59 protein-coding genes, 1 tRNA gene and 3 pseudogenes (1 of these 63 running past the window's edge) are annotated in these 57,671 nt (G+C 44.9%); 53 read left to right on the plus strand and 10 right to left on the minus strand.

Annotated features, from left to right (window positions below; genetic code table 11):
- The 6 genes and pseudogenes from E8Q33_RS15910 to E8Q33_RS03960 all read left to right on the plus strand — a co-directional run.
- A pseudogene (locus tag E8Q33_RS15910) lies at window positions 1–121 on the plus strand (IS3 family transposase); the annotation flags it as partial.
- A gap of 12 nt (window positions 122–133) precedes the next feature.
- Window positions 134–550 carry a DUF1566 domain-containing protein gene (locus E8Q33_RS16650; protein WP_211116100.1) on the plus strand — a complete coding sequence of 139 codons (417 nt, stop codon included), beginning with the start codon at window positions 134–136 and terminating at the stop codon, window positions 548–550.
- 347 nt (window positions 551–897) lie between these two features.
- Window positions 898–1,287 carry a hypothetical protein gene (locus E8Q33_RS03945; protein ID WP_069297153.1) on the plus strand — a complete coding sequence of 130 codons (390 nt, stop codon included), beginning with the start codon at window positions 898–900 and terminating at the stop codon, window positions 1,285–1,287.
- Window positions 1,288–1,479: 192 nt separating this feature from the next.
- Window positions 1,480–1,950 (plus strand): hypothetical protein, encoded by a 471-nt coding sequence (locus E8Q33_RS03950; RefSeq protein ID WP_136552997.1) that lies wholly within the window; start codon window positions 1,480–1,482, stop codon window positions 1,948–1,950.
- Window positions 1,905–2,408: a hypothetical protein gene (locus tag E8Q33_RS03955; protein WP_136552999.1), complete on the plus strand. Its 504-nt coding sequence runs from the start codon at window positions 1,905–1,907 to the stop codon at window positions 2,406–2,408. The genes E8Q33_RS03950 and E8Q33_RS03955 overlap by 46 nt, the downstream gene beginning before the upstream one ends.
- A complete protein-coding gene (locus E8Q33_RS03960; RefSeq protein WP_136553001.1) occupies window positions 2,409–3,335 on the plus strand; it encodes a hypothetical protein in 927 nt (308 codons plus the stop codon).
- 60 nt (window positions 3,336–3,395) lie between these two features.
- Here E8Q33_RS03960 and E8Q33_RS03965 read toward each other — a convergent pair whose 3' ends face one another.
- Window positions 3,396–3,728, minus strand: a complete 333-nt coding sequence (locus E8Q33_RS03965; protein WP_136553003.1) for a hypothetical protein — start codon at window positions 3,726–3,728, stop codon at window positions 3,396–3,398.
- Between the two features lie 35 nt (window positions 3,729–3,763).
- On the opposite strand from E8Q33_RS03965, the gene E8Q33_RS03970 reads away from it, so the two are divergent.
- Window positions 3,764–4,264 (plus strand): hypothetical protein, encoded by a 501-nt coding sequence (locus tag E8Q33_RS03970; protein ID WP_136553005.1) that lies wholly within the window; start codon window positions 3,764–3,766, stop codon window positions 4,262–4,264.
- A 55-nt stretch (window positions 4,265–4,319) separates the two neighbouring features.
- Here the strand turns inward: E8Q33_RS03970 and E8Q33_RS03975 are convergent, their stop codons facing one another.
- From E8Q33_RS03975 to E8Q33_RS03985, 3 genes are all read right to left on the minus strand, one after another.
- Window positions 4,320–4,619 carry a hypothetical protein gene (locus E8Q33_RS03975; RefSeq protein ID WP_136553006.1) on the minus strand — a complete coding sequence of 100 codons (300 nt, stop codon included), beginning with the start codon at window positions 4,617–4,619 and terminating at the stop codon, window positions 4,320–4,322.
- A 25-nt stretch (window positions 4,620–4,644) separates the two neighbouring features.
- A complete protein-coding gene (locus E8Q33_RS03980) occupies window positions 4,645–6,117 on the minus strand; it encodes a hypothetical protein (RefSeq protein WP_136553008.1) in 1,473 nt (490 codons plus the stop codon).
- 303 nt (window positions 6,118–6,420) lie between these two features.
- A tRNA-Leu gene (locus E8Q33_RS03985) sits at window positions 6,421–6,505 on the minus strand.
- Between the two features lie 127 nt (window positions 6,506–6,632).
- Here E8Q33_RS03985 and queA point away from each other — a divergent pair.
- The 10 genes from queA (at window position 6,633) to ahpF (ending at window position 15,231) form a co-directional block, all read left to right on the plus strand.
- Complete coding sequence (gene queA / locus E8Q33_RS03990) at window positions 6,633–7,664, plus strand: tRNA preQ1(34) S-adenosylmethionine ribosyltransferase-isomerase QueA (RefSeq protein WP_136553010.1); 1,032 nt, start codon at window positions 6,633–6,635, stop codon at window positions 7,662–7,664.
- Window positions 7,661–8,395: an RNA methyltransferase gene (locus tag E8Q33_RS03995; RefSeq protein ID WP_069296341.1), complete on the plus strand. Its 735-nt coding sequence runs from the start codon at window positions 7,661–7,663 to the stop codon at window positions 8,393–8,395. Before queA ends, E8Q33_RS03995 begins: the two co-directional genes overlap by 4 nt.
- Entirely contained in the window at window positions 8,392–9,186 is a 795-nt protein-coding gene (gene cysE, locus E8Q33_RS04000) for a serine O-acetyltransferase (RefSeq protein ID WP_136553012.1), read from the plus strand. The genes E8Q33_RS03995 and cysE overlap by 4 nt, the downstream gene beginning before the upstream one ends.
- Window positions 9,187–9,236: 50 nt before the next feature.
- The gene (locus tag E8Q33_RS04005; RefSeq protein ID WP_069296343.1) at window positions 9,237–9,695 is read left to right on the plus strand and encodes an Rrf2 family transcriptional regulator; all 459 of its coding nucleotides are present in this window, start codon (window positions 9,237–9,239) and stop codon (window positions 9,693–9,695) included.
- Window positions 9,696–9,713: 18 nt separating this feature from the next.
- On the plus strand, window positions 9,714–10,856 hold the full coding sequence (locus E8Q33_RS04010) for a cysteine desulfurase family protein (RefSeq protein WP_136553014.1): 1,143 nt from the start codon (window positions 9,714–9,716) through the stop codon (window positions 10,854–10,856).
- 4 nt (window positions 10,857–10,860) lie between these two features.
- A complete protein-coding gene (locus E8Q33_RS04015) occupies window positions 10,861–11,193 on the plus strand; it encodes an iron-sulfur cluster assembly accessory protein (protein WP_069296345.1) in 333 nt (110 codons plus the stop codon).
- 94 nt (window positions 11,194–11,287) lie between these two features.
- A complete protein-coding gene (gene bioA, locus E8Q33_RS04020) occupies window positions 11,288–12,592 on the plus strand; it encodes an adenosylmethionine--8-amino-7-oxononanoate transaminase (RefSeq protein WP_136553016.1) in 1,305 nt (434 codons plus the stop codon).
- Between the two features lie 112 nt (window positions 12,593–12,704).
- Window positions 12,705–12,776, plus strand: a complete 72-nt coding sequence (gene pqqA / locus E8Q33_RS04025) for a pyrroloquinoline quinone precursor peptide PqqA (RefSeq protein ID WP_081443609.1) — start codon at window positions 12,705–12,707, stop codon at window positions 12,774–12,776.
- Window positions 12,777–12,953: 177 nt separating this feature from the next.
- Window positions 12,954–13,520 carry an alkyl hydroperoxide reductase subunit C gene (gene ahpC, locus E8Q33_RS04030; RefSeq protein WP_069296347.1) on the plus strand — a complete coding sequence of 189 codons (567 nt, stop codon included), beginning with the start codon at window positions 12,954–12,956 and terminating at the stop codon, window positions 13,518–13,520.
- Between the two features lie 139 nt (window positions 13,521–13,659).
- Window positions 13,660–15,231 carry an alkyl hydroperoxide reductase subunit F gene (ahpF, locus tag E8Q33_RS04035; protein WP_136553018.1) on the plus strand — a complete coding sequence of 524 codons (1,572 nt, stop codon included), beginning with the start codon at window positions 13,660–13,662 and terminating at the stop codon, window positions 15,229–15,231.
- 22 nt (window positions 15,232–15,253) lie between these two features.
- Here the strand turns inward: ahpF and E8Q33_RS04040 are convergent, their stop codons facing one another.
- The 3 genes from E8Q33_RS04040 to E8Q33_RS04045 are packed head-to-tail and all read right to left on the minus strand — an operon-like array spanning window position 15,254 to window position 17,294.
- Window positions 15,254–15,742: a response regulator transcription factor gene (locus E8Q33_RS04040; protein ID WP_247869915.1), complete on the minus strand. Its 489-nt coding sequence runs from the start codon at window positions 15,740–15,742 to the stop codon at window positions 15,254–15,256.
- A gap of 14 nt (window positions 15,743–15,756) precedes the next feature.
- On the minus strand, window positions 15,757–15,921 hold the full coding sequence (locus tag E8Q33_RS15915; protein WP_247869916.1) for a response regulator transcription factor: 165 nt from the start codon (window positions 15,919–15,921) through the stop codon (window positions 15,757–15,759).
- Window positions 15,918–17,294, minus strand: coding sequence for a histidine kinase (locus tag E8Q33_RS04045; RefSeq protein ID WP_136553020.1), 1,377 nt, complete (start codon window positions 17,292–17,294; stop codon window positions 15,918–15,920). The genes E8Q33_RS15915 and E8Q33_RS04045 overlap by 4 nt, the downstream gene beginning before the upstream one ends.
- A 431-nt stretch (window positions 17,295–17,725) precedes the next feature.
- On the opposite strand from E8Q33_RS04045, the gene E8Q33_RS04050 reads away from it, so the two are divergent.
- The 23 genes and pseudogenes from E8Q33_RS04050 to E8Q33_RS04160 all read left to right on the plus strand — a co-directional run bounded on the left by E8Q33_RS04050 (window position 17,726) and on the right by E8Q33_RS04160 (window position 43,981).
- Entirely contained in the window at window positions 17,726–18,745 is a 1,020-nt protein-coding gene (locus E8Q33_RS04050) for a MoxR family ATPase (RefSeq protein WP_069296351.1), read from the plus strand.
- A gap of 13 nt (window positions 18,746–18,758) precedes the next feature.
- The gene (locus tag E8Q33_RS04055; RefSeq protein WP_069296352.1) at window positions 18,759–19,643 is read left to right on the plus strand and encodes an MxaS protein; all 885 of its coding nucleotides are present in this window, start codon (window positions 18,759–18,761) and stop codon (window positions 19,641–19,643) included.
- 11 nt (window positions 19,644–19,654) lie between these two features.
- Window positions 19,655–20,491: a hypothetical protein gene (locus tag E8Q33_RS04060; RefSeq protein ID WP_136553022.1), complete on the plus strand. Its 837-nt coding sequence runs from the start codon at window positions 19,655–19,657 to the stop codon at window positions 20,489–20,491.
- Complete coding sequence (locus tag E8Q33_RS04065) at window positions 20,488–21,504, plus strand: VWA domain-containing protein (RefSeq protein ID WP_136553024.1); 1,017 nt, start codon at window positions 20,488–20,490, stop codon at window positions 21,502–21,504. Before E8Q33_RS04060 ends, E8Q33_RS04065 begins: the two co-directional genes overlap by 4 nt.
- On the plus strand, window positions 21,497–22,036 hold the full coding sequence (locus tag E8Q33_RS04070) for an MxaK protein (RefSeq protein ID WP_069296354.1): 540 nt from the start codon (window positions 21,497–21,499) through the stop codon (window positions 22,034–22,036). The genes E8Q33_RS04065 and E8Q33_RS04070 overlap by 8 nt, the downstream gene beginning before the upstream one ends.
- A complete protein-coding gene (locus E8Q33_RS04075) occupies window positions 22,033–22,971 on the plus strand; it encodes a VWA domain-containing protein (RefSeq protein WP_136553026.1) in 939 nt (312 codons plus the stop codon). The genes E8Q33_RS04070 and E8Q33_RS04075 overlap by 4 nt, the downstream gene beginning before the upstream one ends.
- 78 nt (window positions 22,972–23,049) lie before the next feature.
- Complete coding sequence (locus E8Q33_RS04080) at window positions 23,050–24,066, plus strand: VWA domain-containing protein (protein WP_136553028.1); 1,017 nt, start codon at window positions 23,050–23,052, stop codon at window positions 24,064–24,066.
- A gap of 40 nt (window positions 24,067–24,106) precedes the next feature.
- Window positions 24,107–24,592, plus strand: a complete 486-nt coding sequence (locus E8Q33_RS04085; protein ID WP_136553365.1) for a L,D-transpeptidase — start codon at window positions 24,107–24,109, stop codon at window positions 24,590–24,592.
- Between the two features lie 9 nt (window positions 24,593–24,601).
- Complete coding sequence (nagZ, locus tag E8Q33_RS04090) at window positions 24,602–25,651, plus strand: beta-N-acetylhexosaminidase (protein ID WP_136553030.1); 1,050 nt, start codon at window positions 24,602–24,604, stop codon at window positions 25,649–25,651.
- A 75-nt stretch (window positions 25,652–25,726) separates the two neighbouring features.
- Entirely contained in the window at window positions 25,727–29,212 is a 3,486-nt protein-coding gene (gene dnaE / locus E8Q33_RS04095) for a DNA polymerase III subunit alpha (RefSeq protein ID WP_136553031.1), read from the plus strand.
- Window positions 29,213–29,295: 83 nt separating this feature from the next.
- On the plus strand, window positions 29,296–30,399 hold the full coding sequence (locus E8Q33_RS04100; RefSeq protein ID WP_136553033.1) for a PilT/PilU family type 4a pilus ATPase: 1,104 nt from the start codon (window positions 29,296–29,298) through the stop codon (window positions 30,397–30,399).
- 115 nt (window positions 30,400–30,514) lie between these two features.
- Window positions 30,515–31,470 (plus strand): annotated as a pseudogene (locus tag E8Q33_RS04105) (acetyl-CoA carboxylase carboxyltransferase subunit alpha).
- A 35-nt stretch (window positions 31,471–31,505) separates the two neighbouring features.
- Complete coding sequence (gene tilS, locus E8Q33_RS04110; protein ID WP_136553035.1) at window positions 31,506–32,849, plus strand: tRNA lysidine(34) synthetase TilS; 1,344 nt, start codon at window positions 31,506–31,508, stop codon at window positions 32,847–32,849.
- An 87-nt stretch (window positions 32,850–32,936) separates the two neighbouring features.
- A complete protein-coding gene (locus E8Q33_RS04115; RefSeq protein ID WP_136553037.1) occupies window positions 32,937–34,574 on the plus strand; it encodes a CTP synthase in 1,638 nt (545 codons plus the stop codon).
- Complete coding sequence (gene kdsA, locus E8Q33_RS04120; RefSeq protein ID WP_069296363.1) at window positions 34,574–35,410, plus strand: 3-deoxy-8-phosphooctulonate synthase; 837 nt, start codon at window positions 34,574–34,576, stop codon at window positions 35,408–35,410. The genes E8Q33_RS04115 and kdsA overlap by 1 nt, the downstream gene beginning before the upstream one ends.
- 65 nt (window positions 35,411–35,475) lie before the next feature.
- The gene (gene eno / locus E8Q33_RS04125) at window positions 35,476–36,756 is read left to right on the plus strand and encodes a phosphopyruvate hydratase (RefSeq protein WP_136553039.1); all 1,281 of its coding nucleotides are present in this window, start codon (window positions 35,476–35,478) and stop codon (window positions 36,754–36,756) included.
- 10 nt (window positions 36,757–36,766) lie between these two features.
- Window positions 36,767–37,054, plus strand: a complete 288-nt coding sequence (gene ftsB / locus E8Q33_RS04130; protein ID WP_136553041.1) for a cell division protein FtsB — start codon at window positions 36,767–36,769, stop codon at window positions 37,052–37,054.
- Window positions 37,044–37,754 carry a 2-C-methyl-D-erythritol 4-phosphate cytidylyltransferase gene (gene ispD, locus E8Q33_RS04135; protein WP_136553043.1) on the plus strand — a complete coding sequence of 237 codons (711 nt, stop codon included), beginning with the start codon at window positions 37,044–37,046 and terminating at the stop codon, window positions 37,752–37,754. The genes ftsB and ispD overlap by 11 nt, the downstream gene beginning before the upstream one ends.
- The gene (gene ispF / locus E8Q33_RS04140) at window positions 37,751–38,233 is read left to right on the plus strand and encodes a 2-C-methyl-D-erythritol 2,4-cyclodiphosphate synthase (RefSeq protein WP_136553045.1); all 483 of its coding nucleotides are present in this window, start codon (window positions 37,751–37,753) and stop codon (window positions 38,231–38,233) included. Before ispD ends, ispF begins: the two co-directional genes overlap by 4 nt.
- Window positions 38,230–39,312: a tRNA pseudouridine(13) synthase TruD gene (gene truD / locus E8Q33_RS04145; protein WP_136553047.1), complete on the plus strand. Its 1,083-nt coding sequence runs from the start codon at window positions 38,230–38,232 to the stop codon at window positions 39,310–39,312. The genes ispF and truD overlap by 4 nt, the downstream gene beginning before the upstream one ends.
- A gap of 27 nt (window positions 39,313–39,339) precedes the next feature.
- A complete protein-coding gene (locus tag E8Q33_RS04150; protein WP_136553049.1) occupies window positions 39,340–40,116 on the plus strand; it encodes a thioredoxin family protein in 777 nt (258 codons plus the stop codon).
- Window positions 40,117–40,123: 7 nt separating this feature from the next.
- A pseudogene (gene cysG / locus E8Q33_RS04155) lies at window positions 40,124–41,514 on the plus strand (siroheme synthase CysG).
- 145 nt (window positions 41,515–41,659) lie between these two features.
- The gene (locus E8Q33_RS04160; RefSeq protein ID WP_136553051.1) at window positions 41,660–43,981 is read left to right on the plus strand and encodes a TonB-dependent receptor; all 2,322 of its coding nucleotides are present in this window, start codon (window positions 41,660–41,662) and stop codon (window positions 43,979–43,981) included.
- Between the two features lie 59 nt (window positions 43,982–44,040).
- On the opposite strand, the gene nadC is transcribed toward E8Q33_RS04160, so the two are convergent.
- The gene (nadC, locus tag E8Q33_RS04165) at window positions 44,041–44,886 is read right to left on the minus strand and encodes a carboxylating nicotinate-nucleotide diphosphorylase (RefSeq protein WP_136553053.1); all 846 of its coding nucleotides are present in this window, start codon (window positions 44,884–44,886) and stop codon (window positions 44,041–44,043) included.
- A gap of 85 nt (window positions 44,887–44,971) precedes the next feature.
- Here nadC and ampD point away from each other — a divergent pair, with 85 nt between their 5' ends.
- Window positions 44,972–45,523 carry a 1,6-anhydro-N-acetylmuramyl-L-alanine amidase AmpD gene (gene ampD / locus E8Q33_RS04170; RefSeq protein WP_136553055.1) on the plus strand — a complete coding sequence of 184 codons (552 nt, stop codon included), beginning with the start codon at window positions 44,972–44,974 and terminating at the stop codon, window positions 45,521–45,523.
- Window positions 45,524–45,567: 44 nt separating this feature from the next.
- Here the strand turns inward: ampD and E8Q33_RS04175 are convergent, their stop codons facing one another.
- Window positions 45,568–46,191, minus strand: coding sequence for an FKBP-type peptidyl-prolyl cis-trans isomerase (locus tag E8Q33_RS04175; protein ID WP_136553057.1), 624 nt, complete (start codon window positions 46,189–46,191; stop codon window positions 45,568–45,570).
- A gap of 235 nt (window positions 46,192–46,426) precedes the next feature.
- On the opposite strand from E8Q33_RS04175, the gene E8Q33_RS15920 reads away from it, so the two are divergent.
- The 12 genes from E8Q33_RS15920 (at window position 46,427) to E8Q33_RS04230 (ending at window position 56,006) form a co-directional block, all read left to right on the plus strand.
- On the plus strand, window positions 46,427–46,591 hold the full coding sequence (locus E8Q33_RS15920; RefSeq protein ID WP_247869917.1) for a hypothetical protein: 165 nt from the start codon (window positions 46,427–46,429) through the stop codon (window positions 46,589–46,591).
- Window positions 46,588–46,914, plus strand: coding sequence for an Rrf2 family transcriptional regulator (locus E8Q33_RS04180; RefSeq protein WP_247869943.1), 327 nt, complete (start codon window positions 46,588–46,590; stop codon window positions 46,912–46,914). The genes E8Q33_RS15920 and E8Q33_RS04180 overlap by 4 nt, the downstream gene beginning before the upstream one ends.
- Window positions 46,907–48,355 carry a Fe-S cluster assembly protein SufB gene (gene sufB, locus E8Q33_RS04185; RefSeq protein WP_069296995.1) on the plus strand — a complete coding sequence of 483 codons (1,449 nt, stop codon included), beginning with the start codon at window positions 46,907–46,909 and terminating at the stop codon, window positions 48,353–48,355. Before E8Q33_RS04180 ends, sufB begins: the two co-directional genes overlap by 8 nt.
- A gap of 79 nt (window positions 48,356–48,434) precedes the next feature.
- Window positions 48,435–49,202 carry a Fe-S cluster assembly ATPase SufC gene (gene sufC, locus E8Q33_RS04190; protein WP_069297000.1) on the plus strand — a complete coding sequence of 256 codons (768 nt, stop codon included), beginning with the start codon at window positions 48,435–48,437 and terminating at the stop codon, window positions 49,200–49,202.
- Window positions 49,199–50,503 carry a Fe-S cluster assembly protein SufD gene (sufD, locus tag E8Q33_RS04195; RefSeq protein ID WP_069296996.1) on the plus strand — a complete coding sequence of 435 codons (1,305 nt, stop codon included), beginning with the start codon at window positions 49,199–49,201 and terminating at the stop codon, window positions 50,501–50,503. The genes sufC and sufD overlap by 4 nt, the downstream gene beginning before the upstream one ends.
- Window positions 50,496–51,719, plus strand: a complete 1,224-nt coding sequence (locus E8Q33_RS04200) for a cysteine desulfurase (protein ID WP_136553059.1) — start codon at window positions 50,496–50,498, stop codon at window positions 51,717–51,719. Before sufD ends, E8Q33_RS04200 begins: the two co-directional genes overlap by 8 nt.
- Window positions 51,719–52,165 carry a Fe-S cluster assembly sulfur transfer protein SufU gene (sufU, locus tag E8Q33_RS04205; protein WP_069296998.1) on the plus strand — a complete coding sequence of 149 codons (447 nt, stop codon included), beginning with the start codon at window positions 51,719–51,721 and terminating at the stop codon, window positions 52,163–52,165. The genes E8Q33_RS04200 and sufU overlap by 1 nt, the downstream gene beginning before the upstream one ends.
- Window positions 52,166–52,169: 4 nt before the next feature.
- Window positions 52,170–52,505: an SUF system Fe-S cluster assembly protein gene (locus tag E8Q33_RS04210; protein ID WP_069296999.1), complete on the plus strand. Its 336-nt coding sequence runs from the start codon at window positions 52,170–52,172 to the stop codon at window positions 52,503–52,505.
- A gap of 398 nt (window positions 52,506–52,903) precedes the next feature.
- Window positions 52,904–53,194 (plus strand): hypothetical protein, encoded by a 291-nt coding sequence (locus E8Q33_RS04215; RefSeq protein WP_247869918.1) that lies wholly within the window; start codon window positions 52,904–52,906, stop codon window positions 53,192–53,194.
- 261 nt (window positions 53,195–53,455) lie between these two features.
- A complete protein-coding gene (locus E8Q33_RS04220) occupies window positions 53,456–54,784 on the plus strand; it encodes an ATP-binding protein (RefSeq protein WP_136553065.1) in 1,329 nt (442 codons plus the stop codon).
- Complete coding sequence (locus tag E8Q33_RS04225) at window positions 54,777–55,433, plus strand: response regulator transcription factor (RefSeq protein WP_069295318.1); 657 nt, start codon at window positions 54,777–54,779, stop codon at window positions 55,431–55,433. The genes E8Q33_RS04220 and E8Q33_RS04225 overlap by 8 nt, the downstream gene beginning before the upstream one ends.
- Before the next feature lie 138 nt (window positions 55,434–55,571).
- Window positions 55,572–56,006, plus strand: a complete 435-nt coding sequence (locus E8Q33_RS04230; RefSeq protein WP_136553067.1) for an Hsp20/alpha crystallin family protein — start codon at window positions 55,572–55,574, stop codon at window positions 56,004–56,006.
- Between the two features lie 67 nt (window positions 56,007–56,073).
- On the opposite strand, the gene metG is transcribed toward E8Q33_RS04230, so the two are convergent.
- Window positions 56,074–57,671: the 3' portion of a methionine--tRNA ligase gene (gene metG / locus E8Q33_RS04235; protein WP_136553069.1), read on the minus strand. The gene runs 421 nt beyond the window's last position; only the last 1,598 of its 2,019 coding nucleotides appear in the window; its start codon lies beyond the right edge, outside the window; it ends in the stop codon at window positions 56,074–56,076.

Raw genomic sequence — 57,671 nt, forward strand, 5'->3', positions numbered from 1 at the left:
TGCCAAAGCGGATTTATTTGACTATATTGAGCGATTCCATAATCCTCGGATGAGAAGACGAGTCGCTAAGGACGATATGAAGTTATCAACCGTTTTTAAACCGTCCGTAGAAACGGGGTAGAACCCCAATCTTATTTGGCAGCGTTGCAGTCTAGGCCAAACTTGGACAGGTGAAACCTGTGCAGGATATGCCGAAGGTTATAACTGGCCGTCAGCGATGAAGCAGGTTAAAGATGGTTGGCGACTGCCAACAGTAAATGAGTTAGATACGTTGGTGCTCTGTACCAGCAATGAACGGAGTATATCTCGTTCATATGAGGGTATAAACAGCAGATGTTCTGGCGATTATCAAGAACCCACCATAAACTTAGTCGCATTTCCCAAAACGCCAGAATATTTCTTTTGGTCGTCTTCGGAATATGTTGATGAGAATGGTGGTCATAACGGCTGGGCCATAAGTTTCCGACATGGCTTAGTTGGCCCCTATCATAGTAACTTTATGCGTGATGCCCATGTGCGCTTGGTGCGCGACCTGAGGAAGACTCAATAATTACTCAACTGGCAAAGCTTATGCCTGCCCCATGACTATGCAAGGTCTGCCATGGGGTCATGTATAAGCTCAGCGGCGAATACAGCACCGGCTTGAACATGGCCACCTGCAAGATGCTTTCAAGCAAAGTATGTGGCCTCAGCTTTTACTTCGATGAAACTGGCATGACTTGGAGTGCCACACAAAATTCTGCTCTGCTGGAGGAGTGTAATACCCGCTGATATTCAGCAGAGATTTCACATTATGGTAAGCATAACCAAGCCTGTAAACTTGGGACTCAGCTCGATTTTTTTAGTGAGTTAAGAAAATTTTAATCCTTACCACGACAATATTCTAAGAGTCTGCAAATGAAAGTTGTAACGCTTTTTATTTTTTTACTAGCTTCATTAACCAGTCTCCATTCGGCTGAAATGCTTCTGACATGGGAATCAATTGAAGAAGGTGAAGCCCAGGCAGAGGAGTGGGTTAACTCTTTGACGGAAGGTGAACTATTGGCTTTGGGTAACATGACTCAACAGCCTGAAGAGCTGGAGTTCGTTCGCGCTTTTTTTCCTTATTTGCTTCCAGAAAGTTTTTTTAATCGAAATATGGAGCTAACTTGTTATCCATCATTTCTTGCCTTTCAAAGTACCAAGGATCAGGAAGGGTTTAAAGCTTGGGAGCAGTGTGTTGGAGAACTATGGAGGGATGATCCTCCGGGCCTGATCGCTCGAGCCATCAAAGATCTTAAACCTTAAATTTCACCAAGAAAAATATTATCGAATCATTGAGTAACGCTATTCATTAAATAGATGAAGCACCTAACTATTGTGAGAATCTCAAAGTTATCTAATAATGGCCTGAGGTCTAGCCAAAAGATTTAAGGGCCGTACTGCTAAATCACTTTACCGGTCTGAGTACGATAAGTAGTAAAAAGGAGCAAAACTTATATGGACGCAACAACTGATCTACGTCATCTGCTGCTTATTTTGTTTGTAAGTTCTAATTTGTTTATTGGCTCTGCATTTTCTCAAAGCTCCGACATACCTGCTCCAGAGCAAGCAATGTTTGTTGTTCCAAAGCTGTCTCAAGGGCCTGATTTCCAAGTTTTCTCACTAGCTGTCTCGCAAGGGCAAGGCAATTCTTTAGTAAAGCTGCTAAATGACTATTCCTATTACCAACGGGCACTGGTGTTGCCATCAACCAGTATGCGGATGAATGGTTCTGTTATTCATGAAGAGATATTGGCGCTCAAGAAGCGTGAGCACCCAGACAAAGATGGTTTACTGAATCGACCGACGTTAATCATAGGTGGTAAGTTATCGTCATCAGACAATTCACCGCTAGTCGATTTTGTGCAACTAAGGTTGCTGATGTGCGATGGGAAAATCAGCAAGATGCCGTTTCGGAATTTATTGTAAAGGCAAAAGTTGTTGGTGGCAGCGAAGAGCTCTCAATGCAGACATTTACTCACACTCCTGTACCCATATGGGTTCATGACAGATTGCCCTTTGGATTTAATAGTTTGTTGCCCCAAGGGCTCCCTGATGAAAAAACAAGTCATATTGTCGATTTCCCCATCAGGAGTTACCAATTAATGTTTGCTATGGAGCTGAATAAAGCCATACGAAATGGCGGCACGATACAGTTCTCGGTGTATGAAGTGACTTATGATTATAGAGAAGCATATGACCCATACGATGATGAGGTCTATCTCGATGTTGATACTAAGCAAGGAAATCAGTTATACGAGATAAATTATACTTTTGAAGATGACCCACATAATGCCGCTGATAGAAATTTAAAGGCTATAATCGGCAATGGTATTAATGCATTAAATAGAGGCGAAGGCTTTTATGCCGGGCCGATTCAAAACTAAATGATTACAAAATTAAAGTGGGTTCTATCGATACTTTGGCGAGTGCCGGTAACGTTGTTAATTGCAATAATTGGCTACGCTATTTTTACCGGTGTACTGGTTAAAGTTAGGGATGGCGTTAGCAATGAATGGTATACCGTTAATAAACTTGCTGAGCTTGTCGAGCAGTATGATAGTTATGTTTCAACCAATTCTAATGCCGGCCTCCAGATTCAAACTATCGACTTATCCAATGACGAATACCTGGTTTTCAATGAGGGGACTAAGAATGAGCGTTATGTCTTTACACTCAACTTACCAAATGATTCACATATTTCAACGCGCGAGTTACACAGCAAAACGATACCCACTGACTTTGAAAAAGTCCCACTATATAGGCTCAAAGAAGATCTTAGTATTTACGCGATTGACCCTCGTGTTCAATATGAAGAGTTTAAAGACGTTGGCGCTTATATAGTCAATTTTATTTTTTCTTTTTTTGGGATCATTATGGGCGTTGTTTTTTTCATGAGGATGGGTGTTTGGGTATGGGAAAAACACCAGCCTCTTGAATATTCAGCACAACAAAAACTCAAAACGGCTGCTCCGGCTTCTGCTCAAGAATCAACCAACAATACGATTAAATTTGGCTGGGGAATATGGTTAGTTTGGGCCTCATTGCTTGTATTGCTACCTGTTACAGTTGTTGTTGGTGATTGGGTTGAGATGCCAATGACCCAAACAGAATGGGAAGATTTATTGTTTTATAGTGTTTTTGTTGCATGTACTTCTTTTATGGTTGTGTTTGTTATTGAGATTTTCTCAGCTCGCCATCGTGCTCAAAATGGTTTGCCCCAGAGTCGACACCTTTTATTCTTTCCATCTTTAGTTCTGTTTACAGTGTTGCTTGTTCCTGCAATTTCCTGGATGCGTTACCTGTTTGTTTAATATTAGTTGCTGATACTTTAGCGACTCAGTAACACTAGCTCCTAAGAATCAGTGACGTATTCAGAGCCTGGGTAACAAACGACAATGATTCACTTGCAGACTGTAAGCACTGAAAACAACTTCTACAGGCTGCTGATAACGTTGACTTTCTGCTAGACAGGTTAAGTGGACTGATTTAGCGGTTAATGGTGCAGCTTTTTCCAATACATTGACTTGATATCCATATAGAGATGCTATGAAATGCAGATCACGAACCGTTAACTTCTCACTTAGAAATGGTTCATCTTGTGTTTCTTGTGGTTTGACAGCATTATTTTCAGCAGCAACATACGTTGCCGACAAGGCCAGAGAAAAAACTATAAGGATTAGATGCGATATTTTAAACAGCTGCATTTGCTGATCCTTGTTAACAATAAAGGAATTATTTGATGTTAAGGTCTATTAAAAATCTAATGCTATTGTTTTTAGTGGCTTTCCCCGGCTTGTTATTTGCTGATGTTGAACTCACGCCAGGCCACTGCGCAGGGTATATGCCGGTCATACTGGAATATCAGGCTAAATCGTCTGAAAGCCGCGAAGTGTCTGAGTTATCAGGAAGCTTACACCTACTGCAGGCGAGAAGGGATAGAGAGCAGGCAAAAAGATATGTCGATAATAGCCCTCTGTTGAGAGAGTTACATCAAAGCCACGTTTCTTCAGACTTTGACAGTGATTATCAATTTGCAGCAGATATTGCCATGCAACAGGCTGCTTTTCTTGGATCTGCAACAGCAGAAAAAATTATGCTTCAAGCAGAAGAATTTGAGGCCTTAGGCACACAAATCGGTAACATGACGGAATGGTGTGAAGCGATGCTGGCGGAGGCATCAAAGATTGGTAACAATAGGGCATTGGGTTCGTTTTTTGAATCGATCACCAAGGGTGACTGATACCGATTTTGACCCAATTATTGAGCGAGCATGCAGCGTGGTTAAAAGCTGCGTTTTATTGTTCCGGCTGCGAATCAACGGAATCCAGATATATTCCTTCAATCATTGTTTCCAGTAATTCCAGATAGCGATCTACTTCCTCTGGCATGCCATGTTCATTGGCAATTTTGGCCATTTCGATTGCCACTGCAGCATGCACAAAAACAGTATTCCGGCTGGCAAGGCAACCACCAAGCAGACTTAACTGTTGATCTGGCCCTGACAATGATTTGGCCCTTTCCACAACATCGTAACAAGGGTCAGGCTCGCCCATTAAACTGGCAATCAATACACTGGCGTGAATTAAATTAAGCATTCATTTTTCTCTTAAAAATAGGTTTTTAATCACCAGACAATATGGATTGAATCAACCAGTCCTGCGGGGTAGAGACAATTTCCATACGCATATCGAAAGGCGAGCGTAATAAAGCTTTGTCGATATAACCGCGTTCTCCTGCAAAGGTTTGTACCAGTCGAAACCTGGCCTTATCGTCATAGGGGTATTGCCACTCAACCCGCTCAAAGTTGAGTTTGCGTAAAACTTGAGCATTATCCATTGGCAAGGCATACATTGGTGTGTTTGGCTGAATGGTTATGTAAGTATCGAAAGAAAAATCTGCTGATTCGCTACCCACACAGCCGGGATAGGGAACGCAGAATACTTCTGGACTTAGTTGAATCCCCGGGATCGCCAGCATTTCACTCAAACTCTGCCAGTCATCATCAGCATTATCATGTGTCAGCCAGCTTTGAAGATCTTGATGTCCGCCACTGCCACCAAAACCAAGCATGACATCTTTAGTTGTCATTTCGAGCAGGGCTACAATATCTCTTCGCTCAACAGCAGATTTGAGTTGTTGGAAAAATATCGAAAACGTTTCATCCGGTTGTTGAGGCACAGCGAATTGGTATTGATCTTTGAAGGGGGCCATTAGCTTGTCACGAATGTTTGGCAGGTCGTCTTCCAAAATCATGGCAACGTCGAGATTTTCTGAAGCAGGCAGTAATGACTGAAACCAATTAAAAGCATCTTCACTACGTTCATCATCAATATCAAATCGCAGCATGGTAAGTTGAAGCTGCATACTGGCGCTGTCTAGTCGATATTCTGCGGTTACGGCACAAGCACGCCGAAAGTCCAGATAATCATCCTGCTGTTGCTGCTTTAATAAAGCGTTGAGGAGTTGAGTTTTTCGACTTGCTGACGGTGGGCCGGATGTCGGTAGAAGTAAGGCTTGAAGTGCTTCATAAGCCGATAGCTCAACGATTAAATGAATAGCATCGTCTGGTTCAATCCAGATATCACTGACCCCCTGACAGTCTTCGCCAGCACTGTGCAATTGCCCCTGCTCAAGTAACCGCTGATTCGATTTTTTGACCTCTTTACCGGTCATTATCTCGGTGGAAACAGCATTACCTCCCGATTCAGTTCGAAGCAGATAAAGTGCTGTGCCATCATCTGCTGCAAATCGTTGATAACCCAACGATCCACGACGTTCACCCGCGGGGTCTCTCGGACGTTCGTAAGTTGTATAACCAAAATAATCAAAGACATCACTACTCGAACCTGTTTGAGGGCAGTTCAAATCGAGCGGCTCTAGTAAAAAATCATTACGCAAGCTGGTTCTGGGATCAATGTCTAAACAACTGGGATGTATTTCTGCAGATTCGTGATCAATATTCGCTGTAGCCATTGCTGAATAGATTGCCATCAGCATAACTAGCAAAGCTCCCATGGCTCTGCTCGGCATGCCAGGTTGTTTATTTGGTAGTAGGTGTTTACGGCTTAAATGGATATATCGTATATCACTCATCTGGACTTTCTCCTATGTCCAAATAATAGCCGGAAGCTGTCGATGATAACCAGAGCGATCCAAAATTAAATTTAACTGGAACGATATATTGGAGCCATGCACTGCCTAGAAACATTGATATTTTTGTGGGAGTGGGGAGAGTTGTGCTTGTCGTTAAGAATTAACTATGAAGCGGGGACAACCAAAAGGGCTCAGGAAAACAAATGAAAATCTAACGACATTGATGCAAATAAAAAGCCCCATCAGCATAACTGATGGGGCTTTAATATTCTGGATAACCTATTGATAATACTAGGTTAATGTTGGTACCGAGGGCGAGAATCGAACTCGCACTTCCGAAGAAACCGGATTTTGAATCCGGCGCGTCTACCAGTTCCGCCACCCCGGCAACAAGCCGAGCATTATAACGAGGGCTGTTCGATTATGAAAGCCCGTTTTTACCTTTTAATGCGAATTTCCTGGTTGGGCACGATTTTACCTAACGAAAATTACAATAGCTCTGCTATGATCTCGCCATGCAACGTACCGACTTTCAATTTGAACTCCCGCCGGAGTTAATCGCCCAGTATCCGTCAAAACATCGAACTGCCAGCCGCTTGCTGACACTTGATGGTAACAGTGGTGGATTGGCCGATCGCCAGTTCAGCGACTTTTTGGATTTACTCAAACCCAATGATTTGTTGGTATTCAATAACACCAAAGTCATTCCGGCTCGCCTGTTAGGCGAAAAAGAAACCGGCGGTAAGATTGAAGTATTGGTGGAACGAGTATTGGACGATAAACGTGTGCTGGCCCATATTCGTAGCAGTAAGTCTCCTGGAGCAGGGCGAATTTTAATCCTTGAAAATGAGCTTCGTGCCGAGGTTCTGGGCCGTCAGGATGCGTTATTTGAACTCAAGTTTGATATTGCAGGCGATGTAATTGAGGCGCTCGAACAATATGGACGCTTACCATTACCTCCTTATATAGAGCGCGAAGTAGATAAAAGCGATCTGGATCGTTATCAAACCGTTTATGCCAAGCAAATCGGCGCGGTAGCCGCTCCGACTGCCGGACTGCATTTTGATAATGAGCTGATGCAGCGTATTCGCGACAGTGGTATCGACATGACCGAAGTCACTTTGCATGTCGGTGCAGGAACATTTCAGCCGGTGCGGGTTGAGGATATTCGTACGCATCAAATGCATTCCGAACGCATTGAAGTCAGTGAAACTGTTTGTGAAAAGGTTCGTCAAACCCGCGAAAAAGGCGGACGAGTGATTGCCGTGGGCACTACCAGTGTCAGAGCATTGGAAAGTGCGTCACGAAGTGGCGAAATTGCCGCCTATTCCGGCGAAACCGATATCTTTATTTATCCGGGCTATCAATTTCGGTCGGTCGATGCGATGGTTACTAATTTTCATCTTTCCGAATCGACTTTATTGATGCTGGTCTCAGCCTTTGCCGGACGTGACCATATAATGTCGGCCTATCATCACGCCATTGAGCAACGTTATCGTTTTTTCAGTTACGGTGACGCTATGTTTATCACTAGGAAAACCGCATGACGCTTTTAGATAACATTCGCTTTGTTTTGGTAGGCACAACACATCCGGGCAATATCGGCGCTTCTGCGAGGGCGATGAAAACGATGGGCTTATCTAATTTGCATCTGGTTTCACCGAAAATGTATCCGAATGCCGAAGCAACAGCACGAGCTTCTGGTGCTGATGATGTGCTTGCCAAAGCTGTGGTGCATGACAGTCTGCAATCAGCAATAACTGGCTGTCAGCATGTGTTTGGTATGAGTGCCCGGCTCAGGCATTTGGCGGTACCTTTAATGAATCCGCGGGAAGCAGTGACATCGCTTGAAAAATACGATGACGACACCCATATAGCCATTGTGTTTGGCCGCGAACATTCGGGTCTATCAAATGATGAGCTAGATCTTTGTCATACCCTGGTGAATATTCCGGCAAACCCGGAATACAGTTCATTAAATCTGGCGGCAGCTGTGCAAGTTATGGCCTATGAATTACGTATGAGCTTCAACCCGACCATTGAACGTGGTCGGGTGGGCGAGGATCGCGAAGCAATCAACGCTGAAGATTTGGTGCATTTATATGACCATTTTGAGAGAAGCCTGACCACCATCGGCTTTTTAGATCCAACCAATCCGCGTTATTTAATGCGGCGGATTCGCCGATTATTTAACCGGGCAGATCTTGACCGCAATGAAGTTCAGATTTTGCATGGCATTTTGCGTGCAGCAGAGACCAAAGCGAGGAGTTCAAAATGAACGACCAATTACATGTAACCCGCTGGCAGCGTTTTAAGGAAGATATCTACTGCGTTTTTGACAGAGATCCTGCAGCGCGTAATGTATTTGAGATCGTCACGACTTATCCTGGCGTACATGCTCTAACACTGCATCGTTTCAGTCATTGGTTATGGAAAAAAGGCTGGATGTGGTTGGCTCGGTTTATCTCAACTATTGGTCGGTGGATGACTGGCATTGAAATTCATCCCGGTGCCAAAATTGGTCGAAGGTTTTTTATTGATCACGGCATGGGTGTGGTAATCGGCGAAACCGCTGAAATTGGCGATGATTGCACGCTGTATCATGGTGTGACATTAGGCGGCACATCCTGGAAAGGCGGTAAACGCCATCCGACGTTAACCAATAATGTTGTCGTAGGTGCTGGGGCAAAAGTGTTGGGTCCGATTACGATTCATGATGGTGCCCGAATTGGTTCTAATGCTGTGGTTGTCAAGGATGTTGCAGCAAACGAAACAGTGGTGGGTATTCCCGGCCGGGTGGTCAGAAGCCAAAAAAATCCTGACTTAAAAGCTCAGGAAAAACTGGCACAGTCGGTTGGTTTTGATGCTTACGGTACCTCAACTCAAACACCGGATCCGGTGGCATCTGCAATTCATGGCCTGATTGAACACATTCATCTTATGGAGAAACGCATGGATGCAATGTGCCAAACGATTCATCGACTGGGCGGTGAAATGCCAGATGTGACGATGCCGGAATTAGAAGGTTGTGAGTTAGATAAAGACACCGATTCAGCTAAAGTTGACTAAAATAGTCGGGTATGGAAAACTACCAAAATAGTTCTTGATAGGAAATCAATATGCGCTTAACGACAAAGGGTCGCTATGCAGTGACTGCGATGCTCGATTTAAGTCTCAATTACGGTGTCGGAGCGATTACCCTCGCTGATATTTCCGAGCGTCAAGGGATCTCACTCTCTTATTTAGAACAATTATTTGCCCGCTTGCGGAAACAGGGGTTGGTGAGCAGTTCACGTGGCCCTGGCGGTGGTTATCGGTTGAGCCGATCAGCCACAGAAATAACTGTTCTGGATGTGATATCAGCAGTCGATGAAAAAGTCGACAGCACACAATGTCAGGGTAAACATAATTGCCATGCTGATGAGCAATGTGTCAGCCACGAATTGTGGCAAAGCCTAAGTGATCAAATTCGCGTCTATCTGGCTGGTATCACCTTGCATCATGTTGTGAGTGACTACGAACGTAATATGAATAATCGTAATAGCAGTGAAAAAGTCATCAAATTTGATGCCTTTTAGATCTGACTACAGAGTCTTATGTCTTTTGCTTATCTAGATCATAATGCCGGAACAGGTCTAGCTGAGGGTGTACTAGAAGCAATGTTGCCATATCTAAAGCAGCAACAAGGTAATCCTTCCAGTACTCACCGCTTTGGCCGATATACCCATGCCGCGCTTGATCACGCCCGTCAGCAAGTTGCAGATTTGGTGAATGTTGAAGCTGAACAAATCATTTTTACCAGTGGTGGTACTGAGTCGAATAACCAAGCTATCAGCGGTGTTGCCCAGTTATTTGATTCTGGCAGAATTTTAATCGGTAGCACTGAGCATCCAGCGGTATTAGAACCAGCCAAACGCTTGCAAAAACTAGGTTTTGAAGTGTTGTTTATCCCGGTGAACGCCGATGGTCTGATCAATATCGAGATATTCGAAACCTTATTAACCGATGACACGCGTCTGGTATCGGTTATGTGGGCAAATAATGAAACCGGCGTGGTGCAGAATATTGCACGGTTAACCAAGCTGACAAAAGAACGCGAAATCCTGTTTCATTGTGATGCGGTGCAGGCGGCCGGCAAACTGGAAATCGATTTTCAGGCAGCTGGAATACAGATGATGAGCCTGTCTGCGCATAAATTTGGTGGGCCAAAAGGTATCGGTGCGCTGATTGTTGATAAAAAACTGGATTGGCCAGCCTATGTATTAGGTGGTGGCCAGGAACATGAAAAGCGCAGCGGCACCGAAAATGTCGCGGCGATAGTGGGATTTGGTGCAGCAGCTGAACAAGCAAAGCAGCAATTAACGCATTATCAGCGGCATTGCCGTGAATTAAGGGATCTGCTGGAAATTCGCCTACGGGAAATTCCTGGCGTTACCGTTTTTGCCCAGTCAACTGAACGTTTGCCCAATACGGTGTTTTTTTCATTACAGGGTTTCGATTCAGATACCTTATTGATGGCACTGGACCGCAAAGGCTTTTCAGTCGCCAGCGGATCAGCCTGTGGCACAGGAAGACAAACCCCTAGCCATGTGCTTAAAGCAATGAATATTGATGATATGACGGCTCTTGGAGCGATACGGGTGAGTGTTTCACTGGAAAACACCAAAGAACAAATTGAACAGCTGGCAGTCGTAATTGAAAAAGAGGCCAGTCGTTTTAACCATTTGATGAACAGGTAATAAAATGACAACAATTACATTGACACAATCAGCAGTAAAACGCGTACGTGACATGGTCGCTAAACGTGACAGTGGCATCGGCTTGCGTATTGGCGTAGTCAAAAGCGGTTGCTCTGGTTACAGCTATGCATTGGATTATGCCGATGCGGTGGCAGCAAACGATATGATTATTGAACAGGACGATGTCAAAGTGGTCGTCGACAAAGACAGCCTGCCGTTATTGGAAGGCATGATCCTGGATTTTGTTAAGGAAGGGTTGAACCAAAGCTTTAAATTCAGAAATCCGAATGTTACCTCTGAATGTGGCTGTGGTGAGAGCTTTAGCGTTACCAAATAAACTAATCTCTATGTCTATTTTTCAAACTGCCCGTTAAGGTTTTAACGGGCAGTTTTGTTTTACCTGGCCTATGAGCTGTGATTGAATCTCTTCCATGACTGAACTTAACAATCTGCAATTTGATGCTCAGCATCTCTGGCATCCCTACAGTAGCGTGCAAAATCCACCGTTATTACATGAGGTGGTTTCAGCACAAGGCGTGTATTTAACGCTGGCTGATGGTCGCCAAATTATTGATGGCATGTCGTCCTGGTGGTCAGCCATTCATGGTTACGGACATCCAAGGTTAAATGCAGCTGCTAAAGATCAACTCGATAAAATGTCGCATGTGATGTTTGGCGGTTTAACCCATGATCCTGCAGTCAGTTTGGCGCGACGATTAATCGATATCACCGATGATGTCCTGCAATATGTTTTTCTGGCAGATTCCGGCTCAGTTTCAGTTGAAGTTGCTATCAAAATGGCGATTCAATACTGGTTTGCTCAGGGCAAAGCCGACAAACAAAAACTACTGTCACTGAGAAGTGGCTATCACGGTGATACCTTCGGGGCGATGGCGGTTTGCGATCCAGTCAATGGCATGCATTCCCAATTTGCCAAAGTATTACCCCAACATTTATTTGCACCGGCACCAACCTGTCGTGATGACGCCGATTGGCAAGACAGTGATATTGCTGAAATGCGTGCATTAATCGAAGCCAACCATGAACAACTAGCCGCGGTGATTGTTGAACCATTGGTGCAGGGCGCAGGTGGCATGCGGTTTTATTGTCCGCAATATCTGAGTGAACTCCGAGCTTTATGTGACCAACATAATGTGTTGCTGATATTCGATGAAATCGCTACTGGCTTTGGCCGAACTGGACATCTGTTTGCTTATGAAGCCGCTGGTGTGGTGCCCGATATTTTATGCCTGGGTAAGGCACTTACCGGTGGCTATATGACACTCGCAGCCACTTTATGCCAAAGCAAGGTTGCACAGGGCATTTCAGCTGATGGGCAGGGTGTTTTGATGCATGGCCCGACTTTTATGGGGAATCCATTAGCGTGCCGCGTAGCATGCGAGAGTATTGATGTATTGCTCGAATCAGACTGGCAGGCAAACGTGCTGTCGATAGAAACTCAGTTGGTTGATGAGCTTAAAGAATTGTCTTCCCACAGCTTAGTAAAAGATGTACGAGTAAAAGGCGCGATTGGAGTCGTTGAATTGAATCAGCCTTTGGATAGCTTTATGGACTGGTTGCCTAAATTTATCGTTGAGCAAGGTGTTTGGATAAGACCGTTTCGTTCGATGATTTATGTGATGCCACCTTATATTATTAGCGCTGAACAATTAACCACGCTCACTACAGCGATTAAAGCCATCGTCAACAAGCTCAGTGAATCAGTAAAATCCTGAGCTCGAACAAGTTTATGCCTGATAGTATTCTGGTTTGTGCGGCGTAGTATCACTCCACGTTATCCAGAAAAAACGGATAGCGTTAACCTTAAAATAGAATGGAGAAATGATCATGTGGACTAAACCAGAATATTCAGATATGCGTTTCGGTTTTGAAGTAACCATGTACATTTGCAACCGTTAATATCGGTTCAAAAGTACTTAAAAAGCCTCTGGAGTTAAGCTCCAGGGGCTTTTTTTATAACCGCAACTTTCAAATCGCCTATTCCGATTATATTAATAGAATTAAGTTGTTTGACCGTTGCATCTTCGGGCCATAGAATGGCCTCTGTCGCTTTTGACAATCAACAAGGAGTAGACCATGTCGACTTTGATCAATACTACAATTAAACCGTTTAAAACCACTGCATTTCACAAAGGTGAGTTTCTACCTGTTACTGATGCTGATCTGAAAGGTAAGTGGTCTGTTGTATTCTTTTACCCAGCCGACTTCACTTTTGTTTGTCCTACCGAGTTGGGTGACTTAGCTGATCATTATCCAAAACTGCAAGAAATGGGCGTTGAAGTTTATTCAGTATCTACTGATACCCACTTTACTCACAAAGCTTGGCATGATGCTTCTGAAACCATCAAGAAAATCAACTTCCCGATGCTTGCTGATGCGACAGGCACAATCAGCCGTAACTTTGAAGTGATGATTGAAGAAGAAGGTCTGGCGCTGCGTGGCACATTTGTTATCGATCCAGAAGGTGTGATCAAAGTATGTGAAGTTCACGATCTGGGTATCGGCCGTAGTGCAAAAGAACTGGTTCGTAAAATCCAAGCTGCTCAATATGTCGCTTCACATGATGGTGAAGTTTGCCCTGCTTCTTGGCAGCCAGGTGAAGAAACCTTGTCACCATCTCTGGATTTGGTTGGCAAAATCTAAAGAAAATCTGCAGCAAGTTTTCGTTTAATGAAATGAAAACTTCTCACGAAATTCTTGATCCATTGGATCTCGTGTGTCCGGGCCAACCGGTCCGGACAACACCCAAACATTTATAGAATTTTATTCAGGCAGGTGCCTTATGTTGGATGCAAACATTGCTGGACAATTAAAAACGTATTTGCAGAATCTGCAACGCCCGGTTGAGATCATTGCGTCACTTGATGATGGCAAAAAATCTCAGGAAATGCGTGAATTGCTGGTTGAAATTGCTGATATGTCTGACAAGGTCAGCTTTTCTGATGTCGATAATGATGCACGTAAACCATCATTTCGTATCAAACAGCCGGAAGGTCAGGAGCATATTCGTTTTGCCGGTATTCCGATGGGGCATGAGTTTACCTCGCTGGTATTAGCATTGCTGCACACTGGCGGGCATCCGATGAAAACCGAGCCTGAAGTGATTGAACAAATCAAACAACTTGATGGCGAGTTTGTGTTTGAAACGTATATTTCATTGTCATGCCAGAATTGCCCTGAAGTGGTACAAGCGCTGAATCTGATGGCGGTGTTGAATCCGAATATCCATCACACCATGATTGACGGTGCTTTATACCCTGAAGAAGTTGAAGCACGTCAAATCATGGCGGTACCGACTGTTTACCTGAACGGTGAAGTTTTCGGTCAAGGTCGTATGGGCTTGACTGAGATCATTGGCAAGCTGGATACAGGCTCGATTAAACGCGAAGCAGAAAAAATCAATCAGCGTGCGCCTTACGATGTATTGATCGTTGGTGGAGGTCCTGCTGGGGCGTCAGCATCAATTTATGCTTCTCGCAAAGGTATTCGTACCGGTATTGTGGCCGAACGTTTTGGTGGCCAGGTAATGGATACCCTGGCGATTGAGAACTTTATTTCAGTCAAAGAAACCGAAGGTCCCAAGCTGGTGGCCGCACTGGAAGAACACGTCAAGGAATATGAAGTGGACGTGATGAAACTGCAACGTGCCAATAAGTTACGCCAGCAAGGCAAAATGATTGAAGTGGAGCTGGAAAGCGGCGCTAAATTACTCAGTAAAGCGATCATTATCGCTACGGGTGCCCGCTGGCGTGAGCTTGGTGTACCCGGCGAAAGTGAATACCGTGGTCATGGCGTAGCATATTGCCCGCATTGTGATGGTCCGTTATTCAAAGGCAAACACGTTGCAGTCATTGGTGGCGGAAACTCCGGTGTTGAAGCGGCAATTGATTTGGCTGGTATTGTCGGTCATGTGACCTTGCTTGAATTTGCTGATGAATTGAAAGCCGATGCCATATTGCAGAAAAAGCTGCATAGCCTGAGCAATGTGACAGTGATTATTGGTGCCCAAACCACGGAAGTTACCGGTGATGGCAAAAAGGTCAATGGTCTGAACTATAAAGACCGGGCCACAGAAGAATCACATCATGTGGAAGTGGCGGGTGTGTTTGTGCAGATTGGTTTGTTACCCAATACCGACTGGTTGAAAGACACGTTAACGTTGAGCAAGTATGGTGAGATTGAAATTGATTCTCATGGTGCCACCTCAATGCCAGGTGTATTTGCCGCTGGTGATGTCACGACCATTCCATATAAACAAATCATTATGGCAATGGGCGAGGGCGCCAGAGCAGCATTAGGTGCGTTTGATTACCTTATCCGCAATGAGTTTGATGATAAGGATAAAGCGGCGTAAGCCATATCGGCCAAAACCGAATTCATTCCGCCTCGTCAATCAGATCGCGTAGGTTTAATAACTTCATGCGAATGGCGAGGCGGGTGAGTTCAATATCTGAATTCACCTCAAGTTTGCGTTTAATAATGTAATGCGAATTGGAAACTGTTTTAGGGCTGATATTCAAAATATCAGCTATCTGTTGATTATTTTTAGCTTCTAACAACAATCGCAAAATCTCAAATTCCCTGACCGTCAAATCATCCAGCCTGGCTTTATCCTGTCCCAGTTTTTCTAATGCTAAAGCCTGCGCGATATCCGGACTCAAACTGAGTTTATTTTCATAGACCTGAAAAATCCCGTGAATTAACAAGGTAGGATCACTACTCTTGGTGACATAACCTAATGCACCTGCACGAATGGCTTGTAAAGCGAAGCTGGGATTCTGATGCATGCTGAAAACCAGAATCCGTGCCTGAGCATCATATTGTCGGATGCGGGAAATCGCTTCCAAACCACTTTGCCCTGGCATGGAAATATCCATAATCACCACATCTGGCTGAAAGGTTTTGTAGTTTTGATAGCTTCAGCGGCATCTCGCGCGTCAGCAATAACGGTTAAATTAGGCTGTTTTTGTAGTAATGAACGATAACCTTCACGTACGATGGCATGGTCATCGACCAGCAGGATTTTTATGTCTATTTCAGTCATTTTGGATTCTCTGCGGAAACATCAACCGGCGGGTTCACCGGTAAATCTATCAACAGTTTTAAGCCTCCTTCATTATGGGTATCCATCGTAATTTTTCCGCCTAAAGCATTAACTCGTTCCGAAATGCCCAATAATCCCACGCCCATGTGTTGATTCAAACTTTCGCGTTTGGCTTTGCCGTTATCCTCAACCTGCAAAATCAGATGATCATGGCTGCTAAACATCAGCTTGATATTGGCCTCACTGGCATCTGCATGTTTAGCGATATTGGTTAGTGATTCCTGCACAATGCGATATAAATTGACCGGCAGTGGTTCGGGAAGGGCATCAACACCTTCAGCTATTTGCAGATTGAACTGAGTTTCACCACCCGTGCGCTGATTCCAGCTTTTAATCAATTTTTCCAAACTGCGCGTCAAGCCCAATTCATCGACATCTGCCGGACGTAAACGTGTTAATAAGCCCCGTAAGGCCGACATCATGTGTTCAGTAATATGACTGATGCCTTCGGTTTCGCTGAGAATAGAGGGGCAATCTTTACGCGCTGTCTGGCTTATGGAGGTGGTCAACGCATTGATACCGGCCAGGCATTGACCAAACTCATCATGCAGTTCGCGGCTGATATAACGATGCTCCTCTTCCTGGGCATTAATCAGTTTCAAGGCAAGTTGACGATTCTCGGCCATGATATGTTGCTGACTGGCGGCTAAAGCATTAATCGCTTCGCTGGTTCGTCGCCATTCACCAATATCAAAACTGGGAATACGGGTTTGTAAGTCGCCTTGGTGCATTTTTTCTAATCCCCGAACAATCAATTGAGCCGGGCGTAGTAGTTGGTGAATGGTCACAAATACCAGTAATGCGACAGCAAAAATACTCACCGACAGAATGCCAAATACTGCCCGCAAATTACTCCAGGCACGAGCAATCTCCGTTTCCACATTTAGCGACACCAAGATGTTGCCATAAGTAATAGCATTAAATGAAAAACGGCGGCTTGCTTCGTAATTTGGCTGAAACAGCTTTTGATAGATCTCACCAAACCAATGTGGCCACCGTGTTTCATCATGAATCACTTCATTACACAAACTACGCCGGCGACTTTCAGTGCGAGACAAAAACTGTACACAAGAGCCTGGCACGCCGTTGAGTTGTTGCAGGATATCGGTATCTGGAAATGCGACTGAATAATCATAGCGAGAAAACATTTTCAGCAATTGTTGAGTCAATTGTTTTTCAATACGTTGGGCGGTTAAATCAGCTTCCAATTTGGCTTGTTTATCGGTCTGATACAAAACATAACCGGCACTCCCCAGCAGACAGACAAAACCTATCAACATGATTCTAAAGAAAAGCTGCAGTCTGAGATTCATGGATTATCCGAATATACAATGAGCACAGTCTAGGCGTAGATTTGTGCTCTGCAAAGCGTGCTGGCATCACACGGGAAATTTGCCCGATGTCCATGGGCAAATATCTGATGTGCTGATTTGGCTTTCAAGGTTTAATGCATGACATAAAAAGCAATATGAGTATGCTTGCTCTTAAGTTCATATAGTTTGGTCGGTTTCATATCCATCTGTTTGATGATAGATTCCTGCAGTAATTAAAAGCATAAACCTGAGTGGATAGTGCTGAATTCCCAGAAAAATGGCTAACACGGGATTTCTGGACTTTTGCTGTTAGTCTATCGCTTAAGAGTTTAATTATAAGCATCGCTTGAAGAGTCACAAATGACTTACTGTTAGCTCTTAGAATAAGTAAGTCTTAATAAAAAATATTACCTAATAAAAGGGGAGAGAGAATGTCGGATAAGCAGCAACTGAATACTGCTCGTGAACATGCGTTGGCACTGGAAAAAGTAGTCAATGATGTGGTGATTGGTCAACATCAGGCCATCCGTTTGATTTTGATTGCCTTACATGCCCGTGGTCACGTTTTACTTGAAGGTGGTGTCGGGGTGGGTAAAACCACTTTGCTGCGTGCTTTTTCCAAAGCCTTGGGTGGTGCTTTCGGTCGTATCGAAGGTAGTGTCGATTTAATGCCTAATGATCTTCTTTACAGTGCCTGGGTGAATGCTGATGGTAAGCCGGTAATTGAGCCCGGCCCACTGATTGCCAAAGGTGAAGAAACCGCGGTGTTTTTCTTTAACGAAATCAACCGGGCGCGCCCACAAGTTCAATCTTTACTATTAAGAGCAATGGCCGAACGTAGTGCTGAAGCCTTCGGTAAAGAATATCGCTTCCCGCATATGATTGTATTTGCTGATCGTAATGCCGTCGAAAAAGAAGAAACCTTTGAACTGAGTGCTGCAGCGCGAGATCGTTTTCTATTTGAAATCAATATCAGCCGTCCACTGGAAGATGAATCACGCCGTAAATTGATTTTTGATCCAGCTTTCCATGATGTAGATGCTTTGCTCAGTTCAATCGGCGCGCCTTTATTAAATTATCGTGATCTCAATGAATTAGATCGTGATATTCAAAACAGTGTGTTTGTCTCACCGGAAATTGAAAACTATGTCGTGCGTTTGTGGGATGCCAGCTGGGAACCACACAAACTCGGTATTACTTTACCGGATGTTTATGTTGAAGATCTGGTCGTGGCCGGAGCCAGTGTTCGTGGTATGTCAGCGATGGTGCGAGCTGCCAAAGTTTGTGCCTGGTTGGAAGGCCGTGATCATGTTCTGCCCGACGATATTCATTTTGTATTATTGCCATCTCTCACGCATCGCGTGTTCCTGTCGCCGGTCTATGATGGCCGCCGTGAACAGTTGATGCCGCAATTTATTCAGGCGTTACGCGATCATATAGCTACACCTTAAGTAGGCAAACTTCATGAAGCCTATTCAACCTCAGGAATTTAGCTACCGCTTTCCGGATAAGGTGTTTGGTCATGTGCCCGGTGCACATAGCGGAACAGCTTTGGGCAGCGGTGATCGTTTTGCCGGTTTTGCTGATTTATTTGATTATCCAGATCCTCGGCGTCTGGATGTAAGAGCCAGTTTACGGACCAATATTGCTGATTCAGCTTTAGGAAATCAGGAACGCTGGTTGGTTCGACGTTATCAGCAACGTTCATCCATTACCTTATGGTTACTCTCGGATCTAAGCCGATCGATGTCGGTTTCCAGTGTCAGTAACGAACGAGTTGCCCGACTGGCGCATATGATTGCTCATAGCTCTATCCGCTTTGGTGATCGTTTTGCCATGGCTGGGTTTGATGCGATCTGGCGTAAAGATGTCTCAGTAATGCCTACCAGACAACGCAGCATGCCTGCTGTTGCTGCAGAAAAAATTATCAACGCGACTCCGCCAACAGCACCCGGTGCGGAAGGTTTGTTTGATGCAGCAGATTTGATTAGCAGCAAACGCGCAATTGTGTTCCTGGCTTCGGATTTTTGTTGTGATATTGATTTGGTGGATCGCACATTACGCAAACTTGCCCATTACACGGTTGTGCCTATCGTCTGGCAGCATGATGAAGTCGATCATTTGCCTTCACATGCTGGCTGGACAGAAACGCGGGATTCCGAAACTGGCAAGCGTCATAGTGTGTGGATCCGTCCCGGCATCAAAAAACGTTGGCAACAACAACTGGATGATCACTTTGAGAAATTGACGGCCTGCTTTATGCGTTATCGCGTCAAGCCGCTTTTTGTCTCTGGAGAAGTTACTCCGCAACAGCTGACCCAGTATTTCTCCGCCATGAAAAAATCATAGGAATGCAAACAATGCGTCGTTTGATCTTTGTTATCAGTTTTATATTCAGCAGCCAGCTAATGGCTGAAGAAGTCACCATCACTCTGGATCGCAGTTGGGGTTTATTGATTGGTGACGAGGTTGTTGCCAGTGTGAATTTACCCATCAATACCAGTGAGATTGATCAGGATAGTTTGCCGCAACTCGGAAAACGTCATGGGCCGTGGTTATATCTGCAAGAAGTCATTGCTGATGGTGAGCAGCTGCAATTGCATTATCAGCTCGTCAATGTGCCAGCTGAAACACGCCAACTTGCCACACCAACCTATACCCTAAGAACAATGGCAGGGGAGCTAATAACCATTCCATCGACCAGTTTTTCTGCAGGTTCTTTTTTGAATACAACAGATGATGCAACTACAGTGACGTTGCGTGGTGATCATCAGCTATTAGCAGCTGATTTCGCACCGTTACAAAAACAACTGTTTTATGCCACGTTAGTTGCACTGTTAACAGCATTGATCTGGTTTATCTGGCATATCGGTCTGCGTCCTGGCAAACGTTTACCGTTTGCTAAAGCAGTGTTTTCGATGAATAAACTACGCTGGTTCGGTCATAAAGATGTCGATTCGGCCACCCGGGTGATGCATCACGCCTTCAATGAAAGTGCAGGTACAGTAGTGATTTATAGTCAGATACAACAGTTGTGGGATAGCTGCCCATGGTTAGTGGATTTGCAGCCCGAAATTACGCGCTTTTATCAGCAATCGGCATCACACTATTTCGCCCGAAATTCGCAGCAATCTGCAGATTTTGACAGTTTGATCAAACTGGCTCGTGCCTGTCGGGCGAGGGAGAAAATGGCATGATGCTGTTTGGCCTCGAATGGGCTTATCCTTTGATGATTTTGCTGCTGCCGTTGGCGTTATTGCCATGGTTCAACAACAATCTCGATAAAACGGTCGCATGGACGGCGTTAGTACCTCACGATCCGCTATCTCGAACCATTAGCTTAAGTCTGAAAGTACTGTCTTCCGTGGTGATTGCATCGCTATTACTCGCGGTTGCCAGTCCAGCTATACCGGAACGTACTGTGCAACGCTTTGGCGAAGGTGCAGAGATTGTTCTATTGCTGGATCGCAGTCGCAGTATGGATGATGCATTTGCTGTCACCACTCAGGCGGCGAATTACTCGGTTGCTGGTGATAACTCCAAGCGTCGGGTTGCCAGAACCTATCTAACGGAATTTGTCAAAAAACGTCCAGATGATCGATTTGGATTTGTATTTTTCAGTACCAACTCCATCAATCTGCTGCCGTTGACCTACAGCAAGGAAGCGATTCTCAACACCATTGAAGCTAATTCTTTGGGTAAGGGCTTATCGGATACTAACTTGGCCGATGCATTGATGAACTCAGCCATTATGTTTGAAGATCAGCCTTATCGTGGTGCTCGTATTGTTTTATTGGTATCTGATGGTGGTCAGTTGATGACCGATGAGGCGATGGAATTGATTACCCAGCGCTATAAAGAGATGAATCTCAGTATTTACTGGATATATCTCAAGTCCAGACAGGAAATGACGCTGGAACCTTCAGAGAATGACAATATTTTGTATACCGATATACCTGAACGTAAAGTTCACGAGTTTTTTAAAACTATCGGCGTTCCCTATCGGGCATTTGAAGCAGGTTCACTGGAAGACTTTGCGAAAGCGATGGATGAAATTGATGAACAGCAATATCAAACGCTGATTGTCGAAGAGCTGGTACCTCACGAACCTAAAGCCGATTGGTTTTTATGGTTAGCCTTGCTCGCTATGCTGCCATTGGCAAGCTCACATTTATACAGTTACTGGGGAGTTCGAAAAGCACATGAGTAATACATTGAAATTATTGCGAGTGGGTTTGCTGGCAACACTCATAATCAGCTTGCTGATAATGGCTTTTACCGCTTGGCAATTGTGGCGTCAGTCCGAGATCGAAGCGTTTGTGGCTGCCCCTCAGGAGTTTGAATCCATACCCGATCACCCACGAGCTCATTTTGCTCAAGGTGCTTATCTGGTAAGTCAGGAAGAAACCGATGCGGCTTTGGAACAATTCACCTTGGTGTTGGCAAGTCAGCAAGGGCAATGGTTGCCGGCAGCCTATTTCAACCGAGGCAATATCAATCTACGTGAAGCCATGACCATGCAAGGCAATGATCCTCGAATGATTCCTTTAGTTGAGTTGGCTAAACAGGATTACCGCAGTGCCTTGTTACAGCAACCCACTTTCTGGGATGCACGCTTTAACCTCGAAGTAGCTTTACGTTTGGTGCCGGAAGATCCTGATATGGATGGCAATTTCGACAAACAGGAAATCTACAGCGAACGTAGTATTGAAACCAAGGCATTTAAGGTTGATCTGCCATGAGTTTGAGTTATCCCAAACGCATATTTTTAACAGCACTGGTCATGTTGATTGGGCTGTTGATGATAATTGCAGCGCTTTGGTTGCCACCGATTGATCGTGAAATCGAGGTAATGGATAGCCTATTTGTCATTGATATTACCGACAGCATGAATGTTGAAGATGTCAGGTTTGGCAATGAAAATATTAATCGACTGGACTGGGCCAAAGAATATACCCGTCAGGCTATCCTCAGTATGCCGTGTGGCTCACATGCAGGGTTGGCGGTATTTAGTGAAGCACGCAGTTTGATTCTGATGACGCCGGTCGAGGTGTGTGCCAATTATCATGATCTGATGCAGATGCTGTCGCAGTTTCATCCGACTATGGCTTGGGCACGCTCCAGTGAAATGTCTAAAGCGCTTTACACGGCTATCCGTCAAGCTAAGGAAATCACGCCGCAACCCACAGTGGTGTTTTTAACCGACGGTCATGAAGCACCTCCCGTGCATGAAACACTGTTTCCGAAGTTCACCGATACTCCAGGCGAAGTTCCAGGAATTATTGTGGGCATTGGTGGTAGTGACTTATTGCCGATTCCTAAAACCAACGAGTTTGGCGAAATTGAAGGCTATTGGGGAATCAATGAAGTTATGCATCGCGATGTATATGCCTCAAGCCGGGGTGATGCAGCCGAGTTAAATGAAAACCGCCCACGTACCGAACATATGTCCTCGCAAAAGAAATCGCATATGGAAACAGTGTCGAAACGGGTCGGTTTTGAATTTATTTCATCACCAACATCTGCACAAAACCTGATTAAAGAAATGCAGAAGATTTCAGTTACCCGTCAGCAGCCGGTGAAATACGATCTATTTGTCTGGCTGGCATCAATTGCATTGATTTTGTTGATTCTGGTGTTTTTACCATACAGTTTGTTTATTAAGCAGCATGATTAAAATGCTTCTTACTATGTCATGATGAAATGGATTTTATCGACATGACTTCTCGCTGATTTTAATGGTTAAAGGTAAAGCATGAGTTGGTCTAACCCATATCTGCTTTATCTGCTGCCACTGGCAGTATTGCCATGGCTGAGTCGCAATAACGAAAAGCAAATCGTCTGGCAGGCATTGTTACCCAAGGATAGTGCTTCCGTTGTAATTGGTTTTACCCTGCATTTGTTAGCTTCTGTGACATTAGCATCACTCATTATGGCTCTGGCCGGGCCACATATTCCTGAACATACAGTACAGCGCAGCGGGCAGGGAGCCGAGGTCATTATATTGCTGGATCGTAGTCGTAGCATGGATCAACCTTTTGCCCGACGACACCGTTTTCGACTTTCTACTGAAATGAATTTTAAAGAGAGTAAACGCAGTGTTGCCCGCTATTATTTAACAGAATTTGTAAACAGTCGGCCTGATGACCGATTTGCTTATCTGCTGTTCAGTGAGCAGGCCACGACTATTTTGCCATTGACCTATAGCAAAGAAACCACATTGGCAACAATTGAAGCTGGTGGTTTGGGGCGAGGTCTAACCAAGACAGATATCGCTGTGGCGTTAAAACAAGCGGGAAAAATGTTTGATGGCGAAACCTATCGTGGTGCGCGAATTGTGCTGCTTATTTCTGATGGCGGACAAATTTTATCCACGGAACAAGAGCAACAGATCAGCCAATTGTTACGCGAAAATCAACTGACCTTGTATTGGATTTATATGCGTTCAGTCACTGGTATGACCCTAGACGAAAAGCCGGGCGAAAGTATCTTATGGCAAGGTGCGCCGGAACGGCAGTTACATAATTTCTTTAACACGTTGGAGGTTCCGTATCGAGCTTTTGAAGCGGGATCACTGGAAGAGTTTTCCGAAGCAATGGCAACGATAGATCAACAGCATTATCAGACCTTAATGCTGGAACAACGCATGCCACGACAATCTTTAGCCGATTATTTCCTGTGGGTGGCGCTACTGAGTTTGTTGCCGCTCACCGCATCACAGTTATACACTTGGTCGGGTGTATCACAAGCTTATCATCCAAAAAAGCACTGACTATTTTCTCCAACAGCGGGTTGAATGTTAATTGAATACTATGCCAATTCACTATCTGGATATTTCACTCGATAAACAACTTTGTGAGCTTTGGTTGCATGATGAGGTGGTGTTTTCCGCAGCCGTTTCAACCGCATTAACTGGTGCTGGCGAACAAGAAAACTCGGGCTGCACGCCAAGGGGATGGCACACGATTCGAGCCTGTATCGGCGAAGGCCAGCCAGTGAATACCGTCTTTCGTGGCAGAAGACCCACCGGTGAAATCTATAGTCCCGAATTGGCCGGACAGTTCCCCGATAGAGACTGGATTTTAACGCGGATTCTTTGGTTAAGCGGATTAGAGCCTGGCAAGAATCGACTGGGAAATGTTGATACAATGCGTCGCTATATTTATATACATGGCACACCGGATAGCGAGCCCATGGGCATCGCCAAATCTCACGGTTGTATCCGCATGCATAATCAGGATTTGCTGGCATTGTTTGATCTGGTCAAACCGGGCCTGAAAGTCTTTATTCACGAATAAGGTATTAACATGACACTAGGCCCATTAATGGTCGATCTGGTTGGCTTTACAGTCAGCGAGAAAGAAAGAGAAATTCTCCAACATCCATTAGTGGGCGGCGTCATCCTGTTCAGTCGTAACTATGAATCTCCCGAGCAAATTGCTGCACTGACAACAGAAATTCACGCGCTGAGACAACCACATCTGATTATTGCTGTCGATCACGAAGGTGGTCGGGTTCAGCGTTTCCGTGAAGGTTTTAGCAGACTGCCACCTGTTGGAACGCTGGGACAGCATTACATGCAACATCCACAGCAAACGCTTAAGCAGGCAGAAGTGACTGGCTGGTTAATGGCCGCAGAGTTACGCGCTGTCGGAGTGGATTTCAGTTTTGCACCGGTTCTGGATCTGGATTACGGCATTAGTGAAGTGATTGGTGATCGTGCGTTTCATCGTGATCCGCAAGCGGTCACCAAACTGGCTGCCGCCTATATCAGCGGTATGAAACAGGCTTCAATGGCGGCTGTCGGTAAGCATTTTCCCGGTCATGGGGCCGTGGAAGTGGATTCTCATCTGGGGTTACCAGTTGATAAACGTCATCTGGAAGATATGTGGCAGGCCGATATGTTGCCGTTTCGCCAACTATGTTCACATACCTTGGCAGGCATCATGCCGGCACATATTGTTTATGAAAAATGCGACAGTCTGCCGGCTGGTTTTTCGCCATACTGGATTCAGGAAATTCTGCGTAAACGTATGGGCTTTCAGGGCGCAGTCATCAGTGATGATTTGAGCATGGCCGGTGCTGCAATAATGGGTGACAGTACGGCCCGCGCTGAAGCAGCTTTGGCTGCAGGCTGTGATTTATTGTTGTTGTGCAATAATCCGGCTGAAGTCGAAAGTGTGCTGGATAATCTGAAATGTGAAGCCGATCCGCTAAGACATATGCGTCTGGTGCGACTGCATGGCCGACATCCGATTGATCGCGATACACTGATGGCCAGCGAGCAATGGAAACAGGCGGTTTATACCGTTGCCAACTATGCTCCTGATACCGATCGGCAACTGGATCTTGCCTGATCATTTATCGATAGATCAGTCTGATACTGTCAGCTGGCAGTGTTATCATTTTGCTTTGAATTAAATAACTGTCTAATGACCTCGCAATTCGTACACCTTCATTTACACACTGATTATTCTTTGGTTGACGGCCTGGTTCGTATCAAACCGCTGGTCAAGGCTGCTGCTGCGTCTGGCATGCCGGCGATTGCCATTACTGATCAACATAACCTGTTTGCCGCCGTCAAACTTTACAGCGCGGCAATGCAGGCTGGGGTCAAACCGATTCTGGGTGCCGATATCCGGTTGCGGGACAGTAGCGACAGCAAAAAAAGCCTGCGTATGGTGTTGCTGTGCAGCACGATGGAGGGCTATCACAACCTGTCGCGTTTGATTTCCAGAGCCTATACCGAAGGACAGCATCTGGGTGTGCCCATGCTGGAACCTGAATGGCTTGACGGGCAAACAGATGGCTTGATTTGTTTAAGTGGCGGGCGTGAAGGGGTGTTAGGCCGTGATTTGCTGGGCGGTCGCCAAGCAGAAGCTGAACAACTTGCCAGACACTGGATGCAGCTGTTTCCCAATCGTTTTTATCTGGAACTGATCCGTACTGGCCGCGAAGATGAAGAACGTTATATTCAACAAGCATTACAGCTTGCCAGTGAACTCGATCTGCCAGTGGTTGCCACCAATGATGTGCGGTTTTTAACTCCGGATCAATTTGAAGCGCATGAAGCCAAAGTTTGTATTAATGAAGGCCGATTGCTCGATGATCCGCGTCGACCACGGATGTATTCTGAACAGCAATATCTGCGTAGCCCGGAAGAGATGGTGCGCTTGTTTGCGGATATTCCCGAAGCCATCAGCAACACAGTTGAAATAGCCAAACGTTGTAATGTTCCACTAACGCTGGGCGAACATTACTTGCCGGATTTCCCGGTGCCAGATGGCATGACGCTGGCGCAATTTTTCTCCAAAGAATCGTTTGAGGGATTAGCTGAAAGATTGCCGGTGTTGTTTCCGGATGAAACCATCCGTGAACAAAAACGCGCCGAGTATGAGTCGCGGTTACAGATTGAACTCGACGTTATTAATGAAATGGGTTTTCCCGGTTACTTTTTAATTGTTGCCGACTTTATCCGCTGGGCTAAAAACAATGGCGTTCCGGTAGGTCCGGGGCGGGGTTCCGGTGCCGGCTCTCTGGTGGCCTATGCCTTAAAAATTACCGATATTGATCCGCTGCAATACGATCTGCTGTTTGAACGGTTTTTGAACCCAGAACGGGTATCTTTACCTGACTTTGACGTCGACTTTTGTATGGATGGCCGGGATCGGGTTATCGATTATGTGTCTCGTCATTACGGCCGGGATCATGTCTCGCAGATCATTACCTTCGGTACCATGGCCGCCAAAGCGGTATTGCGCGATGTAGGTCGTGTTTTAGGTCATCCTTATGGCATGGTTGATCAGCTGGCCAAGCTGGTGCCATTTGAACTGAAAATGACACTGAGTAAGGCGCTGGAACAAGAGCCGCAGCTCAAAGAGCGTTATGACAAGGAAGAAGATGTTCGCGGCTTGATTGATTTGGCGTTGCAGCTGGAAGGTCTGACCCGAAATGTCGGTAAACATGCCGGTGGTGTGGTCATCGCACCAAAAAAACTGACCGATTACACCCCATTGTATTGTGAGCAAAATGGCGCCGGGCTGGTGTCGCAATATGATAAAGATGACGTAGAAAGTGTGGGCCTGGTCAAATTCGACTTTTTAGGCCTGAAAACCCTGACGGTTATCGATTGGGCGGTTAAAAATGTTAAGGCGATGTTGCCGGCTGACGAAGCTGACAAGATTGATATCACCTTGCTGCCGCTGGATGATAAGCCCAGTTACGATTTGTTGAAACGGTGTGAAACCACGGCGGTATTCCAGTTGGAATCGCGTGGTATGAAAGAGCTTATCAAACGACTGCAACCGGATAATTTCGAAGACATTATCGCTTTGGTAGCCCTGTTCCGACCCGGCCCGTTGCAATCGGGCATGGTTGACGACTTTGTTAATCGTAAGCATGGTCGTGCCAAAGTCGACTACCCGCATCCTGATTTAGAACCCGTTCTGAAACCCACCTATGGGGTTATCGTTTATCAGGAACAGGTAATGCAAATCGCGCAGATCCTGGCCGGATACAGTCTGGGCGGCGCCGATATGTTGCGTCGGGCGATGGGTAAGAAAAAGCCTGAGGAAATGGCCAAGCAGCGGCAAATCTTCCTCGAAGGCGCGAAAAATCGCGGCATCGAAGAAAATACCGCCGGACCGATTTTCGACTTGATGGAAAAATTTGCTGAGTACGGTTTTAACAAATCGCATTCAGCTGCTTATGCATTAGTTGCCTATCAAACGGCCTGGCTGAAAGCCCATTATCCGGCAGCGTTTATGGCGGCAGTATTGTCAGCGGATATGGACAATACTGATAAAGTCGTCGGACTGATTGATGAATGTCGGGATATGAATCTCACCGTGCTGCCACCGGATGTGAATTTCAGCAAAATCCAGTTTACCGTGGAAAATGAAACCACCATCCGTTATGGCATGGGTGCTATTAAAGGCGTCGGTGAATCAGCCTTGGCCGGTATAGTTTCAGAACGTGAACAGGGAGAAGCATTTACCTCTTTATTTGATTTCTGTCGTCGGGTCGAGCTGAAAAAAATCAACCGCCGAGTGATGGAGTCATTAGTCAAAGCCGGTGCATTTGATTCTTTGGGCGGACATCGTGCCAGTCTGGAAGCAAGCCTGAGTAGGGCGATGCAAATTGCAGAACAGCATCGTCGCGATACCGATAGTGGTCAGAATGATTTATTTGGTCTGGCCGAGCCATCACATGCCGATCAACCGCAAACCGATTTACTAGAAGATGTTCCCGAATGGCAGGAAGAGCAGTTACTGCGAGCTGAGAAAGAGACATTGGGTTTATATTTAAGCGGACATCCGATTGATCGTTATGCTGATGAACTGGCCCAATTTATTCCCAAAAAAATCAGTGAACTGGATGCACCGGAATCCAAAGGTTACCAGCGAAATGAGATCCCATTACTGACTGCCGGTTTGATAGTAGCGATTCGCACCATGAAATCCAAAAACGGCAGTCGCATGGCATTTATTACCTTAGATGATCAGACTGCGCGGCTGGAAGTACGTGTATTTGGCGATATCTATGAACAATATCAGAGCGTGATACAGCCCGATAAGCTGGTGGTTATTCAAGGTAAGATTGGTCAAGACAACTTCAGTGGTGGTCTTGCCGGAACTGCCGAGTCGGTTTATGACTTGCAGAAAGCGCGCGAATTATTTGGTAAAGCCGTTCAACTTACAGTGAAACAACATGGCGAAGATTCACAATGGATTGCACAAATGCAAGCTGTTATGTCACCGTTTTGTGGTGGTGTGATTCCGGTAGAGCTTAAATATCTCAACCAGGATGCCGAAGTATTGATTCGCCTGGGCCATGACTGGCAAATTACGCCATCGGATACCCTGCTCAAAGAGCTGGCGGATCTGCCCGGAAGTGAAACTGTGACTGTGCGCTATTAAGTAATGAAATCGGCTTTGTCGTCTGAAATCTATCGTGTACGATTACTGCAACTTAAACGCTTATTCTTCAAAGGATTGCTAACGTGGAAATGATGCCTTATTTCAAACTGATGGCTGATAAAAATGCCTCAGATTTGTTTTTTTGTACGGCGACTGAACCGCAAGTCAAAATTCAAGGGGTGATTCGACCCGTTGGCAGCAAAAAAATGCTGACCGGAGAAGTGAAAGCGTTAGCCTATTCGCTAATGGATGAACAACAGATCGCCGAGTTTGAAAAAACATTGGAAATGAACTTTGCGGTGCCAGTGCATGGTGTAGGTCGATTCCGGGTCAATATCTTCCGGCAGCGCGGTGAAGTATCGATGGTGATTCGCTACATCCGCATCCATATCCCCAATTTTGAAGAAATGAGTTTGCCGCAGGTGCTAGGCAGTGTAGTGATGGAAAAACGGGGTCTGATTCTGGTCGTTGGTGCCACCGGCAGTGGTAAGTCGACGACATTAGCCGCGATGATCGGTCACCGTAATCGTAATTCCGGTTCGCATATCCTGACCATTGAGGATCCGTTGGAATTTGTGCATTCACATCAACGTTCAATCGTGCAGCAACGCGAAGTGGGTATTGATACTCTGTCATATGAAAATGCCTTGAAAAATGCATTACGTGAAGCGCCGGATGTGATCCTGATTGGTGAGATCCGTGATATGGATACCATGAAGCACGCCATCAATTACTCTGAAACAGGTCACTTATGTTTAGCGACATTGCATGCCAATAATGCCAATCAGGCATTGGATCGCATCATTAACTTTTTCCCGGAAATGATGCATCGGCAGATCCTGATGGATTTATCGCTGAATCTGCGAGCAATTATTTCGCAACGTTTATTACCGTCGGTTGAAGATGGAAAATTGGTACCCGCAGTAGAAGTGATGCTCAGTTCACCGTATATCGCTGAATTGATTAACAAAGGTCAGATCAGCGCGATTAAAGATGCCATGAAAGAAAGCAGTGAACCCGGCACTATTACCTTTGATCAGGCCCTGTTGGCGTTGTATCGGGAAGGCAAAATTTCTCAAGAAGATGCACTGCGTAATGCCGATTCACGTAATGACTTGAGTCTGGAAATCCGCATGGGGGCATCCCACGATGATAATGATTCGGATGATGAATTAATCCTCAGCTGAGCGTAACCATAGGGCTTGCTGATCTTTCATAGTCGTCAGCAGTGGAAGATATGAAAGATCAGCAAGCCCTAGTGCGTGTATAATCGACCTATTTTGATTCGAAGGTAATTTTGTAATGCAGTTGAATTTCCTTGACTACGAGCAGCCTATTGCCGAGCTGGAAGCTAAAATCGACGAACTTCGCTACATGAGCAATGACAGCGATCTGAATATCACTGAAGAGATTCAGAAGCTGAAGGAAAAAAGTGAATCGCTAACGCGCTCCATTTTTTCCGGATTAACGCCATGGCAAGTTACTCAAATGGCGCGCCATCCACAGCGCCCTTACACATTTGATTACATCAAACATCTGATTACCGACTTTGAAGAACTGCATGGTGATCGTGCCTACGCAGATGATCAGGCATTAATTACCGGAATGGGCCGTTTTAACGGTCAACCTGTGATTGTCATTGGTCATCAAAAAGGCCGTGATACCAAAGAAAAAGTGGCGCGCAATTTTGGTATGCCACGCCCAGAAGGCTATCGCAAAGCGTTACGGGTAATGAAATTGGCCGAACGTTTTGGCATGCCGGTATTAACCTTTATTGATACTCCTGGGGCTTACCCTGGTATCGGCGCGGAAGAGCGTGGTCAGAGTGAAGCAATTGCCCGGAACCTGTTTGAAATGGCCAAATTAAAAACGCTATCATCAGCACCGTTATCGGTGAAGGTGGTTCTGGTGGAGCATTGGCGATCGGTGTTGCTGATCATTTGATGATGCTGCAATACAGTATTTATTCCGTTATATCTCCTGAGGGTTGTGCATCCATTTTATGGAAAAGTGCTGAAAAAGCCTCAGATGCTGCCGCGACACTGGGTGTGACGTCGGATAGATTGAAATCGCTGGGGCTGATTGATGAAATCGTCAAAGAACCATTAGGCGGTGCGCATCGTGATCCCGAAGCGCTGATGGCAAATATCAAAACAGCAATCGATGGCAAAATGAAACAGTTAAAAGCGATGTCGGTTGATGAACTGGTTAAACGTCGTCAACAACGTTTATTAGCTTATGGTGCCTTTGAAGGCTAGAGCCTGTTGAACGTGAATCTCCTTAGATTTTCCAAGTGTCGCTTGACACAAAATTAGTGATTAAAACGATCCGCAAACTCTGCGGATCGTCTACTTTATGGGTAGCCTATAGCGGCGGAATGGATTCCCATGTGTTGCTGCATCTATTGGCACAACATCGTAGTCAATTTCCTCACACTATCCAGGTGGTCCATGTAGACCATCAATTGCAATCCCAATCAGCCGATTGGGCAGAGCATTGCCAAAAGATTGCTGAATCCTTACAACTGCCATTTCATTACCTGAAAGTTAACGTGACTGATATTAGACAGTCGGGACTTGAATCGGCCGCCCGCAGTGCTCGCTATGACGCAATCGCTAAACTGATCAACGACGATGGCATTTTGCTGACTGGCCAGCATTTACAAGATCAGGCTGAAACTCTGATGCTGCAATTACTACGCGGTGCCGGAAATCGCGGCTTAGGTGCGATGAAAGCTATGTCGGTGTGGCAAACCATGAGAATTGTCAGGCCCTTGTTAGCTATCTCTCGTGAAGATCTATTGGAGTACGCCACCGCCCACCAGTTGCAGTGGATTGAAGATCCCAGCAATCAAAATACCGAGATAAATCGTAATTTTTTACGACATCAAGTTTGGCCGTTGCTACAAAACCGTTGGCCTGCCATCAATCAAAATCTGGCACGTTCCGCGCAAAACCTGCAGGAAAGCCAAACTCTGCTAGATGAGTTGGCGCAGGAAGATTTGCTTAAGCTCGAAGCGGATCTGCAAGACGGCAGTTTAAGCATAGATAAATTGCTGATGTTAAGCGAACCGCGACAGCGTAATGTGCTGCGATTTTTTATGGCCAAGTTGAATATGGCACTGCCATCACGGATAAATTTACAACGCATTTTGGATGAAGTTTGCTTGGCTGCTATCAATGCTCAACCGCAGGTTATTTGGCATGAATATGTTGCCAGACGCTATCAAAACAGGTTGTATCTGAACAGCTCGTTAGTACTCTCTCCAATATGTTCATCAGAGCAGATCCACAATCAACTACCAAGGTTGCTGGATGAAGAGCATCGATTGGTCTGGAAGACAGAACAGGGCAAGGGAATTCGTGCAGAATTATTTAGCGCCGGTCTGACATTGAAAAATCGTCAAGGTGGTGAAAAAATCCAGCTGGCAGGAAAGGCTCATCATCAAACTTTGAAAAAATTATTTCAGCAATGGCAGATTCCGGTTTGGCAACGTGACAGCATCCCTTTGTTATTTGCAGATCAGCAGTTAGTCGCAATTGTCGGTTATGGGTGGGCTGAAACAGCCAAGCCACAATCTGACCAAACGGGCTGGGTACCGATGATAGAGCGTATTTGTCAGGGAGATTTTGATTGAGCGAATCGGGCAATTCTGATACTTTATGACGATATTTTTGAGTGTGGCTATTCTGGCTGCACCGCTATTGCAAAAACTCTCCATAATATGACTAAATTTATATTTGTCACTGGTGGTGTTGTGTCGTCTCTCGGTAAGGGAATCGCGGCGGCTTCACTGGCAGCGATTCTCGAAGCCCGTGGCCTCAAAGTCACCATGGTTAAACTTGATCCCTACATTAACGTCGATCCCGGCACAATGAGCCCACTGCAACATGGTGAGGTTTTTGTAACGGATGATGGTGCTGAAACCGATTTGGATCTGGGCCATTACGAGCGGTTTATTGATGCCAATATGACCAGCCGTAATAACCATACTACCGGGCAGATTTACGAAAATGTTATTCGTAAAGAACGTCGGGGTGAGTATCTCGGCAATACGGTACAGGTCATTCCGCATATCACTGATGAAATCAAACGCTGCATCTTTGAGGGCGCAGGTGATGCAGATGTGGCACTGATTGAAATCGGCGGTACGGTCGGCGATATTGAGTCGCTGCCGTTTCTTGAAACCATTAGGCAGATGGCGACTGAACTGGGTCGTGATCGTGCGTTGTTTATTCACTTAACGCTGGTGCCGTATATCGCTTCTGCTGGTGAAATTAAAACCAAACCAACGCAACACTCTGTTAAAGAATTACGCACTATCGGTATTCAACCGGATGTATTGCTGTGTCGTATGGATCGACCGTTACCGGAATCCGAACGTCGTAAAATTTCATTGTTTACCAACGTGCCAGAAAAGTCAGTTATTACTTGTATTGATGTTGACAGCATTTACAAAATTCCGATGGAATTACACAAACAAGGTCTTGATGACATTGTGGTGAAACAACTGGGTCTGGATGCCAAACCAGCTGATCTGAGCCAATGGCAACAGGTCTATGAAAACCTGTCTAACCCACAGGGCGAAGTAAATATCGCCATGGTCGGCAAATACATGGAGCTGACCGAAGCCTATAAATCACTTTCAGAATCGCTGGTGCATGCGGGTATTCATACCCGTACCAAAGTTAATGTGCATTATGTCGATTCCGAAATGATCGAAAAAACCGGCACAGATTGCATTGCCAATATGGACGCGATTCTGGTTCCCGGAGGCTTTGGCAAGCGCGGTGTTGAAGGCATGATCTCCACAGCGCAATACGCCCGTGAAAATAACATTCCTTATCTGGGTATTTGTCTGGGTATGCAGGTTGCGGTGATCGAATATGCTCGTCACAAAGCCGGCCTGACTAATGCGTTCAGTACCGAGTTTGATGCCAACACGCCACATCCGGTCATTGGTTTAATTACCGAATGGCAAAAGGAAGATGGCAGCGTCGAGCAGCGTGACCACGATTCCGATTTGGGTGGCACGATGCGTTTGGGTGGCTATCCATGCGTACTCAAACCGGGCTCCTTGGCACAGCAAATATATGGTGCTGATGAAATCGTTGAACGTCATCGTCATCGTTATGAATTTAATAACAATTACAAACAACAATTAGAAGATGCTGGCTTGCTGTTTTCTGGTATGTCCAAAGACAATTCTTTGGCGGAAATGATTGAAATCCCTGGTCACCCCTGGTTTGTTGCTTGTCAGTTTCATCCGGAATTTACCTCGACCCCAAGACATGGTCATCGTCTGTTCGAGGGTTTCATCAATGCCGCACTGACAAATCATAAAAAACGAGGACAGCAGTAATGCAATTATGTGGTCATGAAGTGGGTGGCAAACAGCCGTTATTTTTGATTGCCGGAACCTGTGTCATTGAGAGTGAACAGATGACGATGGATGTTGCAGGTCAGTTAAAAGAAATGACCGATAAACTCGGTATCCCGTTTATTTATAAATCTTCATTTGATAAAGCCAATCGCACTTCAACTTCAACCTATCGCGGACCGGGACTTGAAGCCGGTATGGCGATTCTGGAAAAGGTCAAAAAAGAATTTGGTCTGCCGATTCTGACCGATGTACATGAAGATACGCCATTGGCTGAAGTTGCCAGTGTAGTGGACGTATTACAAACCCCAGCATTCTTGTGCCGTCAGACAAATTTTATTATTAATGTGGCCAGCCAAGGCTTGCCAGTCAATATTAAAAAAGGCCAGTTTCTAGCTCCGTGGGATATGCAACATGTTGCGGATAAAGCCAAATCAACCGGCAACCAGCAAATCATGTTGTGTGAACGTGGTACTTCATTTGGTTATAACACTTTGATTTCGGATATGCGTGGTTTGCCGACGATGCGTCATATGGGCTGCCCAGTCGTATTTGATGCGACCCATTCGGTGCAGCAACCTGGCGGTCAAGGTGGTAAAAGTGGCGGTCAAAGACAGTTCGTGCCCGTATTGGCACGATCTGCTGTTGCCGCAGGTATTGCCGGTCTGTTTATGGAAACCCATCCGGACCCGGAAAAAGCATTGAGCGATGGCCCCAATTCCTGGCCGTTAGCTAAAATGCAGGCATTACTCGAGACATTGGTCGCTATCGACAAAACAGTTAAACAACAAGACTTTATCGAAGACGCCTATCTGTAATAGATAATTTAAGATCGGAAAAGGATTCTTATCCGGCTTCTTCGCCTCATTCATCGGAGAAAATTATGAGCAAAATTATTGATATTCGTGGTCGTGAGATTTTGGATTCTCGTGGCAACCCAACAGTTGAAGCAGACGTTATTCTGGAAAGCGGTGCTATGGGCCGGGCAGCAGTACCCTCAGGTGCTTCAACTGGCGCGCGCGAAGCAATCGAATTACGCGATGGCGATAAATCACGCTATTTGGGTAAAGGCGTTACCAAAGCCGTTGAAGCAATCAATAACGAATTACGCTCTGCTGTTATCGGCATGGATTGTTTTGAACAAAACGCTCTGGATGACAAATTAATCGCCTGCGATGGTACTGAGAATAAACAACGCCTTGGTGCAAACGCCATTTTAGCGGTTTCGATGGCAACGGCTGTTGCTGCCGCAGCTGAGAAAGGTGTGTCTCTATTTCGCCACCTTGGTGGTGATAAAGCCGTTACTTTACCGGTGCCGATGATGAATATCATTAACGGTGGTTCGCATGCTGATAACAGTGTGGATTTTCAGGAATTTATGATTGTTCCAGTCGGTGTAAAAAGCTTCAAAGATGCGTTACGTGCTGGCACCGAAATTTTCCACCATTTAAAAATGGTTTTATTGGCTCAGGGCTTGAATACTGCTGTTGGTGATGAAGGTGGCTTTGCTCCTGATTTGTCTTCAAATGAAGCTGCGATGGAGCTGATTATGCAAGCCATCAGTAATGCTGGTTATGAACCTGGCCGTGATGTCATGATTGCGCTGGATGTGGCCAGTTCCGAGTTTTATAAAGATGGAATGTACCGCCTCGAATCTGAAAAACGTAGCCTGACAGCTGCCGAGTTCACCGATCTTTTAGAAAGCTGGTGCAACAAATATCCGATCATCAGCATTGAGGATGGTATGGATGAAAACGATTGGGATGGCTGGAAACTGTTAACCGATCGTTTGGGTGATCGTATCCAGTTGGTCGGTGATGATTTATTTGTCACCAATAGCGCCATCTTGAAACAAGGTATTGAAGCGAAGGTTGCCAATGCAATTTTGATTAAATTAAATCAAATTGGCACATTGAGTGAAACGCTCAACGCGATGAATATGGCGGCTGAGGCGGGCTACAAGTCGATTGCTTCACATCGCAGTGGTGAAACCGAAGATACTTTTATTGCTGATTTGGCCGTTGCTACCCAATGTGGACAAATCAAGACGGGTTCATTGTCACGTTCGGATCGCGTTGCTAAATACAATCAATTGCTGCGCATCGAAGCCGAATTAGGTGACGCCGCGGTTTATCCTGGTTTGCAGGCATTTCCATCTAGATGATATTCGCTGCATGAAAACAGTACTTATTGTACTGACCTTTATATTTGTGATGCTGCAATATCGTTTGTGGCTCAGCCATGATGGCTTGCCGGCTTTATTGCGTTTGCATCACACAGTAGAAAAGCAACGAGTTGATAATTCTAAGTTAGAAGAACGCAATCAGGTGTTAGCTGCTGAGGTTGCTGATTTGAAAAGTGGCCTCGATGCGCTTGAAGAACGTGCTCGTAGTGAACTGGGTATGGTGAAACCCGAAGAAACTTTTTTTCATATCATCGATATACCTGAAAATGAGCAGTAAAGTCTGGGCAATTGTCCCGGCGGCGGGGATCGGCAGCAGGATGCAAGCCGATCGCCCAAAGCAGTATTTATTGTTGAATAATCATCCGGTTATTTTTCATACCTTAAGCCGTTTGGTCAGCCATCCACAAATTGAAGGGGTTGTTATTGCCTTATCAGCAAATGATCCCTATTGGCATTCTTTGAATTTACCCACTGATTGGCCGGTTCACACCACGATAGGCGGCGATGACCGGGCAGAATCAGTCAGCAATGCTTTACAGTTGTTACAGAACCTGACGGACACAAATCCATGGGTGTTAGTACATGACGCAGCGAGACCCTGCATTAGACATAGTGATATTGATGCCATGTTGCAACAATTAGGCAATGATCCTGTCGGTGGAATTTTAGGTGTGCCTTTAACCGAAACCGTTAAACGAGTTGATGCCAATAATCATATCGAAGCTACAGTTGATCGTAGTGGTCTATGGCGGGCTGCTACGCCGCAGATGTTTCGCTTAATGGCGTTGTCTGAAGCATTAACTCAGGCCAGACAAGCCAATATCAATGTTACTGATGAAGCCAGCGCAATGGAGTTTATGGGTTTGAACCCTAAAATTGTTGCTGGTCATGCTGACAATATCAAAATTACCTTGCCGCAGGATCTGGCATTAGCCGCGTTATTTTTACAGCAACAGGAAAATGGAGAAGCTGCGTGAGAATTGGTCATGGCTATGATGTACATCGGTTTGCTGAAAACTGCGCGTTAATTATCGGCGGGGTGACAATTCCACATACGCATGGCCTAGAAGCCCACTCTGATGGTGATGTTTTGATTCATGCGATATGTGATGCCTTATTAGGCGCTGCCGGTTGGTGGGATATCGGTCACCATTTTCCGGATACGGATATGGCTTTCGCAGGCATTGATAGTCGTGTGTTATTACGCCGGGTTTATGATGATTTGGCTGCTGCTGGCTGGCAGGTTGGCAATGTCGATGCAACGGTAGTCGCTCAGGTTCCAAAATTAGCGCCATTTATCCCACAAATGCGTGAGTTGCTGGCCAGTGATCTGCAGATTGATCCCAGTTCAATTAATATCAAAGCTACTACTACCGAAAAACTCGGATTTGCAGGGCGCAAAGAGGGTATTGCTGCTCATGCTGTTGCGCTTATTAAAAAGGTTGAATCGGTTTGAAACATTTTGATTATTTATCATTGCCGCGCCAATCTGACAGTGCAGCAACTTGCAGTGGTCAATTGCGTGAAAAAGCAGTTTATTTTGAAGTGGAAGAACATCTGCCATTTTCGCCTGAAGGCGAAGGTTCACACGTCTGGTTATACGTGCAGAAAACCGATACCAACACGGATTGGCTGGCGCAGGAAATAGCCCGATTTGCAGGTGTTTCACCCGTTGCGGTTGGCTATGCCGGACTTAAAGATCGCCATGCGGTGACTTCGCAATGGTTCAGTGTCAACTTACAAGGCTTGCCGGAACCAGACTGGCTGGCGTTTGAAAATGAACAAATCAAAATCATTAAAGCTGTACGGCATAGCAAAAAATTAAAACGCGGCGCGCTGGCTGGCAATCGTTTTCGATTGCGTTTAACTAATATCACCGGCGATGCGGCTATCTGGGAAAAGAATCTGCAAACAATTGCCGAGCAGGGTGTACCAAATTATTTTGCTGAACAACGCTTTGGCCATTTTGGCAATAATCTGAAAAAAGCCGATCAATGGTTCACCGAAGGCACCGAACCGAAAAAGCGTAATCAACGCAGTATCATTATTTCCGCTGCGCGTTCCTGGTTATTTAATCTGGTAATGGCTGAACGTATTCGTCAAAACAACTGGAACCAAATGCTGGCAGGTGATGTGATGTTACTGGCCGGTACCCGAGCCAGTTATTTTGTCGCAGAAAGCAAAGATGATGTGCTTGAACAGCGGATCAAGGAAATGGATATTCATCCAACCGGTCCTTTATGGGGGAAAGGTGAGGCTATCAGTAAAGGCGAGACGCTTGCTCTGGAACAATCGGTTTTGGCTGACTGGCAAGATTGGCAGCAGCAATTGGAAAAGCTGGGCTTAAGTCAGGAACGTCGAGCATTGCGATTATTCCCGCAGAATTTTCAATGGCAATTTATCAACGAGAGCAGTTTACTGTTAGAGTTTGAGTTGGGGCCGGGAAGTTATGCCACGGCTGTACTGCGCGAACTCGCTGAAATTCAGGATATGTCGCAAAAAATTTCCACAGCATCTCCGGGTCTGAACGAATAAAAACCAGTTGATCTGAAGGAGGCTGATATGAAGCTGTCTGTAGATAAACTATTTTGGCTGACATTGGTTTTATTGCCATTAACCGCTCATGCAGAACGCTGGCATGCCGTTAGTGATCCTAAACATACCGCAGTACTGGAATTATTTACTTCAGAAGGTTGTGGCAGTTGCCCTCCTGCCGAACGCTGGTTATATCAACAACAGCAAAATAATACTGAGCTTAACTATATTGTTTTAGGTTTTCATATTGATTATCTGAATGATCAAAAAGGCTGGGTCGATGCTTTTGCCAAACCGGCTTTTTCCGAACGGCAGAAGCAATTAGCGTTGTTGAATCGCTATCAGACCATTTACACGCCGGAATTTGTGCTCAGTGGCGAATCGTTGCCAAATTGGCGGGAAAATCTGCAGGAGGCTGTCAGTTTTCTTAATGAGTTTGATGCCCAGGCTAAGATTCGTTTATCAGCTTATCGGATTGATGATGCGTTAATGATCGACAGTCGCAGTCAGGTGACTGGAGATGAAAACCGTCAACACAGCAAGCTGTATATTGCGATTATTGAAGATGATGTGAACAGTGAAGTGCATGGTGGCGATAATGCCGGAAAGACTTTCAATCACCAGAATTTGGTGCGTGAATGGTTAGGGCCGTTTGCGCTCGAGACATCCGGTGAAACATTTATCGAACATCAGGTGAAACTTATGCCTGAATGGCAGCAGGACAAATTGAAACTAGTGGCACTTATTCAGAATTTATCCGATGGCTATATTTTACAAGCCGTGGAATTACCCTTAACACAATAGAAGTAAGATGGATTATTTACCTATATTTATTGATTTAAAGAATCGTCATTGTCTGGTTGTAGGTGGTGGCGAAATTGCCGCCCGCAAAGCCGGCTTATTATTAAAAGCTCAGTCAACGGTCACAATTATTGCCCCGGAAATTGCTGAGATGTCGCGTCAGTTATTAGAAGACGCAGACTATCAGGGGAAGGTGCAATGGATTAACGACAAATTTTCACCGAATTACCTTGCTGATCAGACGCTGGTTATTGCAGCTACAGATGATGAAAGCGTGAATCTTGAGGTTTACCATGCTGCCCAGGCTAAAAAGATTCTGGCCAATGTGGCCGATCAACCTGAGATGTGTGACTTTATTCTGCCGTCTGTTCTAGATCGTTCCCCAATCGTTGTCGCTATCTCCAGCGGCGGACAATCACCCATTCTGGCCAGACAGTTACGTGCCCGTCTGGAAACCCTGATACCGCCTGCTTACAGTAAATTAGGTTTACTGGTTGGTGAATATCGTGAACGGGTAAAAGCGAAGTTCGGTCAGTTAAAACAGCGCCGTCGTTTCTGGGAGTCAGTATTACAAGGACCGGTCGCCGATCATGTATTGGCTGGACGTGATGAACTTGCCATTAAAACCCTTGAGACCTTACTTGAAGAGACAGCCGATAATGCGCTGCAACAAGGTGAAGTTTATCTGGTAGGAGCGGGTCCCGGCGATCCTGACTTGTTAACGTTCAAAGCGTTACGTTTAATGCAGCAGGCTGATGTAGTGTTTTACGATCGGCTAGTCAGCAAGGAAGTACTGGCGTTAGTACGTAAAGAAGCTGAAATGATTTATGTCGGTAAACAGCGGGCATGGCATAGCAAGCGGCAGGATGAAATTAATCTGTTATTGCTGCAGCATGCCCAGGCAGGTAAACGGGTCTTACGTCTAAAAGGCGGTGATCCGTTTATATTCGGCCGTGGTGGCGAGGAAATTGCCACACTGGCTGAACAGAAAATTCCTTTTCAGGTGGTGCCCGGTATCACCGCAGCTTCTGGTGTCGCTTGCTACTCCGGAATTCCGTTAACTCACCGCGATTATTCACAAAGTTGTGTGTTTGTAACCGGCCAATTAAAGGAAGGCGAGCTGGATTTGAACTGGCAGGCTTTAGTCCAACCTCGTCAAACGGTGGTGGTTTATATGGGGCTGGCAGGATTGGATATTCTTAGCCAACAGCTGCAAAAACACGGCATGAGAGCGGATATGCCTGCGGCCCTAGTGCAGCAAGGTACCACCGAGAATCAAAAGGTTTGGGTCAGTACCATTGCGGATCTACCCGAGTTGGCAAAAAAACACAACCTGTCGCACCTACGCTACTAATCATTGGAGAAGTGGTAGAGTTACACAATAAATTGGCCTGGTTTTAATAATAAAATCAATGGGTTAATGTTCCTTATTTGTTTTAGGAAATTTTCCTAATTCTATGTCTGAAACGCCATGCTAGCATCGCCCCAAGCTTCGTAGAAAGCTTTAAAAAAAATTAATACAAATTATTAATCTGGGAGATTAAAGATGGCGATTCCTTTTCGACGTGGCGTCCTGCCCGCGTTATTAGCAACGGCTTTAAGCCCCGGTTTCAGTTTGGCTGCTGAACCGGATCTGCAACTTGAAAGCATCGAAGTTATCAGTCTCACACCGTTACACGGTGTGGGACTCGAGGCTGACAAAATTCCAAGCAATGTTCAAACAGCAACCGCCGAAGATATCGAACGTAGTCAGGCGTTGGATATCTCTGATTTTATGAATCAGACAATGGGTAGTGTCAGCATTAACAATGCTCAAAACAATCCTTTTCAACCTGATTTGAAATTCCGTGGTTTTACCGCTTCTCCACTGGTTGGTAATGCTCAGGGTATTTCGGTTTATCAGGATGGTGTGCGGATTAATGAGCCTTTTGGTGATGCAGTTAATTTTGAATTATTGCCAAAATCAGCCATTGCCAGCATGAATATGATGTCGGGTTCTAATCCTTTATTTGGTTTGAATACATTGGGCGGTGCTTTATCTATCCAAACCAAAAATGGCTTTACCCATCCGGGACATAGTCTGGAAGCCTACACCGGTTCGTTCGGACGTGATTCCGGCACCATTGAAAGTGGTGGCAGTGATGGTAACTTTGCTTATTTTGTAACTGGTTCGATTACTAAAGAAGATGGTTGGCGTGACTTTTCACCATCCAGAGTTGAGCAGTTCTTTTCTAACCTAAGCTACCGTAATGAAACAAGCAGCCTGGATTTTGGTATCACCGCTGTTGACAGTGATCTGAATGGTAATGGTGCTTCGCCGATTGAGTTGGTGAGAGATGATCGTGAAGCTGTATTTACCCATCCAGACAACACGCAAAATGAACTGCGTATGTTTACCTTAAATGGTTCGCATTGGGTAAATGACAACATGATGCTGTCAGCCAATACCTATTATCGACGCAGTGATCGTTCTACGTTTAATGGTGATGGTTCTGAGCTGAGTGTTATCGGAAATCAAATTGGTGAGGAAGACGATGATACCCCTGGTGTTCTAGATCCGGATGAAATCTTCATTGGAGATGCTGGCGCATTCGGTTTTGCCGATGGCGATTTTGTCGCATTAAACAATACCAGCAAAACCAAACAGGATAGTTACGGTTTCGGTTTGCAATCCACTTTCCTAGATAATGTGTTTGGTCGCGACAATCAGTTGATTGTAGGTGCTTCCTATGATCGTTCTGATGTTAAACATTCTTCTCAGTCTGAAATCGCCCAGTTCACTGATAGCCGTGGCACAAGTGGCACTGGGGTGATTGTTGATGAAACGATTGTTGATGGCAAAATTAATACTGACACATTCAGCCTGTTTTTCACCAATACACATTCATTGACAGAACGTTTGGATCTCACCTTTGGTGGTCGTTATAACTGGATTCAGATTGATATTTCCGGCACCAGCAAAGGTGGTGAACAGGATCTGAATGAAGCCGGCAATAAGCATGTATTCAAGCGTTTTAACCCCTCAGCCGGTTTAACCTATGCTTTAAAAGATAACCTGACGGCGTATGGTAACTACAGCGAATCGAATCGTGCGCCAACACCTTCTGAGCTGACATGTGCTGAAGGTGGAGAGAATTCCTGTGCTTATCCAAATGCTTTTCTGGCAGATCCACCTTTGGATGACGTAGTAGCTAGAACGGTTGAAGCAGGTTTGCGCGGTCAAAATGGTAATTTGAACTGGAATGCCGGTGTGTTTTATACGCAGTTGAAGGATGATTTGTTCTTCTTCCCGGATGTTGAAGATGATGCTGATCCACGTTTAACCCTAGGTAAATTTGACAATATCGATAAAACTGCCCGTGCTGGTTTGGAATTAGGCGTAAATGGTCAGCAAGACAAAATGTTGTGGTTTGCCAACTATTCCTATGTTCGTGCAACGTTTGAAGATTCGTTCCTTTATGCTCGTGAAGTAGACGATGAAGTCGAAACCTTTGAAGTGAACAAAGGCGATCGTCTGCCGGGTATTCCTGAGCACAACATTAAGATCGGTGTTGATTATGCCTTTACACCGAAACTTTCTTTAGGCGCAACGGCTTCGTATCATTCTAGCCAGTATTACCGTGGTGATGAAGCGAACGAAGATAAGAAAATCAGTGGATATGGACTGGTTAATCTACACGGTCGTTACAAGTTGAATAAAAATGTTCAGTTCTTTGCCAAAGTCGACAATCTGTTTGACAGTGAATATGAAAACTTTGGTTTATATGGTGAGCCGGATGAAGCGCCTGGTCTGGATTATGAAGATCCACGCTTTGTCGGTGCTGGTGCGCCAAGAGCGGGTTGGATTGGATTTAAAGTAACTCTTTAATTCTGGTTATAAACGTTCAGATAAAAGTAAGGCTGCTAAATGCGGCCTTACTCTTTTTTTTAATCGATAAATCGCATAGAGAGATCGACAGCTTGTAAATCTTTGGTGAGTTGTCCGACAGAAATTCTGTCCACGCCTGTTTCGGCAATATCACGAATGGTGTGTATATTCACGCCACCGGACGCTTCTAGAGCGGCTTTCCCATTGGTGAAATTGACAGCTTCACGTAGCATTTCCAAAGAAAAGTTATCCAGTAAAATAATATCAGCGGCAGTGTTCAGTGCCTGCTCAAGTTCGTTCATGGATTCGACTTCAACTTCAATTGATACATTGGGATGCAAGGCTTTGGCTTGAGCTACCGCTGCGGCAATTGATCCTGCAGCAAGAATATGATTTTCTTTAATTAATATTGCGTCATATAAGCCAAAGCGATGATTAAACCCGCCGCCACAACGCACTGCATACTTTTGCCCAAGTCGTAAACCGGGCAGGGTTTTTCGTGTATCCAGTAATTTAACTGGTAAGTCTTTTAACAGATCTGCATAACGTTTGGTTTGAGTAGCCGTGCCCGAAAAGGTTTGTAAAAAATTCATTGCGGTACGTTCACCACTTAATAACGCTCTGGCATTACCTGAAAGCTCGCAGATAACTGTATTATCAGTAAGCAAATCTGCGTCTGCATAAAACCAGTTGATTTGGATAGCGGGGTCAAGCTGATGGAACACTTCATTAAACCAGTCTTTGCCACATAAAACGGCATTTTGACGGCTGATTAATGTGGCTTTAGCGATGGCATCGGCCGGAATTAAATCCGCAGTAAGATCCTGCTGGCCGATATCTTCAAGTAATGAGAGTTTGACTTGTGATGCAATAAAATTGGCGGGGATAAAGTTCTGAATGGTCATAGTCTTTGATGTTCTATTTAAACAGCCGATAGGGTAACTGTTAAAGCTCTGATAATCTATTCACAAACTCAGGTTGGAGCACTAAGTGATTATCGACAGGCAGAGCGGATGGTTGGATGTGGCGGAGATTTTACCCTCGCCAAATTATGATGATCGTCTGGATGAGAACGATATCAGCGGTATCGTCATTCACAATATCAGTTTACCGCCGGGGCAATTTGGTGGCGGTTGGATTACAGATTTATTTCTCAACCGGTTAGACCCCAATGCGCATCCTTATTTTGCTGAGATAGCGCATTTAAAGGTATCCGCACATTTATTAATAAGACGAGATGGATTAATACAGCAGTTTGTTCCATTTCATAAACGCGCCTGGCATGCAGGGGTATCCTGTTGGGAGGGACGTGAACGCTGTAATGACTTTACTATCGGCATTGAATTGGAAGGTGATGATGAAACCGCTTTTACAGAGGTTCAATATTTGCAATTGGCCGCCGTAAGCAGAGCTTTATTATCAAGCTATCCCTTGCTGTCTGAGCAACGCATTACCGGTCACGAACATATCGCACCGGGCCGTAAAACGGATCCCGGTCCACATTTTGACTGGCCGCGTTATAAACTGTTATTGCAAGCATAAAAAAAAGCCGCCCGTAGGCGGCTTCAGTAGATCTTAAATAATGATTATTGCGTGATTGCAATCAGCTCAATATCAAAAATCAATGTTTCATTAGGGCCAATCATTTCACCGGCACCTTGTGGGCCATAAGCCAGGTTACCTGGGATGACAACACGCCATTTAGCGCCTTCTTTCATCAACTGCAACACTTCCTGCCAACCTTGAATGACACCATTTACTGGGAATGTTGCCGGTTCACCACGTTGAATAGAACTGTCAAAAATCGTACCGTCAATCAGAGTGCCTTCATAATGCGCGATTACGCGATCTGATGCTGTTGGGGTCGCGCCGTCACCGGCTTCGATGATTTCATATTGAAGACCGCTCTCAGTTGTAACCACACCGTCTTTTTTAGCATTTTCTGCCATGTAGGCTTTTGACTCGGCTTGCTTTTTGTTCATCATAGCAGCAAGTTCTTGTGATTTTTTCTGTTGGTATTTACCAATGATTTCTTGGGCTGTTGCCTGATCCATCTGTGGTTGACGGCCAGCCATCATATCGGCAACACCTGCACTGAATGCATCCATTTCCAGCTCAACGCCTTCCATCATCATTTGTTGACCGACTTGTATGCCGAAGATATAGCTGAGTTTTTGTTGTTCTGTATCGAGGGTGGCGTTTTCTGCCATTACATTAGCTCCAAATAAAACGGGAAGGAAGGCGAGATATTTCAGTTTCATGTCTTATGACTCTCAAAGATTTAATTAAAATTTAGGCTGGCGTTGTTTAGAGATCTTCTCAGCCGCGAAGTTCGCTCCGCGATTGTCTCATATTTTTCTGCTGGTTTCAGATTGAATAGCCGACTAATACACTTGGTTATTCGGTTAATTGATACTATAATGGTATCAATTAGGAGGGCGTGACATGTTACGCATGAGCAAACTGACAGACTACGGCATTGTGCTGATGAGCTACATTGCCGAACACCGCAGCAAGCAGCACAGCGCGCATATGTTATCAGATGCGGTGCATATGCCGCTGCCGACAGTACGTAAAATATTAAAAATGTTATCCGCCGGCGTCTGCTGACTTCAGAACGCGGGGTACAAGGTGGTTATACCTTAAGTGGTGATCCGGCCAATATTTCTGTTGCCCAAATCATCACGACAATTGAGGGTCCGATTGCATTAACGGAGTGTGTTAGTAGCGCATCGCACTGTGATCAAGAAACGCATTGTTCAGTGCAGACAAACTGGAATCAGATCAACAATGCCGTATTCCACGCATTAGATGAAGTTAAGTTAGCCGACATGTTGGCAACCTCGCTTTCTGTTCCACGACCAGTTCAATTTTATCCGCCCAACTTCAGGGCAAAAGCAGTTACCTTACAGGATGGTGATCAATATGAATGATCAAACACAACAACTTGAAGCCATAACGCAGAAAGAATACAAAGCGGGTTTTTATACTGATATTGAATCAGATAGCTTGCCACCCGGTTTGAATGAAGATGTGGTGCGTCAGATCTCCAAGATTAAGGGCGAACCGGAGTTTATGTTGGAATGGCGTTTGAAAGCCTATCGCCATTGGTTAACCATGGATACTCCGGAATGGGCCCATGTACATTACCCGGAAATCGATTATCAGGCGGTCAGCTATTATTCAGCTCCGAAGAAAAAAACCGATGGACCGAAAAGTCTGGATGAAGTCGATCCGGAATTATTGCGTACCTATGAAAAATTGGGTGTGCCATTGGATGAACGAGCCCGTTTAGCTGGTGTAGCTGTTGATGCGGTGTTTGATAGTGTTTCAGTCTCAAATACCTTCAAAGATAAATTGGCCGAGCAAGGCATCTTGTTTATGCCTATTTCTGAAGCGATTCATGAGCATCCAGAACTGATTAAAAAATATCTGGGTAGCGTGGTTCCGCAGAAAGATAATTATTATGCGGCATTGAACTCAGCGGTATTTACCGATGGCTCGTTTGTTTATATTCCAAAAGGCGTACGTTGCCCGATGGAGCTATCAACTTATTTCCGTATCAACGCAGCCAATACTGGACAGTTCGAGCGCACATTGATTATCGCCGATGATGATTCTTATGTAAGTTATCTGGAAGGTTGTACTGCACCGATGCGTGATGAAAATCAGTTGCATGCGGCGGTGGTGGAATTAGTGGCAATGGATCGTGCTGAAATCAAATATTCCACCGTACAAAACTGGTATCCCGGCGATGAAAATGGCAAAGGCGGTATCTATAACTTTGTCACCAAACGTGCTGCCTGTCGTGGTGTTAGTTCAAAAGTTTCTTGGACCCAGGTAGAAACTGGTTCGGCTATCACCTGGAAATATCCAAGTGTGGTGTTGCAGGGTGACAACTCTATCGGTGAATTTTACTCGGTGGCTGTGACCAATAATATGCAACAAGCCGATACTGGAACCAAGATGATCCATCTGGGTAAAAACACCAGCTCGACCATTATTTCCAAAGGCATTTCTGCAGGCCGTTCATCAAATGCCTATCGTGGTCTGGTACGCATCGGGCCAAATGCTGAAAATGCCCGTAATTACACCGAGTGTGATTCCTTATTAATGGGTGATAAATGTGCAGCGCATACTTTCCCGTATATCGAAGTGAAAAACCCGACTGCTCAGGTTGAACACGAAGCCTCTACCTCAAAAATCAGTGAAGATCAGCTGTTCTATTGCAAACAACGCGGCTTGGATGTGGAAGATGCGGTCTCGATGATTGTGAATGGTTTCTGTAAGCAGGTTATTCGTGAATTACCAATGGAATTTGCGGTTGAAGCACAGAATCTGTTGGGTTTGTCCTTAGAAGGCTCGGTTGGTTAAACAACATTCACCTAACAAACACGTGTTGAGTGGGTCAGGCCGCTCAACCAATAAAAATGAATAGAGAACAATTATGAAAATGTTGGAAATCAAAAATCTACACGCAAAAATTGATGGCAAAGAAATTTTGCGTGGTATCAATTTAACGGTCAATGCGGGCGAAGTGCATGCCATTATGGGGCCAAACGGTGCCGGTAAAAGCACTTTGTCTAATGTATTAACCGGTCGTGAAGGCTATGAAATCACTCAGGGTGAAGTCATCTATAAAGGTGAGAACTTGCTTGAACTGGAACCTGAAGAGCGTGCCCGACGCGGTGTGTTTCTGGCTTTCCAATATCCGGTAGAGATCCCGGGTGTCAGCAATATCTACCTGCTTAAAGCGGCATTAAATGCTGTTCGCAAACATCAGGGTCTGGAAGAACTGGATGCCATTGATTTCCTGACTTTGGTGCGTAGCAAAATGCAGCTGGTCAAAATGGATGAACAGTTTTTACACCGCAGTGTGAACGAAGGTTTCTCTGGTGGTGAGAAAAAACGTAATGAAATTCTGCAAATGGCTTTATTGGAGCCTGAACTGGCGATTCTTGATGAAACCGACTCAGGTTTGGATATCGATGCTTTACGTACGGTTTCTGAAGGTGTAAATGCCTTACGCAACTCAGACCGTTCTATTGTCATGATCACTCATTACCAACGATTGCTTGATTACATTGTGCCGGATTATGTGCACGTGTTATCTGAAGGTCGCATTGTGAAATCTGGCGACAAGGAATTGGCAAAAGAATTGGAAAAATCTGGCTACAGCTGGGTACATGATGCTCCAGAGCCAGAAGGGCAGCCTGCATGAAAGTTTTAACAGACATACATACCGATTTTGCTGCTGTTGCGGCTAGCCGTGATGTCATGGTGGAAGAAAATAGCCGCTGGCACACCTTGCGTCAACAAGCCAAAGCTCAGTTTGAACGTAATGGCTTGCCTGGCAGAAAAGAAGAAGATTGGAAGTACACCAGTCTGTGGCAGTTAGGGCAGGAACAATTCAAACATCAAGTATCACAACCTGGTCATGCCGATATATATGATTTGCAGCTGGTTGAAGATGCTTATCGTCTGGTGATTGTCGATGGTCGTGTAGATTTTACCGCTTCGTCGATTGATAACCTGCCTGCAGGTTTAACGGTAAGTCCGTTATCACAAGCTATTGAGCGTGCCAGCGAATTTCTGAATCAGCAGATTAATATTGAAAAGCCTGGTTTTAATGCTTTAAACACGATGCTGATGAACGAAGGCATCTTTATTGAAGTTGCGGCGAATAGTCAGATAGACAAACCTATTGAACTGATCGTGGTAAATACCGGGCGTACTGAGCACTACGCAATGCATCTGCGTAATGTCATTGTGATGAATGAAAGCAGTCAGGCAACGTTTATTGAGACCTATGCCGGTAACGATAACGCCAATGGTTTAACCGAAGTAATTACCGAAATAAATCTGGCTGAGAGTGCCGAATTATTTCACTACAAATTACAGCGTGAAGCGTTGGACCATTATCATATCGCTACGATTGCAGCCAAACAGGCTGCCAATAGTAAATGGCATAACAGCAATATTTCATTGGGTGGCAAGCTGGCCAGAAATGATGTGCATAGTCAGTTGTTGGGTGAGCAATCCCATGTGACTTTAAATGGTTTGTATCTGGTTACTGGTGAGCAACATGTCGATAACCATACGCGAATTGATCATGCGGTTCCAAACACTACCAGCGATGAAATGTATAAAGGCGTTTTAGATCAACAAAGCCATGCAGTCTTTAACGGTAAAGTGATAGTGCATAAAGATGCACAGAAAACCGATGCCAACCAAAGTAATCGCAACTTACTGTTGTCACGTGGTTGTGAAATTGACACCAAGCCAGAAATGGAAATCTATGCCGATGATGTGAAATGCGGACATGGTAGTGCTGTCGGTCAAATCAACGAAGATCAATTGTTTTTCCTGCGTGCCCGTGGTCTGGATGAAATCAGCGCCCGCAGTTTGCTGACGTTTGCTTTTGCAGTTGATGTGATTGAACGTATATCGAATCAGGAGCTGAAAAAATCCATTACTGCAGTGATTGAAAAACGCCTACCGAAAGGTGGTAATCATGAGTAACTTGAACATTAATGCCATCCGTGCGGATTTTCCAATTCTGCATCAGGAAATTAATGGTTATCCATTGGTGTATCTGGATAATGCGGCAACCAGCCAAAAACCTCGCCAGGTGATTGATGCGGTCAGTCATTATTATCTTCACGATAATGCCAATATTCACCGTGGAGTGCACAAGCTGAGTCAGCGTTCGACAGATATGTACGAAGCTGCGCGAGGCAAAGTAAGGCAGTTTTTAAATGCCAATTCGGATAAAGAGATTATCTTTACCCGCGGTGCGACCGAAGCTATCAATCTGGTAGCACAAAGTTTTGTCAGACCAAAGCTGCAAGCTGGTGATGAAATCCTGATCAGTCATCTTGAACATCACGCCAATATCGTACCGTGGCAAATATTGTGTGAACAGACCGGTGCCAAACTGAAAGTTATTCCGATGACACAAAGCGGGGAACTGGATTTAACCGACTTTGATGAGATGCTTACAGAGCGAACCAAGATTCTGGCCATTGGACAGGTATCCAATGCTCTAGGCACTATAAATCCTGTCAAAGCCATGATTGCCAAAGCACACGCCAAAGATATCCCGGTATTAATTGACGGGGCACAGGCAGTGCCGCATATGACTGTTGATGTTAAAGATTTGGATTGTGATTTTTATGTGTTTTCCGGTCATAAGATGTTTGCGCCTACCGGTATCGGTGCGCTTTACGGGCGTGAAGAACTGCTGAATGCCATGCCACCTTATCAAGGTGGTGGTGACATGATTCTGTCGGTAAGTTTTGAGAAAACCATCTACAACGAACTGCCAGCCAAGTTTGAAGCAGGTACACCGCATATTGCTGGTGTTATCGGCCTCGGTGCGGCGATAGATTATATGTGGCAAATTGGTATCGATAATATTGCCGCTCAGGAACATCACCTGCTGGAGATCGCCACACGTAAAATTGAGGCTTTATCAGGTGTTTCCATTATTGGAACAGCCCCCGAAAAAGCTGCGGTCATCTCTTTTATGATTGAAGGCGTGCATCCGCATGATGTTGGGACTATTTTTGATCAGCAAGGCGTGGCTATCCGTACTGGACATCACTGTGCTCAACCGGTAATGGAGTTTTACGATATTCCGGCAACTGCTCGTGCATCATTTGCGTTTTATAACTCGGAAGAAGAAATTGACGCATTGATTAACGCGATACAAAAAACACAGGAGCTTTTTGCCTGATGAGTGATTTAAGAGAGCTATACCAGCAAGTGATCATGGATCACAACAAACGCCCAAGAAACTTTCGCGAGATTGATCAGGCCAATCATTTAGCGCATGGCAATAACCCGTTATGTGGTGACAAGCTGGTGGTTTACGTCAAGCTCGAAGGTGATGTAATTGAAGATGTCAGTTTCAAAGGGAGTGGCTGTGCCATTTCAATGGCCTCAGCATCGTTGATGACTGAAGCATTAAAAGGCAAAACCATCGAGGAAGCTCAGGCTATTTATGAACAAGTTCATAAATCAATGACTGGTGAAGAAACCGATCGTAACCTGTTAGGCAAACTGGAAGTTTTAAGTGGTGTCAAAGAGTTTCCGGCGCGGGTAAAATGCGCGACTTTATCCTGGCATACCGTGCATGCAGCAATAGATAGCGAGCACGATATTTCGATTAGCACTGAGTAATTTTATGAATGATAATCAGGTACAACCTTTTACCGAAGAAGACTTGAAAGAAGATGTGATTGAGATGCTGAAAACCATCTTCGATCCTGAAATCCCCGTCAATATCTATGAACTGGGATTGATTTATGAAATTGACGTCAGTGCTTCTGGAAATGTGGTTATCAAAATGACCTTAACGGCGCCGGGATGCCCAGTCGCACAGACGTTTCCTGGTGATGTGGAAAACAAGATCAGCAGTATTGATGGCGTTAATAAAGTACATGTTGAACTGGTCTGGGATCCACCTTGGACCCGTGATCAGATGAGTGAAGCTGCCCAGTTACAATTGGGTATGTTCTAGCCTCAAGATCTCCTGCGGTATATCGCAAAATCAAAGCAAAAAAAAACCGTGGATAGTCTATCCACGGTTAATCAGATCGCATGACCAATCTGAAGAGGTAACAAACTTTAAGGCTACAGTAAGCAACTAGTTCAGGGTTGAGCCCCGAGAGAATTTCATTAGCAAGCTGTTGGAGCCAATCATAGTCATCTGCTGCTATGCCGCATATAGGAGGAATTCCTTTTTATTTGCTTCGCGTGATACCTCATCTATTCGTAAATTGATGCACTCATTGTTGAGTATTTCTCAACAAAAAAAACAATTTAGCTTTAACCTTTAAAGTCATTTAAAAACAATTGTTTAGCTTTTTATTTTTGCGTGCCGACAGCAGCTTTTAAAAAATAAGGAATTTCTCCTATATGGGATATTTTCCTCTTTGCCTACTATCCACTCACAAATATAAAACTGAGCTGGAATTGATGACAAGCAATGTAATGCCACAAACCACTACAAAACTTCTCAAATTAAAATTGATGGAACTGATTGATGATGTTTTAGCTCATGACGGTTTCAGTGATATTCGGATAGAGGTCAAAATCCTTAAGCGTGGACAGAAAGAAGTTATCCTGCACTACGGAAAGCAATATAGATTTGTGGTTGATATGCATGAGATAAATGAAGCTGCTCCCACGCAACAAGTCTCAGGCTGAAACGACATCCCCTGCATAGTTAGAACTCTAACCATACAAAACAAGTAATAATCCTCCCTTTTTCGGATTGTTACAAAACAAGGTTTCATTAACTAAAGGCAAGGTTAGCGTTAGCCTGAAACAGACCTCTAAGTAGAGAGGTTTAACAAATTTTGATTGCCAGTAGGTTCTTGGAATTGATATTCGCCTTAACTAACGTATCTTGGTAAGCCTGACAAATCATTGTCATTCTAAATTTAAAGAAACATTGAGATTACTGCCATGAGCTTAAGAGGCCTGATTAATAGCCGGATCCTATTTTCGGTGATCATTATTAGTATTTTCGGCAGTATTTTAACGATTTGGCAGGTGCGTCAGTCCGTTGAAAGAGAAGTGAATTCTTCTTTTAATATGGCCTTACAAATGATGGATTTAGGATTTAGCCATTTATCCCGCACCTCAATGACTGAATATGAATGGTTACAACAAGTCAGTGCCATTCAGCATACCCGACACTTACATATTAGTATTCTTAATGAAGCTGGCGAAGAAGTAGAGTGGTTTGCCGCTGAAAATACGGATGAAAAATTTCCACCCGATTGGTTTGTGCGTATTGTAAAAACGACTTATCCCTCTGCCAATTATGATGTTAGGCTCGCCGATGGAAGAGTGAAGCAACTTATCGTTCGTGCAGATCCGTTAGATGAAATTGCTGAGACATGGGAAGAATCTGTAGCCTATTTCTGGTCGGTGATGACCATGATTGGGGTCATTTTTCTAGCTATAAATATTGTGTTTAATTCAATGTTGCGAACTGTTCGCAGTATTGTTGTGGGGTTACGCAGGGTTGAGTCAGGACAATATGGACGTAAATTACCCCCTTTCAAAATAAGTGAATTTGACGCCATTGCGACTGAAATTAACCGTTTATCTGACGCATTGAAGGTAGCGAAAGATAATAATCAGGCGTTAGCCCGCCATACCATGCAGATCCAGGAATCGGAAAGACGCAATTTATCTCGCGAATTACATGATGAAATGGGGCAGTCACTTACTGCAGTAAAAGCCATGTCGACCGCTATTCGTCAACCAGGCGCAAATGTTACAAAAATTTCTGAATCCATTACAGAAATTTGCAACCATTTGGCCGGCGTTGTTCGTTCAATGATGCGAACCCTGCATCCATTAAGTCTGGCTGATCTAGGCTTAGGTGCGACATTATCTGATTTAGTAAGCGAATGGCGAAGACGCCACCCCGATTTAGTGATCAAGTTGGATTATGACGAACGTCTGGATAATGTCGCGCATGAACTGGCTATTCATGTTTATCGGATTGCGCAGGAATGTCTGACAAATGTAGTGCGTCATGCTAATGCATCTGAGGTAACATTAGTTATCAGACAGGAAGGCGAGCAGACTTCCCCTCGTGTAGTCATGCGGATCCGAGATAATGGGCAAGGTGGTGAATCATCAGGACATGGTTTCGGTGTGTTGGCGATGCGAGAACGAGTAGAAAATATGGGAGGCCGGTTCAGATTTGAATCTGAGGCGGGTAATGGCGTTTGTGTAAGCGCATGGATGCCAATCATTGAGAAACCAGAAAATGAATGAAAAAAAGATTAGTGTGTTATTGGTAGATGACCACCAAGTAGTTCGGGCGGGATTTAGAATGTTGCTGGACGCCCAACCGTTTATCGGTACTATTGTCGATGTCGATCGTGGTGAGTTAGCTTGTCATGAATATGACCGAAAGCGGCCCGATGTGGTGGTAATGGATTTATCTATGCCTGGTATTGGAGGCCTGGAAACCATTCGTCGTTTAAAAAAACAAGATCCACAGGCCACGGTTTTGGTCTATAGCATTCACGATGAGTCCATTTATGTAGAACGTGCTATTCAGGCGGGCGCAAGAGGTTATGTTACAAAGAACAGTGCGGCCGAGGTACTGGCAGAAGCTGTTTTAGCGGTATCTCAGGGCAAAAGATATATAGAACAGGATATCCTGCCGAATATCGATGATTTCAGACATCCGTCGGATACCTTACATTACGGTCAAGTAGTAGAACTGTTGTCACCAAGAGAGTTTGATGTGTTTTGCCTGACAGCGAGAGGAATGACAGCGCATGAAGTGGCTGCCGAGTTGCACTTAGGCTATAAAACCGTCGCGAACTACAACACACAGATAAAAAATAAACTGAACGTTAACACCACTGCTGATCTGGCCAATATTGCTGTTGTGCTGGGTATTATCAAACATTAGAAATTGTTTTCAGTTTATTGATAGTTAAGAACTTAATTAAAAAATCAACAGACCTCTTGAATTATTTTAAGGCATCCCAATTTTGTCGATCAGAAGACATTGTTCGTCTTCGTGATGAAAAAGTTTTGGAGGTGTTTTATGGCTATTCAACGATACAGACCTTACAGTTTGCTTGATAACCTGCAACGTGAAATGTCGTCCTTATTTCAGGTACCGGCGACGGAAACCAACTTCAGTCAGGAAGATTGGACACCGGCTGTGGATATTCAGGAAAATGCAGAAAACTTTATTATTCATGCCGATTTACCGGGCGTTAAAGCCGCAGATATCGAAGTAACTGCAGAAAACGGCCTGCTGACAATTAAAGGCGTTCGCGACAGCAACAAGGTTGAAGAGAAAGATAATTACAAACGTATTGAACGTTTCAGTGGCAGCTTTATGCGTCGCTTTACCTTACCTGAAACCGCTGATGTCGAACAAATTAATGCGACATCACGTGATGGTGTATTGGAGCTGATAATCCTTAAAATGCCGCAGTTGCAACCCAAACGCATTGAAGTGAATGTTCAGTAAGAAACTGAAAAGGCTCTAAAAGTTAACTTTTAGAGCCTTTTATTTTTAGCTTTAATAATGTGCGGTTTTATTTAACCCGCATACCTGGGGTGGCACCTTCATCAGGGTTGAGGATAAACAAGTCCTTACCTCCAAGGCCTGCAGCCAGCACCATGCCTTCTGATAAACCGAAACGAATTTTACGTGGGGCCAGATTGGCGACCATCACGGTTAATTTACCAACCAGATCTTCAGGTGCATAAGCGGATTTGATGCCTGCAAATACCTGTTTTTCTGCCAGCCCGATATCCAGAGTGAGTTTCAGCAGCTTTTCAGCCCCTTCGACATGTTCGGCATTAACGATTTTGGCGATGCGTAAGTCAATTTTGGCAAAGTCATCAAACTGAATTTCTTCGGCAATCGGATCAATATTCTCAGTGTTCTTTGTCGGAGCAGGAGTCGCTGTCATATTCTCTTTTGACTCTTCAACAATAGCGTCGATTTTGTCTTGTTCAACACGCGTCATTAGCGGTTTAAATACTGAAATGGTGTGGCCCAGTAATGGTTTTTCAATATCTGCCCAATGTAACGAAGCAATATTCAGGAAAGCCTCAGCCTGTTCGGCCGTGCGAGGTAATACGGGCTTCAGATAGGCAATCAGCACTCTGAACAGATTGATGCCCATGCTGCAAACGGCTTGCACTTCTGCGTCTTTGCCTTCTTCTTTCGCCAGCACCCAGGGTTTTTGTTCATCAATATACTGATTGGCTTTATCTGCTAATGCCATGATTTCACGCATTGCCTGAGCAAACTCGCGATTGTCATAACGCTTGGCAATCGACTTAGATTGATCGGTGAATGATCTGAATAAGGCTTCATCAGCCAAAGCATCGCTTAATTTTCCTTCAAAGCGTTTATTGATAAAACCGGCACAACGACTGGCAATATTCACTACCTTGCCAACCAGATCAGAATTAATACGATTCTGGAAATCTTCCAGGCTCAGATCGATATCTTCAATGGTGTTGTTCAGTTTGGCAGCAAAGTAATAACGCAGATATTCTGGGTTTAAATGGTTCAGATAAGTGCGGGCTTTGATAAACGTGCCACGGGACTTGGACATCTTTTTGCCATCAACTGTGAGAAAACCATGGGCATAAACACGATTCGGTAATCTGAAACCAGCGCCTTTCAGCATGGCTGGCCAGAACAGGGCGTGGAAATAGATAATATCCTTGCCGATAAAGTGCACCATTTCCGTTGGGCTGTCGGCACGCATGAATTCATTAAAATCCACACCACTGCGGTCGCAGTAATTTTTGAAACTGGCTAAATAGCCAATCGGTGCATCCATCCACACATAGAAAAACTTATTTGGTGCATCGGGAATTTCAAAACCAAAGTAGGGTGCATCACGTGAGATATCCCAGTCCTGCAAACCACTGTCAAACCATTCGCCGAGTTTGCGGCCAACTTCGGCCTGTAGATGATCGCCTTGGGTCCATTCACGTAATAATGGTTCGAAGTTACCCAGTTTGAAAAAGTAATGTTCTGACTCTTTAGTGATCGGTGTAGCGCCGGAAACTGCAGAAACCGGATTTTTCAATTCAGTCGGATCATAGGTAGCACCGCAGACTTCACAGTTATCACCATATTGATCAGCGGCACCGCATTTGGGACATTCAC

The sequence above is a fragment of the Methylophaga sp. SB9B genome, assembly GCF_004832235.1.
GTDB lineage: Bacteria > Pseudomonadota > Gammaproteobacteria > Nitrosococcales > Methylophagaceae > Methylophaga > Methylophaga muralis.

Bases quoted from the DNA above. Each gene is read 5' to 3' on its own strand.
- E8Q33_RS04230 (WP_136553067.1), top strand. From the start codon at position 55,572: ATGGCTATTCAACGATACAGACCTTACAGTTTGCTTGATAACCTGCAA.
- E8Q33_RS04010 (WP_136553014.1), top strand. From the start codon at position 9,714: ATGTCTTTTGCTTATCTAGATCATAATGCCGGAACAGGTCTAGCTGAG.
- sufU (WP_069296998.1), top strand. From the start codon at position 51,719: ATGAGTGATTTAAGAGAGCTATACCAGCAAGTGATCATGGATCACAAC.
- dnaE (WP_136553031.1), top strand. From the start codon at position 25,727: ATGACCTCGCAATTCGTACACCTTCATTTACACACTGATTATTCTTTG.
- ispD (WP_136553043.1), top strand. From the start codon at position 37,044: ATGAGCAGTAAAGTCTGGGCAATTGTCCCGGCGGCGGGGATCGGCAGC.
- E8Q33_RS04225 (WP_069295318.1), top strand. From the start codon at position 54,777: ATGAATGAAAAAAAGATTAGTGTGTTATTGGTAGATGACCACCAAGTA.
- eno (WP_136553039.1), top strand. From the start codon at position 35,476: ATGAGCAAAATTATTGATATTCGTGGTCGTGAGATTTTGGATTCTCGT.
- E8Q33_RS04220 (WP_136553065.1), top strand. From the start codon at position 53,456: ATGAGCTTAAGAGGCCTGATTAATAGCCGGATCCTATTTTCGGTGATC.
- queA (WP_136553010.1), top strand. From the start codon at position 6,633: ATGCAACGTACCGACTTTCAATTTGAACTCCCGCCGGAGTTAATCGCC.
- cysE (WP_136553012.1), top strand. From the start codon at position 8,392: ATGAACGACCAATTACATGTAACCCGCTGGCAGCGTTTTAAGGAAGAT.
- E8Q33_RS04075 (WP_136553026.1), top strand. From the start codon at position 22,033: ATGAGTTTGAGTTATCCCAAACGCATATTTTTAACAGCACTGGTCATG.
- E8Q33_RS04150 (WP_136553049.1), top strand. From the start codon at position 39,340: ATGAAGCTGTCTGTAGATAAACTATTTTGGCTGACATTGGTTTTATTG.
- E8Q33_RS03950 (WP_136552997.1), top strand. From the start codon at position 1,480: ATGGACGCAACAACTGATCTACGTCATCTGCTGCTTATTTTGTTTGTA.
- E8Q33_RS04050 (WP_069296351.1), top strand. From the start codon at position 17,726: ATGTCGGATAAGCAGCAACTGAATACTGCTCGTGAACATGCGTTGGCA.
- E8Q33_RS04215 (WP_247869918.1), top strand. From the start codon at position 52,904: ATGGGATATTTTCCTCTTTGCCTACTATCCACTCACAAATATAAAACT.
- sufC (WP_069297000.1), top strand. From the start codon at position 48,435: ATGTTGGAAATCAAAAATCTACACGCAAAAATTGATGGCAAAGAAATT.
- E8Q33_RS04080 (WP_136553028.1), top strand. From the start codon at position 23,050: ATGAGTTGGTCTAACCCATATCTGCTTTATCTGCTGCCACTGGCAGTA.
- kdsA (WP_069296363.1), top strand. From the start codon at position 34,574: ATGCAATTATGTGGTCATGAAGTGGGTGGCAAACAGCCGTTATTTTTG.
- E8Q33_RS04175 (WP_136553057.1), bottom strand. From the start codon at position 46,191: ATGGCAGAAAACGCCACCCTCGATACAGAACAACAAAAACTCAGCTAT.
- nadC (WP_136553053.1), bottom strand. From the start codon at position 44,886: ATGACCATTCAGAACTTTATCCCCGCCAATTTTATTGCATCACAAGTC.
- E8Q33_RS04040 (WP_247869915.1), bottom strand. From the start codon at position 15,742: ATGCCAGGGCAAAGTGGTTTGGAAGCGATTTCCCGCATCCGACAATAT.
- E8Q33_RS03980 (WP_136553008.1), bottom strand. From the start codon at position 6,117: ATGAGTGATATACGATATATCCATTTAAGCCGTAAACACCTACTACCA.
- E8Q33_RS03970 (WP_136553005.1), top strand. From the start codon at position 3,764: ATGTTAAGGTCTATTAAAAATCTAATGCTATTGTTTTTAGTGGCTTTC.
- E8Q33_RS04015 (WP_069296345.1), top strand. From the start codon at position 10,861: ATGACAACAATTACATTGACACAATCAGCAGTAAAACGCGTACGTGAC.
- E8Q33_RS15920 (WP_247869917.1), top strand. From the start codon at position 46,427: ATGTTACGCATGAGCAAACTGACAGACTACGGCATTGTGCTGATGAGC.
- E8Q33_RS04070 (WP_069296354.1), top strand. From the start codon at position 21,497: ATGAGTAATACATTGAAATTATTGCGAGTGGGTTTGCTGGCAACACTC.
- bioA (WP_136553016.1), top strand. From the start codon at position 11,288: ATGACTGAACTTAACAATCTGCAATTTGATGCTCAGCATCTCTGGCAT.
- E8Q33_RS03975 (WP_136553006.1), bottom strand. From the start codon at position 4,619: ATGCTTAATTTAATTCACGCCAGTGTATTGATTGCCAGTTTAATGGGC.
- E8Q33_RS04005 (WP_069296343.1), top strand. From the start codon at position 9,237: ATGCGCTTAACGACAAAGGGTCGCTATGCAGTGACTGCGATGCTCGAT.
- E8Q33_RS04200 (WP_136553059.1), top strand. From the start codon at position 50,496: ATGAGTAACTTGAACATTAATGCCATCCGTGCGGATTTTCCAATTCTG.
- E8Q33_RS03960 (WP_136553001.1), top strand. From the start codon at position 2,409: ATGATTACAAAATTAAAGTGGGTTCTATCGATACTTTGGCGAGTGCCG.
- sufD (WP_069296996.1), top strand. From the start codon at position 49,199: ATGAAAGTTTTAACAGACATACATACCGATTTTGCTGCTGTTGCGGCT.
- ahpF (WP_136553018.1), top strand. From the start codon at position 13,660: ATGTTGGATGCAAACATTGCTGGACAATTAAAAACGTATTTGCAGAAT.
- nagZ (WP_136553030.1), top strand. From the start codon at position 24,602: ATGACACTAGGCCCATTAATGGTCGATCTGGTTGGCTTTACAGTCAGC.
- E8Q33_RS04065 (WP_136553024.1), top strand. From the start codon at position 20,488: ATGATGCTGTTTGGCCTCGAATGGGCTTATCCTTTGATGATTTTGCTG.
- sufB (WP_069296995.1), top strand. From the start codon at position 46,907: ATGAATGATCAAACACAACAACTTGAAGCCATAACGCAGAAAGAATAC.
- E8Q33_RS03995 (WP_069296341.1), top strand. From the start codon at position 7,661: ATGACGCTTTTAGATAACATTCGCTTTGTTTTGGTAGGCACAACACAT.
- E8Q33_RS04055 (WP_069296352.1), top strand. From the start codon at position 18,759: ATGAAGCCTATTCAACCTCAGGAATTTAGCTACCGCTTTCCGGATAAG.
- E8Q33_RS04210 (WP_069296999.1), top strand. From the start codon at position 52,170: ATGAATGATAATCAGGTACAACCTTTTACCGAAGAAGACTTGAAAGAA.
- E8Q33_RS04115 (WP_136553037.1), top strand. From the start codon at position 32,937: ATGACTAAATTTATATTTGTCACTGGTGGTGTTGTGTCGTCTCTCGGT.
- ftsB (WP_136553041.1), top strand. From the start codon at position 36,767: ATGAAAACAGTACTTATTGTACTGACCTTTATATTTGTGATGCTGCAA.
- E8Q33_RS04045 (WP_136553020.1), bottom strand. From the start codon at position 17,294: ATGAATCTCAGACTGCAGCTTTTCTTTAGAATCATGTTGATAGGTTTT.
- E8Q33_RS04160 (WP_136553051.1), top strand. From the start codon at position 41,660: ATGGCGATTCCTTTTCGACGTGGCGTCCTGCCCGCGTTATTAGCAACG.
- E8Q33_RS03965 (WP_136553003.1), bottom strand. From the start codon at position 3,728: ATGCAGCTGTTTAAAATATCGCATCTAATCCTTATAGTTTTTTCTCTG.
- E8Q33_RS04060 (WP_136553022.1), top strand. From the start codon at position 19,655: ATGCGTCGTTTGATCTTTGTTATCAGTTTTATATTCAGCAGCCAGCTA.
- ahpC (WP_069296347.1), top strand. From the start codon at position 12,954: ATGTCGACTTTGATCAATACTACAATTAAACCGTTTAAAACCACTGCA.
- E8Q33_RS04085 (WP_136553365.1), top strand. From the start codon at position 24,107: ATGCCAATTCACTATCTGGATATTTCACTCGATAAACAACTTTGTGAG.
- E8Q33_RS03945 (WP_069297153.1), top strand. From the start codon at position 898: ATGAAAGTTGTAACGCTTTTTATTTTTTTACTAGCTTCATTAACCAGT.
- E8Q33_RS15915 (WP_247869916.1), bottom strand. From the start codon at position 15,921: ATGACTGAAATAGACATAAAAATCCTGCTGGTCGATGACCATGCCATC.